The 55,767-nt window shown below is 67.6% G+C and carries 54 protein-coding genes (2 of these 54 cut by a window edge); 26 read left to right on the forward strand and 28 right to left on the reverse strand.

Going from position 1 to position 55,767, the window contains the following annotated elements; translation table 11 throughout:
* Together ABD231_RS03125 and ABD231_RS03130 are read right to left on the reverse strand one after the other, a co-directional pair.
* Nucleotides 1–1,661, reverse strand: partial view of an outer membrane protein assembly factor BamB family protein gene (locus tag ABD231_RS03125; RefSeq protein WP_344144913.1) — the 5' portion only. The gene continues 598 nt to the left of window position 1, outside the view; the window shows 1,661 of its 2,259 coding nt (coding positions 1–1,661); the start codon lies at nt 1,659–1,661; its stop codon lies off the left edge, out of view.
* A gap of 22 nt (nt 1,662–1,683) precedes the next feature.
* Nucleotides 1,684–1,995: an ArsR/SmtB family transcription factor gene (locus ABD231_RS03130; protein WP_344144915.1), complete on the reverse strand. Its 312-nt coding sequence runs from the start codon at nt 1,993–1,995 to the stop codon at nt 1,684–1,686.
* Nucleotides 1,996–2,084: 89 nt separating this feature from the next.
* On the opposite strand from ABD231_RS03130, the gene ABD231_RS03135 reads away from it, so the two are divergent.
* Genes ABD231_RS03135 through ABD231_RS03145 form a run of 3 tightly spaced genes read left to right on the forward strand, consistent with a single transcriptional unit; the run spans nt 2,085 to nt 5,695 of the window.
* Complete coding sequence (locus tag ABD231_RS03135) at nt 2,085–3,278, forward strand: MFS transporter (RefSeq protein ID WP_344144917.1); 1,194 nt, start codon at nt 2,085–2,087, stop codon at nt 3,276–3,278.
* A 15-nt stretch (nt 3,279–3,293) separates the two neighbouring features.
* A complete protein-coding gene (locus ABD231_RS03140; protein ID WP_344144919.1) occupies nt 3,294–4,304 on the forward strand; it encodes a hypothetical protein in 1,011 nt (336 codons plus the stop codon).
* The gene (locus ABD231_RS03145) at nt 4,301–5,695 is read left to right on the forward strand and encodes a hypothetical protein (RefSeq protein WP_344144921.1); all 1,395 of its coding nucleotides are present in this window, start codon (nt 4,301–4,303) and stop codon (nt 5,693–5,695) included. Before ABD231_RS03140 ends, ABD231_RS03145 begins: the two co-directional genes overlap by 4 nt.
* Here the strand turns inward: ABD231_RS03145 and ABD231_RS03150 are convergent.
* On the reverse strand, nt 5,672–6,937 hold the full coding sequence (locus ABD231_RS03150; protein ID WP_344144923.1) for a PucR family transcriptional regulator: 1,266 nt from the start codon (nt 6,935–6,937) through the stop codon (nt 5,672–5,674). The two genes, ABD231_RS03145 and ABD231_RS03150, sit on opposite strands and share 24 nt — an antisense overlap.
* Nucleotides 6,938–7,022: 85 nt before the next feature.
* Between ABD231_RS03150 and ABD231_RS03155 the strand changes: the two genes are divergently transcribed.
* Nucleotides 7,023–8,105 carry a ferredoxin reductase gene (locus tag ABD231_RS03155; RefSeq protein WP_344144925.1) on the forward strand — a complete coding sequence of 361 codons (1,083 nt, stop codon included), beginning with the start codon at nt 7,023–7,025 and terminating at the stop codon, nt 8,103–8,105.
* A 13-nt stretch (nt 8,106–8,118) separates the two neighbouring features.
* Nucleotides 8,119–9,273, forward strand: a complete 1,155-nt coding sequence (locus ABD231_RS03160; protein ID WP_344144927.1) for a fatty acid desaturase family protein — start codon at nt 8,119–8,121, stop codon at nt 9,271–9,273.
* On the opposite strand, the gene ABD231_RS03165 is transcribed toward ABD231_RS03160, so the two are convergent.
* From ABD231_RS03165 to ABD231_RS03180, 4 genes are all read right to left on the reverse strand, one after another.
* The gene (locus ABD231_RS03165; protein ID WP_344144928.1) at nt 9,212–11,230 is read right to left on the reverse strand and encodes a HelD family protein; all 2,019 of its coding nucleotides are present in this window, start codon (nt 11,228–11,230) and stop codon (nt 9,212–9,214) included. The two genes, ABD231_RS03160 and ABD231_RS03165, sit on opposite strands and share 62 nt — an antisense overlap.
* A gap of 38 nt (nt 11,231–11,268) precedes the next feature.
* Nucleotides 11,269–12,063, reverse strand: a complete 795-nt coding sequence (locus ABD231_RS03170) for a phosphatase PAP2 family protein (RefSeq protein ID WP_344144929.1) — start codon at nt 12,061–12,063, stop codon at nt 11,269–11,271.
* 111 nt (nt 12,064–12,174) lie between these two features.
* A complete protein-coding gene (locus tag ABD231_RS03175) occupies nt 12,175–13,023 on the reverse strand; it encodes a carbohydrate ABC transporter permease (RefSeq protein ID WP_344144931.1) in 849 nt (282 codons plus the stop codon).
* The gene (locus ABD231_RS03180; RefSeq protein WP_344144933.1) at nt 13,020–13,508 is read right to left on the reverse strand and encodes a hypothetical protein; all 489 of its coding nucleotides are present in this window, start codon (nt 13,506–13,508) and stop codon (nt 13,020–13,022) included. The genes ABD231_RS03175 and ABD231_RS03180 overlap by 4 nt, the downstream gene beginning before the upstream one ends.
* Before the next feature lie 91 nt (nt 13,509–13,599).
* Between ABD231_RS03180 and ABD231_RS03185 the strand changes: the two genes are divergently transcribed.
* From ABD231_RS03185 to ABD231_RS03195, 3 genes are read left to right on the forward strand one after another with little or no spacing between them, the layout of a single operon-like run.
* Nucleotides 13,600–14,634 carry a sialidase family protein gene (locus ABD231_RS03185; protein WP_344144935.1) on the forward strand — a complete coding sequence of 345 codons (1,035 nt, stop codon included), beginning with the start codon at nt 13,600–13,602 and terminating at the stop codon, nt 14,632–14,634.
* Between the two features lie 16 nt (nt 14,635–14,650).
* On the forward strand, nt 14,651–15,559 hold the full coding sequence (locus tag ABD231_RS03190; protein ID WP_344144937.1) for a dihydrodipicolinate synthase family protein: 909 nt from the start codon (nt 14,651–14,653) through the stop codon (nt 15,557–15,559).
* Nucleotides 15,560–15,585: 26 nt separating this feature from the next.
* Complete coding sequence (locus ABD231_RS03195) at nt 15,586–16,281, forward strand: FadR/GntR family transcriptional regulator (RefSeq protein WP_344144939.1); 696 nt, start codon at nt 15,586–15,588, stop codon at nt 16,279–16,281.
* On the opposite strand, the gene ABD231_RS03200 is transcribed toward ABD231_RS03195, so the two are convergent.
* The 4 genes from ABD231_RS03200 to ABD231_RS03215 all read right to left on the reverse strand — a co-directional run bounded on the left by ABD231_RS03200 (nt 16,278) and on the right by ABD231_RS03215 (nt 21,915).
* Nucleotides 16,278–17,015, reverse strand: coding sequence for an abortive infection system antitoxin AbiGi family protein (locus tag ABD231_RS03200; protein WP_344144941.1), 738 nt, complete (start codon nt 17,013–17,015; stop codon nt 16,278–16,280). The two genes, ABD231_RS03195 and ABD231_RS03200, sit on opposite strands and share 4 nt — an antisense overlap.
* 85 nt (nt 17,016–17,100) lie before the next feature.
* Nucleotides 17,101–18,741, reverse strand: a complete 1,641-nt coding sequence (locus tag ABD231_RS03205; protein ID WP_344144943.1) for a DNA repair helicase XPB — start codon at nt 18,739–18,741, stop codon at nt 17,101–17,103.
* 58 nt (nt 18,742–18,799) lie between these two features.
* Complete coding sequence (locus tag ABD231_RS03210) at nt 18,800–21,088, reverse strand: helicase-associated domain-containing protein (RefSeq protein WP_344144945.1); 2,289 nt, start codon at nt 21,086–21,088, stop codon at nt 18,800–18,802.
* Between the two features lie 44 nt (nt 21,089–21,132).
* The gene (locus ABD231_RS03215) at nt 21,133–21,915 is read right to left on the reverse strand and encodes a GNAT family N-acetyltransferase (protein WP_344144947.1); all 783 of its coding nucleotides are present in this window, start codon (nt 21,913–21,915) and stop codon (nt 21,133–21,135) included.
* A 90-nt stretch (nt 21,916–22,005) separates the two neighbouring features.
* Between ABD231_RS03215 and ABD231_RS03220 the strand changes: the two genes are divergently transcribed.
* Nucleotides 22,006–22,791: an alpha/beta fold hydrolase gene (locus ABD231_RS03220; protein WP_344144948.1), complete on the forward strand. Its 786-nt coding sequence runs from the start codon at nt 22,006–22,008 to the stop codon at nt 22,789–22,791.
* On the opposite strand, the gene ABD231_RS03225 is transcribed toward ABD231_RS03220, so the two are convergent.
* From ABD231_RS03225 to ABD231_RS03240, 4 genes are all read right to left on the reverse strand, one after another.
* Nucleotides 22,778–23,155, reverse strand: a complete 378-nt coding sequence (locus ABD231_RS03225; RefSeq protein ID WP_344144950.1) for a DUF427 domain-containing protein — start codon at nt 23,153–23,155, stop codon at nt 22,778–22,780. The two genes, ABD231_RS03220 and ABD231_RS03225, sit on opposite strands and share 14 nt — an antisense overlap.
* 36 nt (nt 23,156–23,191) lie before the next feature.
* Nucleotides 23,192–23,977, reverse strand: a complete 786-nt coding sequence (locus ABD231_RS03230) for a metallophosphoesterase (protein ID WP_344144952.1) — start codon at nt 23,975–23,977, stop codon at nt 23,192–23,194.
* Between the two features lies 1 nt (nt 23,978).
* The gene (locus ABD231_RS03235) at nt 23,979–25,214 is read right to left on the reverse strand and encodes an Nramp family divalent metal transporter (RefSeq protein ID WP_344144954.1); all 1,236 of its coding nucleotides are present in this window, start codon (nt 25,212–25,214) and stop codon (nt 23,979–23,981) included.
* Between the two features lie 62 nt (nt 25,215–25,276).
* Complete coding sequence (locus ABD231_RS03240; RefSeq protein ID WP_344144956.1) at nt 25,277–25,900, reverse strand: SIMPL domain-containing protein; 624 nt, start codon at nt 25,898–25,900, stop codon at nt 25,277–25,279.
* 53 nt (nt 25,901–25,953) lie between these two features.
* Here ABD231_RS03240 and ABD231_RS03245 point away from each other — a divergent pair, with 53 nt between their 5' ends.
* Nucleotides 25,954–26,883: a DUF6454 family protein gene (locus tag ABD231_RS03245; RefSeq protein ID WP_344144958.1), complete on the forward strand. Its 930-nt coding sequence runs from the start codon at nt 25,954–25,956 to the stop codon at nt 26,881–26,883.
* On the opposite strand, the gene ABD231_RS03250 is transcribed toward ABD231_RS03245, so the two are convergent.
* Nucleotides 26,876–28,258, reverse strand: a complete 1,383-nt coding sequence (locus ABD231_RS03250) for a restriction endonuclease (RefSeq protein ID WP_344144960.1) — start codon at nt 28,256–28,258, stop codon at nt 26,876–26,878. The genes ABD231_RS03245 and ABD231_RS03250 overlap by 8 nt on opposite strands.
* Before the next feature lie 234 nt (nt 28,259–28,492).
* Here ABD231_RS03250 and ABD231_RS03255 point away from each other — a divergent pair, with 234 nt between their 5' ends.
* Nucleotides 28,493–30,115 carry an AMP-binding protein gene (locus ABD231_RS03255; protein ID WP_425554142.1) on the forward strand — a complete coding sequence of 541 codons (1,623 nt, stop codon included), beginning with the start codon at nt 28,493–28,495 and terminating at the stop codon, nt 30,113–30,115.
* On the opposite strand, the gene ABD231_RS03260 is transcribed toward ABD231_RS03255, so the two are convergent.
* Nucleotides 30,051–31,241: an MFS transporter gene (locus tag ABD231_RS03260; RefSeq protein WP_344144962.1), complete on the reverse strand. Its 1,191-nt coding sequence runs from the start codon at nt 31,239–31,241 to the stop codon at nt 30,051–30,053. The genes ABD231_RS03255 and ABD231_RS03260 overlap by 65 nt on opposite strands.
* 52 nt (nt 31,242–31,293) lie before the next feature.
* Between ABD231_RS03260 and ABD231_RS03265 the strand changes: the two genes are divergently transcribed.
* Nucleotides 31,294–31,728: a winged helix-turn-helix transcriptional regulator gene (locus tag ABD231_RS03265; protein ID WP_344144964.1), complete on the forward strand. Its 435-nt coding sequence runs from the start codon at nt 31,294–31,296 to the stop codon at nt 31,726–31,728.
* Here ABD231_RS03265 and ABD231_RS03270 read toward each other — a convergent pair.
* Genes ABD231_RS03270 through ABD231_RS03280 form a run of 3 tightly spaced genes read right to left on the reverse strand, consistent with a single transcriptional unit; the run spans nt 31,702 to nt 34,239 of the window.
* Nucleotides 31,702–32,652, reverse strand: a complete 951-nt coding sequence (locus tag ABD231_RS03270; RefSeq protein WP_344144966.1) for a R2-like ligand-binding oxidase — start codon at nt 32,650–32,652, stop codon at nt 31,702–31,704. The genes ABD231_RS03265 and ABD231_RS03270 overlap by 27 nt on opposite strands.
* Entirely contained in the window at nt 32,652–33,254 is a 603-nt protein-coding gene (locus ABD231_RS03275; protein ID WP_344144968.1) for a TetR/AcrR family transcriptional regulator, read from the reverse strand. Before ABD231_RS03275 ends, ABD231_RS03270 begins: the two co-directional genes overlap by 1 nt.
* A gap of 55 nt (nt 33,255–33,309) precedes the next feature.
* On the reverse strand, nt 33,310–34,239 hold the full coding sequence (locus tag ABD231_RS03280; RefSeq protein WP_344144969.1) for a TauD/TfdA dioxygenase family protein: 930 nt from the start codon (nt 34,237–34,239) through the stop codon (nt 33,310–33,312).
* Nucleotides 34,240–34,347: 108 nt separating this feature from the next.
* Between ABD231_RS03280 and larE the strand changes: the two genes are divergently transcribed.
* Nucleotides 34,348–35,817, forward strand: coding sequence for an ATP-dependent sacrificial sulfur transferase LarE (gene larE, locus ABD231_RS03285; protein ID WP_344144971.1), 1,470 nt, complete (start codon nt 34,348–34,350; stop codon nt 35,815–35,817).
* Between the two features lie 101 nt (nt 35,818–35,918).
* On the forward strand, nt 35,919–36,302 hold the full coding sequence (locus ABD231_RS03290; RefSeq protein WP_344144973.1) for a cold-shock protein: 384 nt from the start codon (nt 35,919–35,921) through the stop codon (nt 36,300–36,302).
* On the opposite strand, the gene ABD231_RS03295 is transcribed toward ABD231_RS03290, so the two are convergent.
* On the reverse strand, nt 36,299–37,006 hold the full coding sequence (locus ABD231_RS03295; RefSeq protein ID WP_344144975.1) for a TetR/AcrR family transcriptional regulator: 708 nt from the start codon (nt 37,004–37,006) through the stop codon (nt 36,299–36,301). The two genes, ABD231_RS03290 and ABD231_RS03295, sit on opposite strands and share 4 nt — an antisense overlap.
* Before the next feature lie 107 nt (nt 37,007–37,113).
* On the opposite strand from ABD231_RS03295, the gene ABD231_RS03300 reads away from it, so the two are divergent.
* Nucleotides 37,114–38,655, forward strand: coding sequence for an MFS transporter (locus ABD231_RS03300; RefSeq protein ID WP_344144977.1), 1,542 nt, complete (start codon nt 37,114–37,116; stop codon nt 38,653–38,655).
* Nucleotides 38,656–38,908: 253 nt separating this feature from the next.
* Here the strand turns inward: ABD231_RS03300 and ABD231_RS03305 are convergent, their stop codons facing one another.
* A complete protein-coding gene (locus ABD231_RS03305) occupies nt 38,909–40,699 on the reverse strand; it encodes an MFS transporter (RefSeq protein WP_344144979.1) in 1,791 nt (596 codons plus the stop codon).
* 66 nt (nt 40,700–40,765) lie between these two features.
* On the opposite strand from ABD231_RS03305, the gene ABD231_RS03310 reads away from it, so the two are divergent.
* Complete coding sequence (locus ABD231_RS03310; protein WP_425554143.1) at nt 40,766–41,641, forward strand: DUF3027 domain-containing protein; 876 nt, start codon at nt 40,766–40,768, stop codon at nt 41,639–41,641.
* A gap of 440 nt (nt 41,642–42,081) precedes the next feature.
* Here the strand turns inward: ABD231_RS03310 and ABD231_RS03315 are convergent, their stop codons facing one another.
* On the reverse strand, nt 42,082–42,387 hold the full coding sequence (locus ABD231_RS03315) for a DUF2530 domain-containing protein (RefSeq protein WP_344144983.1): 306 nt from the start codon (nt 42,385–42,387) through the stop codon (nt 42,082–42,084).
* Nucleotides 42,388–42,455: 68 nt separating this feature from the next.
* Between ABD231_RS03315 and ABD231_RS03320 the strand changes: the two genes are divergently transcribed.
* Nucleotides 42,456–43,928, forward strand: a complete 1,473-nt coding sequence (locus ABD231_RS03320) for an NCS2 family permease (RefSeq protein WP_344144985.1) — start codon at nt 42,456–42,458, stop codon at nt 43,926–43,928.
* A gap of 18 nt (nt 43,929–43,946) precedes the next feature.
* Here the strand turns inward: ABD231_RS03320 and ABD231_RS03325 are convergent, their stop codons facing one another.
* Nucleotides 43,947–44,573, reverse strand: a complete 627-nt coding sequence (locus tag ABD231_RS03325; RefSeq protein WP_344144987.1) for a TetR/AcrR family transcriptional regulator — start codon at nt 44,571–44,573, stop codon at nt 43,947–43,949.
* Nucleotides 44,574–44,645: 72 nt separating this feature from the next.
* On the opposite strand from ABD231_RS03325, the gene ABD231_RS03330 reads away from it, so the two are divergent.
* A complete protein-coding gene (locus ABD231_RS03330) occupies nt 44,646–45,032 on the forward strand; it encodes a Dabb family protein (RefSeq protein WP_344144989.1) in 387 nt (128 codons plus the stop codon).
* On the opposite strand, the gene ABD231_RS03335 is transcribed toward ABD231_RS03330, so the two are convergent.
* Nucleotides 45,018–46,100, reverse strand: a complete 1,083-nt coding sequence (locus tag ABD231_RS03335) for a hypothetical protein (protein WP_344144991.1) — start codon at nt 46,098–46,100, stop codon at nt 45,018–45,020. The two genes, ABD231_RS03330 and ABD231_RS03335, sit on opposite strands and share 15 nt — an antisense overlap.
* 82 nt (nt 46,101–46,182) lie before the next feature.
* On the opposite strand from ABD231_RS03335, the gene ABD231_RS03340 reads away from it, so the two are divergent.
* Both ABD231_RS03340 and ABD231_RS03345 read left to right on the forward strand, forming a co-directional pair.
* Nucleotides 46,183–46,632 carry a MarR family winged helix-turn-helix transcriptional regulator gene (locus ABD231_RS03340; RefSeq protein WP_132405525.1) on the forward strand — a complete coding sequence of 150 codons (450 nt, stop codon included), beginning with the start codon at nt 46,183–46,185 and terminating at the stop codon, nt 46,630–46,632.
* Nucleotides 46,629–47,963, forward strand: coding sequence for an MFS transporter (locus ABD231_RS03345; protein WP_344144995.1), 1,335 nt, complete (start codon nt 46,629–46,631; stop codon nt 47,961–47,963). The genes ABD231_RS03340 and ABD231_RS03345 overlap by 4 nt, the downstream gene beginning before the upstream one ends.
* A 62-nt stretch (nt 47,964–48,025) precedes the next feature.
* On the opposite strand, the gene ABD231_RS03350 is transcribed toward ABD231_RS03345, so the two are convergent.
* Together ABD231_RS03350 and ABD231_RS03355 are read right to left on the reverse strand one after the other, a co-directional pair.
* On the reverse strand, nt 48,026–48,673 hold the full coding sequence (locus ABD231_RS03350) for a DUF4429 domain-containing protein (protein ID WP_344144997.1): 648 nt from the start codon (nt 48,671–48,673) through the stop codon (nt 48,026–48,028).
* Nucleotides 48,674–48,675: 2 nt separating this feature from the next.
* Nucleotides 48,676–49,422: a DUF4429 domain-containing protein gene (locus tag ABD231_RS03355; RefSeq protein WP_344144999.1), complete on the reverse strand. Its 747-nt coding sequence runs from the start codon at nt 49,420–49,422 to the stop codon at nt 48,676–48,678.
* Between the two features lie 56 nt (nt 49,423–49,478).
* Here ABD231_RS03355 and ABD231_RS03360 point away from each other — a divergent pair, with 56 nt between their 5' ends.
* Complete coding sequence (locus ABD231_RS03360; protein ID WP_344145001.1) at nt 49,479–50,882, forward strand: mycothione reductase; 1,404 nt, start codon at nt 49,479–49,481, stop codon at nt 50,880–50,882.
* Nucleotides 50,883–50,972: 90 nt separating this feature from the next.
* Complete coding sequence (locus tag ABD231_RS03365; protein WP_344145003.1) at nt 50,973–51,437, forward strand: hypothetical protein; 465 nt, start codon at nt 50,973–50,975, stop codon at nt 51,435–51,437.
* A 6-nt stretch (nt 51,438–51,443) separates the two neighbouring features.
* On the opposite strand, the gene ABD231_RS03370 is transcribed toward ABD231_RS03365, so the two are convergent.
* On the reverse strand, nt 51,444–52,883 hold the full coding sequence (locus ABD231_RS03370) for an LLM class flavin-dependent oxidoreductase (RefSeq protein WP_344145005.1): 1,440 nt from the start codon (nt 52,881–52,883) through the stop codon (nt 51,444–51,446).
* 21 nt (nt 52,884–52,904) lie between these two features.
* On the opposite strand from ABD231_RS03370, the gene thpR reads away from it, so the two are divergent.
* The 4 genes in view from thpR to efeB are tightly spaced (at most 58 nt apart) and all read left to right on the forward strand, a layout consistent with a single transcriptional unit that may run on beyond the window.
* On the forward strand, nt 52,905–53,468 hold the full coding sequence (gene thpR / locus ABD231_RS03375; protein WP_344145007.1) for an RNA 2',3'-cyclic phosphodiesterase: 564 nt from the start codon (nt 52,905–52,907) through the stop codon (nt 53,466–53,468).
* A gap of 58 nt (nt 53,469–53,526) precedes the next feature.
* On the forward strand, nt 53,527–54,369 hold the full coding sequence (gene efeU, locus ABD231_RS03380; RefSeq protein WP_344145008.1) for an iron uptake transporter permease EfeU: 843 nt from the start codon (nt 53,527–53,529) through the stop codon (nt 54,367–54,369).
* Complete coding sequence (gene efeO, locus ABD231_RS03385) at nt 54,347–55,486, forward strand: iron uptake system protein EfeO (RefSeq protein WP_344145009.1); 1,140 nt, start codon at nt 54,347–54,349, stop codon at nt 55,484–55,486. The genes efeU and efeO overlap by 23 nt, the downstream gene beginning before the upstream one ends.
* On the forward strand, nt 55,483–55,767 hold the beginning of the coding sequence (gene efeB, locus ABD231_RS03390) for an iron uptake transporter deferrochelatase/peroxidase subunit (protein WP_344145011.1). The gene runs 978 nt beyond the window's last position; 285 of the gene's 1,263 nt are visible here — the first part of the coding sequence; its start codon is at nt 55,483–55,485; its stop codon lies off the right edge, out of view. Before efeO ends, efeB begins: the two co-directional genes overlap by 4 nt.

A 55,767-nucleotide genomic window follows, 5' to 3' on the forward strand; every position in this document is an offset into this window, starting at 1 on the left:
TCCGTGGAGGCGACCGCGTCGAGATCGGAGCAGTCACCTGGCTTGAAGGTCCACCTCTCGTGGCCGTTCGGGTCGAGACCGTGGAGCTTGTCGGAACCGTGCAGGACGCGCTCACCGGTCAGCAGCGGCTGTGCCTGCGCGATGAGGTGGTCACGCGTCCGCCCGGGCCAGGCGGCTTTGCGCTGACCGGTATTGGCGTCGAGCAGCAGGTAGCCGACATCGGGAAACTCTGCGAGCACGTACTCGCCATCACCGGTCGCCACGATCGTCGGCCGCTCGTCGGAGTCGGAACGGCTGTAGCGCCAGCGCAGATCACCGGTCGCGGCATCGAGCATGTCGACGACACCGTTCGGCCGCGGGATCGCGATGCCGTACTGCGTGCCGATCGCCTCTTCCGCGCCGGCGCCGAGCGTCGCCTTGCTCACCCAGGCGACCGCGCCGTTCAGAGTGGACGGTGTGGCCTTGCCTGCTGGGCGGGGTGACAGTTCGACTCGCTCGTTCGTGCTCAGGACGTAGTTGCGCGCCAGCGGCTGCACGATCAGCAGCAGGGTCAGCGCAACAACCCCTGGTACGGCGAGCCAGGCCAACTGCTGCCCGAGGTTCCGGCTCGGGAGGAAGCGTGCGGTTCTGGTGCGTAGTAAAGAGCCTGCGAGTGCTGCGCCACCGGACAGCAGCAGGAGCAGTAGTGCAGAGATCAGCAATGGCACTCGGAGGCCAACGCCAACCGCTGGGTTGATCCGCGGCGCCTGTGCCCAGGCGATCAGTAGTCCGGTGACAGCAACCGCCAGTACGGCGCCCGCGACCAGACAGGCTCGTTGACTCGAACTACGCGCGCAGCGGAACAGCACTGGTGCGCTGATGAACGCCAGCACGGCCAAGGCGACCGGCGGCCAGCCGGCCTCGCCGGGTGCGGTCGGAATCTGCCAGGAGGCGCCTGCGGCCGCAATGGCAACCACAGTGGATCCGATCGCGCAGAACATTGCCGTCGCGGTGAGAGCAGCCTGCTGCCAACCACGCCAGGGCGCAGGCAGTTCGCTGTCGAGTCCGGCCAGCTCGGTCTCCAGGTTGACCCGGGCGACCGGACTGAGGCGTTGCCTGGCCAGCTGGGTGCGGTAGAGGTGACCATCGAGCAGCTCGCGCACGTCGTCGTACCGCTGCTCCAGTGCGCTCCGGCGGTCGCCCACATCCCGCCGTACCTCAGCAACGTGGACGGCGTACCGGACCGGGTCGGCGGACAGGATCGCGTTGACCGCATCGAGCAGTACGTCGCCATTGGCGTCGCGCCGGGGCGGTGCGTACGAGTCGGTCGGTGGTGCGGCCAGTTCGCCGGTCAGCCGGACCAGGCGGGCGACTTCGGCGACCCGGATCGCCGCGACGCCGTACCGGGGGAGGAGTCGCTCGGCCAACCGTGCTGATGCCTCGGCATCCTCGGCTGGAGTGCCACCGGGTTCGTGGACCGCGCGGTGGAACCAGGCCGCGAGCCGGACCGACGTGGGGTCGGTCGACAGCTGGATGAGCGATTCCAGTGCCGTCAGCACGATCTCGAGGTACTGGTCGCGATAGGCGCGCCTGTTGCGCTCGACGTACTGAGTGATCAGCTCGTCGGCGAGTTCGCCAGGACCGGGCACCAGGCCGTCCCAACGTGCGCGTAGCTCGACCACAGCGCCAGTCTGCCAGCCGCCGCTACTGGTCGGCCGACAGCACTCCGGTCAGCAGGCCCGGGTAGAGCGCATCAAGGTCCTCGCGGCGCAGACTGCTGATCCGCCGCGTGCCCTCGGTGTGAGTGGTCAGCACACCGGCCTCGCGCAGGGTGCGCAGGTGGTGCGCCCGGGTGGAGGGCGTGACGGGCAGCTCGATCTCGCCGCAGGCGATGCCCTCGGGGGTGTCCGCGAGCGCGCGGACGATCTGCAGCCGCACCGGCTCGCCGAGGGCCTGCAGAACCGCCTCGACGCGGATCTCGCCCCGGTCCGGCTGGGGGAGCTGTTTCCTGGTCATGGGTCCATAGTACGACGGCTGTCGAACTTCGATGAGTTTCGTAGTACGATCTTCATCGAACTACTCGAATCCTCCCCGGGAAGGACCTCATGTCCGCACGGATCTACCTGCTTGGTGCTGGTGCGTTCGCGGTCGGCACCAGCGCGTATGTCGTGTCCGGCGTGCTGCCCGATGTCAGCTCCGAGCTCCACGTCTCGCTGACCGCCGCAGGTCAGCTCGCCACCGCGTTCTCACTCGCCTACGCCGTCGGTGCGCCGATCCTGGCCACGTTGACCGGCCGGTGGGAGCGCCGCACGCTTCTGATCGCCGCACTCGTTCTGGCCGCGCTCGGCAACCTGATCGCCGCCGTGGCGACCAACTACCCGGTGCTGGTCGCCGGGCGGGTGGTGGCTGCGTTCGGCGCTGCTGCGTACACGCCGGCGGCCACTCTGTTCGCCACCGGACTGCTCCCACCTGAAGAGCGTGGTCGAGCGGTTGCAGTCGTCTTCGGCGGTCTGACGTTCGCGCTGGTGCTGGGTGTACCGGCCGGCAGTCTGCTGGGCCCGACCCTTGGCTACAAGGGTGTGTTCGCGCTGATCGCGGTTGTCGCGGTGCTGGTTGCTCTGGTCGAGCGGACCGCGCTGCCGAAGGTTCCTGCGCCACCTGTGGTCGGGCTGCGTGAGCGGTTCGCCGGACTGGCCGACCGTCGCGTTCAGATCGTCCTGGCGATGTCGGTGCTCGGTGTGCTGGGTGCCTTCAGCGTCTACATCTACATCGTGCCGCTGCTCAAGGAGACGGCTGGTCTGACCGGCAACGTCACCGGCATCCTGCTACTCGTGTACGGCGTCGGTGCGGTGGTCGGCAACCTAATCGGCGGCCGCGCCACCGACCGCTTCGGCAGCATCCGCACCCTGATCGTGCTGCTGATCGGCATCATCCTGGCGGTCAGCACACTGGACCTGACTGCCACCAGCGCAGTGGGTGCCGGGGTGGCCTTGTTCGTCTGGGGCATGTTCACCTGGGCCTTCAACCCGCCTATCCAGAACCTGCTGCTGGAGCTGGGCGGTGGACTGCTGATTGCACTCAACGCCTCGGCGATCTACCTCGGCGCCGGACTGTCCGCAGTGGTCGGCGGTCTGGTCATCCAGGTGGCCGGACTGCGCTACCTGCCCCCGCTGGCCGCCGTACTGTCGCTGATCGTGCTGGCGCTGACGCTGACCCTGCGGCGTGACCCAGGGCTCGAAGACATCGAAGAACTCGAGCATGTCGAAGAGGAGCCGGTAGCGGTTTCGCCCTCTGCCTAGGGCAAGGTAGCGGCCATGCGATTGCTGGCCGCGCTGATGCTGCTGACCACCACGATGACCGGAGCGGCTGACCCCGCTCCGGTCATCGACGGGTGGAAGAAGTCACCCGTGTACGTCGATTCCACGCAGCGCGCGCTGGTCCCGGATCGGGACGCGGACGAACTGCGGTCGCGGATCGACGGGCGCGTTCCGGCGATCCGGATCGCGGTGGTACCGGCGGCCGTGCTCAACAACGGCGGTGGCGACAACGGGGCCGCAGCCAAGGCCTATGTGGATGCGCTGGTCGACAAGCAGGCTGCGGACGGCGTGTACCTGGTCGTCTTCGGTGGTGCGCTCATCTGGGGGAGTGCGGTCGGCGTGGACACCCCGATCGCGAACATCCTCACCGAGGAGCTGGCCAGGCACAGCCGGTCCGATCCGGTCGGCACACTCAACGGGGTGCTCGATCAGCTCGACGTACCGAAGGCATCTGCTGGTCCGCCGGGCTGGATCTGGTTGGTGGGCGCACTGGTCGTGCTGCTCGCGGGGCTGGGACTGGTTCGGCGCTGGTGGAAGGCCCGGCCGGCCAAGGACTCGGGGCCTGCGCTGTACCGGCCGTCGTACGACGTACTGCCGGATGAGGCGGACACGCTGACCGAGCGGCAGGCGCTGGCCCGTGAGGACGTCACGCGGTTCGGTGAGGAACTGGATGCGGCAGACGTGCGTCTGGATGGCGTGGATAACGCAGCGGACGTGCAAGCAGCACTGGATGCGTACGCCGATGCCGGTCGGGTGGTCAACGGTGATCTGGATGACGACGAGCTGCTCGATGTGCGCGCCCGCGTTGAGTACGGGCGCTGGCGGTTGGCCTGTGCGCAAGCGCTGGTCGCAGGCACACCCGCACCGCCGCGCCGGGCACGCTGCTTCTTCGATCCGGCACACGGCGTTTCGGTGACCGACTGGATGTTCACACCCGGCGGCGGCCAGCCGCGGGAGATCCCGGTCTGCAAGTCCTGCCAGGCCCGCCTCGCAAGGAGTGGACGATGAAGCGCCTACTTGCAGTACTCGCCCTAGTAGTGCTCCCGGTGCTGCCGGCCCAGGCGGCGGCCACCACACCGGACGCCTACCTGAACGAGGTGGCCGCGAACCTCGGCGACACCGGGGTGTGGGTCGATCCCGACGTAGACGAGCTGACCTCGACCGAGGTCGCGCAACTGAACGCGGCGGCCAAGAATGCGGCAGCGCCGATCCGGATCGCGGTCGTCCCGGCGTCGAAGCTCAAGAACAGCGAGTACGGAAGCCTTGCCTGGGACGGCGAGGAGATCGCCGACCAGCTGTACGACCGCGTCGGTGTCGAAGGTGTGTACGCCGTACTGGTCGATGCGAGCTCGCAGAGCAAGGGTCGTGGCTTCCATGCGGTGCAGCGCGCTGACCATGGTCCGACGTACCACGTCGAAGACGCAGTGGACTCGGCCGTGGACTGCTGTGCGCCGAACTACGAGCGGATGCTCGAGCGATTCATCCTGCGGGCGCAGGTGGTCGACAAGCCTTGGTACATAGACATTGCGCCGTGGGCCGGTGGCATTGGCGGAGTGTTCGGTCTCTGGTGGGGCATCGTCACGCTGGGAGCGCGTAGGGCGCGGCGGAGCGACGAGAAGGCGCATCTGTCAGTCGTTAGCCCCATGCTGAACGAAGAGATCATCGCGCTCTCGCAGCAGGTGTCACAGCTACCCGCGACGAGTGAACCGCAGCAGGCGAAGCTGTCGAAGGATGTGCTCGACACAGTCGAGAAAGCTAGGCACCGCTTGGATGCGGCCAAGGGTGATGCCGACATCGAGGCCGTGACGACCCTGCTCGGTTCTGCGCGCTACGGGCTGGTGTGCATCGACGCCGTACGAGCTGGGCAGCCGATCCCGGAGCCGACACCGCCGTGCTTCTTCGACCCGCGGCACGGGCCCAGCTCGGCAGAGGTCGAGTGGCAGCCCGAAGGTGGCACCACCCGCAAGGTGGACGTGTGTGCGGCTTGCAAGCAGCGCGACGAAGCCGGTGAGCAGCCGCAGATCCGGATGGTCACGCTGTGGCGGGACGCCAAGCCCTACTGGACATTCGGCGAGGAACTGGCCGCCTACATCGACGGCTACTGGTCACAGGGCGACGGGCGACGCTGGTGGTACCCCGAAGAGAACACGCGGCGAGCCGGTGAGCGGATGCGCTCTCGCTGGGCCTCTCGCCGAGCAGGTGCTCGCTTCGGACGCTGGCGCGACGATGTCGGTACGTCGATCAGCAGCTGGGAGTCGTCCCGCAGTTCGTCCAGTGATGGCGACAGCGGCTGGTCGAGCGGGTCGTCGCGGCGCTCCTACTCGTCGCGCACCCGATCCAGTGGTGGTGGCTCGTCCCGACGGTCGTCGCGTCGCTCAGGCGGGTCGCGCGGGTTCTAGCGGGGCCTTTGCGGACAAGGCGATGGTCAGGTCGAGAATGACCTGTGGATCGTCCAGACGCGGACCGAAGAGCTGCCGGAGCTGGGTCATGCGGTAGCGGACAGTCTGCGGGTGGATGTGCAGGGCCGCGGCGACATCGTCGCGGCGGCCCAGATGCAGCAGCCACTCGCGCAGTGTCTCGGTGAGGCGGTCCGCCGTGGCTGGGCGCAGGTCTGCGAGGGGTGCCAGCACCTGTCGACGGAGATCGTCGAGAGCCGTCGGATCCGAGGTGACGACCAGCGTGGCCAGATGGCTCTCGGTGTCGACGACTGCGTCCGCGCCGGCGGTGAGCTGGAGTCTGCGGGCCTGCAGAGCGCGCAGGTACGACGTACGCACGGTCGTCCACGGTTGTGCCGGACCGACGGTGGCTTGGCGCCCGCGGAGAGTTCGCAGCAGGGTGGTCCGGGCCGACCCATCAGCATCGGCGACCAGCAGAACGCCCAGCTCGGCGGGGTCCTCCTCGCCCAGCGGATCGGGAGTGGTGAGATCGGCCAGGTCGTCGTCCGGGTGCAGGGTCCGTGGATCCAGGGCTCCGAGGACGCCTCGGAGGTGTGCGCTCGGCAGGATCACAGCGGTCAGCGTCCGCGGCGGATCCCAGTCGGCCTGCTCGGCCTTGGCGATCAAGTGCTCGCGGGTGTCGCCCTGCAGCAGGCTGCGGCTCAGCACCTGGAGATAGCGTTGCCGGACTCGCCCAGTGGTGGCCAGCTCGTCGGTGTGGCCGGAGACGCTCGCGGCGGACAGCTCGTCGATGTAGGCGAAGACGAGTTCGGCGAACTTGGCCACGGTGTCCGCGGGCAGGCTGGCCTCGACCGCCGTACGGGAGAGCTCTCGCCAGGACACCCGGGCGCCGACGCGGTAGGCGGCGAGCAGGGCGTCCATGCTCCGGCCGCTGCGGGCCTCGCCGCGACCCAGCACGTACGCAGCCTCGAGTGTGGGCGCGAGCGGCGTACCGGGCTCGCCGCTGCTGGCCAGCCGCAGGAAGCCGCCGAGGGCGAACTGGACCGCGTTCTCGATCTTGGCCCCCATCGGTCCGGCCAGCGCATTGGTGTAGCCGGGGACCTCGACGATGATCGCGGTCACCGTCAGACCCGCGATTTCCGGCAGGCGGGCGCGGAGGAGCCCGATGGCGGCTTCGCCGAGCTTCAGCTCGGCGGCTCCGCGGGCCGTCCGGCTGGCGTGCCGGGTGGGGTCAGTGGCCGACAAAACTGTTCCCTCCGAACAAGGTCAGGTTTCAGATTCACCGTCTTTGGTCATGAAACTACACCGTGGGTCGAGGATGCTGGAGCGCATGACGACCTTTGCCTCAGACCCGCGCGCGCGGACGACGTTCCGCAGCCGGCTGCGCGACCGGGCCTGGCAGGTTGCGGCGGCGGCCACCCACCCGCGTGACCCCGCCGACTACCTCGACATGTTCCGGCCGCTCCGGGCAGGCGCCGACCTGCGCGCCCGAGTGGTCGACGTCCGCCCCGAGAACGGCAACGCAGTGACCGTCGTACTGCGGCCTGGCGATGCCTGGCGCGGCCACCGGCCGGGTCAGTACGTCCGGATCGGTCTGGAGGTCGACGGCGTCCGCTTGTGGCGCTCCTACTCGCTGACTTCCGCGCCTGGCGACGGACTGATCACCATCACCGCGAAGGCCGTCCCGGACGGTCTGGTCAGCGCACATCTCGCGCAGGAGCTACGACCGGGCCAGCTCGTGCACCTCGACCAGGCGGTCGGGGACTTCGTGCTGCCGGACCCTGCGCCGGCGAAGGTCCTGTTCGTCACCGGCGGCAGCGGCATCACCCCGGTGATGGGCATGCTGCGTGCAGGTCTCGGCCGGCTCAACGACGCGGTCCTGGTGCACTCCGAGGCTCGGGCCGAGGACGTGATCTTTGGCGACGAGCTGCGCGAGTACGCCGCTGCTGGACACCTGCGGTTGGTCGAGCAGCACACCGACACGCACGGCCGACTCGACGTCGCTGCGCTGGCGGACGTCGTACCGGACCTTGCTGAGCGCGAGACGTGGGCCTGTGGACCTGCGGGTCTGCTGGATGCGCTCGAGGAGCAGTGGGCGGGTGTGCTGCACACCGAGCGCTTCCGGACCGCACTGGCCGAGCCAGGAGAAGGTGGCAGCGTCACCTTCTCCGCGACCGGGACCACGGTCGAGCTCGACGGTGCGACGCCGATCCTCGACGCCGGCGAGCAGAACGGCGTACTGATGCCGTCTGGTTGCCGGATGGGCATCTGCTTTTCCTGCGTGCTTCCGCTGCGCTCGGGCTCGGTGCGCGACCTCCGCTCCGGAGATGTCACCACCGCCGCGCCAGGAGACGGCGTACTCATCCAGACCTGTATCTCGGCCGCGGCCGGCGCCTGCGACATCGACTGTTGAGAAAGAGACCCCTGTGACTGTTCTGCAGAAGAAGGCCGCCAACCCCATCGGCCACCTGACTCCCGAAGACATCGAGGAGATCGGCCGCCGGCTGGACGAGATCCGGGCCGAAGTCATCGCCACTCGGGGCGCCCGCGACGCGGCGTACATCCGCAAGGTGATCAGCGTGCAGCGCAAGCTGGAGCTGGGCAGCCGTGCGGTTCTGCTGCTGTCGCTGTTCCCGCCGGCCTGGCTGATCGGTACGGCGGGTCTGTCGGTGGCCAAGATCCTCGAGAACATGGAGATCGGTCACAACGTCCTGCACGGCCAGTGGGACTGGATGCGGGACCCGAAGATCCACTCGACCAGCTATGAGTGGGACCACGCGTCTCCGGCGGACCAGTGGAAGCACGCGCACAACGACCTGCACCACACGTTCACCAACGTGGTCGGCAAGGACAACGACCTCGGCTACGGCATCATGCGCGTCGACGAGGACCAGCGCTGGTACCCGCTCTACCTGGCGCAGCCGTTCTGGAACGCCATCAACGCCGTTTTCTTCGAGTACGGCATCGCTGCGTACGACCTGGAGCTCGGTCGGAACCTGGCCACCAAGGAACGCCGCCAGAACCCTGATTTCAAGGCGCGCACCAAGCAGGTGCTGAAGAAGATCCGCGGCCAGATGACCAAGGACTACGTCGTGCACCCGCTGCTGTCCGGGCCGTCGGTCCTGCACACGCTGGCGGCCAACGCGGTCGCCAACGTGATCCGCAACGTGTGGTCCCACTCGGTGATCATGTGCGGGCACTTCCCGGAGGGCGTCGAGACGTTCGAGAAGAAGTCGATCGACGGTGAGACCCGCGGTGAGTGGTACCTGCGGCAGATGCTCGGCTCGGCCAACATCAGCGGCGGCCGCGCGATGCACATCATGACCGGCAACCTGTCGTACCAGATCGAGCACCACCTGTTCCCGGACCTGCCCAGCAACCGGTACCAGGAGATCGCACCCAAGGTGCGGGCGATCTTCGAGGAGTACAACCTGCGCTACACCACCGGGCCGCTGCCGAAGCAGGTCGCGTCGGCGTGGGCCAAGGTGTTCCGGCTGTCGCTGCCGAACGACTTCGGGGCTAAATTGCGGTCGCTAGGACGGTCGGCAGGTCCTGGCTATGCAGGACTGCCAGCGAGGTAACGGCTCGGGTGAGGCAGACGTAGAGCCGGCGGAGGCCGGTGCGCTCGTCGGCCTCACCAGCAACGATCCCGGCCGGCTCGACGAGCACTACGTGGTCGAACTCGAGACCCTTGGCCAGTGACGCCGGTACGACGTCCAGGTGCGACTCGGCGTCGTCCTCATCACCCAGTACGGCGAACTCGAGTCCCTGCTCCTGCAGTGCCTTCCGAGTGGCGGGGACGAGCGCATCGGGGACGATCATGCCGATGGAGCCCAGTCGACTCGACACTTCGCTCACTGTGGTCACAGCGGCCGCGAGACTGTCGCTGACCCGGCTGATGGTGAGCTCACCGCGCGCACGCCGTACGGCGGTGGGCGGTGTCAGGTGCGGAGCGATGGTCGGGAGCAGGCGAGCGGCGTACTCGATCACTTGACCCGGGACGCGGAAGCCGGCGGTCAGCTCCTCGGTGTGGGCACCGGTCTTGCCCAGGTGCTTCAGGGCCTCGTCCCAGGACGGTGTGGCCCACGGAGTAGTGCCCTGTGCGATGTCGCCGAGCACTGTCATCGATCCGGTCGAGCACCTGCGGCCGACAGCGCGCAGCTGCATGGCGGACAGGTCCTGTGCCTCGTCCAGCACCACGTGGCCGAGTGACGGCGTCCGGTCGACCAGATCGGCGATCTCGTCGATCAGGGTGGCATCTGCCACCGACCACTTGGCTGCCCCGGCGGAGCGCGGTGCCTTGGCCCAGATCAGCATCGCCTGCTCTTCCGCAGTCAGGATGCCTTCGGCGTGCTCAGCTAGTAGCTCCGGCTCAGTGAAGAGGCGGAACAACAGCTTGGCTGGGTCGACCGCGGGCCACAGAGCTTCGGCGTACTGCTTGACCGGGCGGCTGCGCGCCACCGCGTCCTGCACGCGGTCGTCCGGTGAGTCCCCGGCCGCCTCCATCCGCAGCAGGACGGCGTGCGCCAGGCGCTGCGGGAGCATCGCCCGACCGGCGCCGTACCGGACACCGCGAGTCTGGAGCTCGGTGAGTAGCTCCTCGGCCTGGTACGCCGCCACGCGCCACCGGTGCGAACCGCGTGGCACGACCAGTGCTTCCTCGGGCGTCCGCACCTGCGACCACACTGCTCGGTGCAGCACCTCCGCCATCCGGGCGTCGCCCTTGAGTACGTCGAGTGCCGCCGGCCCGGGCGCAGTCACCCGGACATGCGCGACCAGCTCCTCGACCGTGGTCTGCTTGGCCTCGATCTCGCCCAGTGCGGGCAGCACGTCGCCGATGTAGCGCAGGAAGCTCGCGTTCGGTCCGACCACGAGCACTCCGGCCCGGCTGAGCTGGTCCCGGTACGCATAGAGCAGGTACGCCGCTCGGTGCAGCCCGACCGCGGTCTTCCCGGTCCCGGGTGCACCCTGGACGCAGATCGTGTCCTCGACGCCTGCACGGACGATGACGTCCTGCTCGGGCTGGATGGTCGCCACGATGTCACGCATCGGTCCGGAGCGCGGGCGCTCGATCTCGGCGTCCAGAATGTCGCTGTGCTCCTCGACGGGAGCGGACGAGGTCAGGTCCTCGTCTTCGAAGGCGGTCATCTCGCCGTGCGTGAAGCCGAACCGGCGCCGGGCGCCGACCCCCATCGGCTCGGTCCGGCTGGCGCGGTAGAACGGCACCGAGATGTCCGCTCGCCAGTCCACCACCAGGGGCTCGCCGAGGGCGTCGTTCACGTGCCGGCGGCCGATGTGGAAGGTCTCCGGAGCTGGGGAGACGTAGTCCAGCCGGCCGAAGAACAGCGGGACCTCCGGGTCGTCCTCCAGCTCCTTCATCCGCCGCCAGATCGCAGCCTTCAGAAACTCCTGGTTCACCCGGTCCGCGCTGTGAATCTCCAGTGCGCCGGTCTTCTCCCGCATCTGCGCCAGAGCTTCGCGGGAGGTCTTCAGATAGTTCTTCTCGGCCTGGAGGGTGTCGGACGTGTCTGCGGGCATGAGTGACCTCCAGCAGGGGGTGGGGGAGCCCAGCTACGTTACTTGAGCACCTTCCGGATCGGTACTGAATTACGCGTCCGCGGCAGGTCGGCCTGCAACCGCCCCCGCCGGAGCAACAGCGGCAGGCAGGCCGCCAGCAGCACCAAGGCGACCAGTCCGTCCAGCCAGTAGTGGTTGGCGGTCATCACGACCACTGCGAACGTGATGATCGGGTGGGCGAGCCAGAGCCAGCGCCAGCGGGACCGGGTGATCAGGATCATCGACAGGGCGATCAGAGCCGCCCAACCGACGTGCAGGCTCGGCATGGCGGCGAACTGGTTCACCACGCTGCCGGACCGATCCGCGCCGTACACGGACTGGTCGTAGGCCAGACCGGTGTCGACGAAGCCGGGCATCATCCGCGGTGGTGCGAGCGGGAACGCGATGTGACCGATCAGTGCGAGTCCGGTCAGCGCAGCGATGGTCCACCGCACGTTCGAGTACGCCTTCGGTCGCCAGATGCTCAGCCAGAGCAGTACGGCGCCGGTGAGCGGCGCGTGCACGGAGGCGTAGTACAGGTTCGCCGACTGGACCAGATGCGGGAAGCTGAGGGCCGCCTGCTGGATCGCCGCCTCGTTGGGCAGGTGTAGCCAGTTCTGAAACGACAGCACCTCGCGAGCGTGGTCGAACGCGGACCCGGTGTGTTTGGCCGCGATCTGCCGCCCGGCGCTGTAGACCCCGAACAGGGTCGCGAGCAGCACCGCCTCCCGGATCACTCGCCAGACTGTCGCCCGCCGTTGTTGTTTGTCCTGCTCCCCGACTACCCCCACGCCCTCCAGCGCTTGCGTCCCCATACCTTTCGACGGTACCTGCCGTTCCCTCAGGTTTTGCCCAGGCGCAACCCTGACGTTGCCCTGGGCAACCCCCGAGGAACCGTCCGTGACGCGGCTGTCATGCGGCCGAGATCATCCCTTGACGGCTCCGGTCAGCACGCCCTTGGCGAAATGCCGCTGCAGGAACGGATAGATCAGCAGGATCGGGACGATCGACACCACCAGGATCGCCATCTGGATCGAGGCCTGCGGCGGCAGCAGTTCGGTTCCCAGCTCGGCACTGCCCAGTTGGGTGTCGTTGATGACGTAGGTCCGCAAGACCAGTTGCAGTGGCCAGAGCCTGCTGTCGTTCAGGTAGAGCAGTGCGGAGAAGAACGCGTTCCAGTACGACACCGCATAGAACAGCCCGACCACCGACAACACCGCCTTCGACAGCGGCAGGACGACGTACCCGAAGGTCTTGAGCTCGCTGGCGCCGTCCATTCGGGCGCTCTCGGTCAGTTCACCCGGCAGGTTCAGGAAGAACGCGCGCAGCACGATCACGTTGAACGCACTGATCATCGTAGGAACGATCAGCGACCAGATGCTGTCCAGCAGCCCGGCACCCTTCACCACGAGGTAGGTGGGGATGATGCCGGGCGAGAACAGCATGCTGAACAACACCACCAGCAGAATCGGCCGTCCGGCCACGAAGCTCGGCCTGGCCAGTGCGTAAGCCAGCAGGCACGACACGGTCAGACTGAGCAGCGTGCCGACCACGGTGACGAAGACACTCACTCCCAGCGCCTGCGTCACCACACCGCCGGCGAACAACGACCGGTACGCCGCGAAGTCGACCGACTCGGGGAGGAGAACCAGTCCGCCGGACTCGGTGATCTGTTTGTTCGGTGCGATGCTTGTGGAGATCACTGCGACGAACGGGATGATCACAACGGCGCAGAACACCAGCAGGACAACGCCTTTGAGTGCCCTGATCATCATCTGCTGTACACCCCTTGCTCGCCGAAGATGTGGGCGACCTTGTTCGCAGCCAGCACCAGAGCCACGCCGACGAGGCCCTTCACCAGGCCGACCGCGGCTGCGACGCCCCACGCGCCACCGAAGAGCTGTCGCGTCGGGCTTGCGCCGTCCACACTCGCCGCCTCGTACAGCTGTGAGTCGATCTGGGACAGTGCGGCCAGGAACAGGATGGTGGCCCAGCCAGTGTCCTTCCAGATGATCTGCGAGGTCAGCAGGCCGCTCCCACCGAGCATCTGCTGGAACAGCGCCACCAGGTTCCGGTCCGCTGCGGGTGGGATCGCGCCCGGGATGTTCGTCAGGAACGTGATCGGCTGCCCGTCGCCGGGAGCCTCGGTGATCGCGCGGATCGGCTTCGCGGGGTACTTCAGGAAGGCGTCCAGGACCACACCGTCGCCGGGCAGGTCCGGCGTCACTCCGGCGTACTTCGTGTACGTCGGCAGGGCCACAGCGCGGTTGGCGGCCGCCGTGTTCTTCGGGCCTCACTCTTTTGAGACAAGCACTGTCGTTGGGAGGCCACACGATGACATAGTACGTCCTATGTCTTCAAGACTCGGGGTCGTCTTCGAACCGGCCGGGAGCGGGTTCCACACCTTCCGAATCCCGGCTGTGGTGGCGCGTGATGAGCTGGTGCTCGCCTTCTGCGAGGGGCGGCGGCACGGGCCTGGGGACTCCGGAGAGATCGAGCTGGTACTGCGGCGGTCGCTGGACGGCGGTCTGACCTGGCTGCCGCTGCAGGTCGTGCTGGCGGTTCCCGGGAAGACCTGTGGCAACCCGGCACCGGTCTTCGATCCGGTCAGCGGCGACGTCGTGCTGGTGTCGGTGCAGAACGGCGCCGAGGCCGCGGAGTCGTCACTGGCGCGGGGGACTGACTCGGAGGACGGCAGGCGTGTGTTCGTGCAGCGATCTGCTGACGCCGGTGCGACGTGGAGTGCGCCCGTGGAGATCACTGAGCAGGTGAAACCGGCGGACTGGGGTTGGTACGCGACCGGACCATGTCACGCGATCGCCTTGCGCAGTGGACGGTTGGTGGTCCCGGCGAACCACTCCGCCTTGCCGGATGGTGTCAACGGCGGTCATTGCATCGTGAGCGATGACGGCGGACACACCTGGTCGGTGGGGTTCGTCGATCGCAATGACGGGCCGGAGATCAACGCCAACGAGAATGCGGTCGCCGAGCTTCCCGATGGCCGGCTGTACTTCAATGCGCGCAACCACCTAGGTACCGGGCCGGCCCGAGTCCACGCGTGGTCGTCGGACGGCGGCGCGACGTTGGAGGCGCCGTACGCGGGGATCCCTGAGGTCACTGGACCGGGGATCCAGGGAAGCGTGCTGGCGCTTCCTGATGGGCGATTGTTGCTGTCGACACCGACCGATCCGGCGGTCCGGCGCGAGCTGGCCGTTTTCGTGAGCTCCGACGCCGGTGCGTCCTGGGAGCCCTTACTGGTCGTGCATCCGGGGATGGCCGGGTACTCCGATCTGGTCCTGCTGGCCGACGGGTCGGTCGGGATCTTCTACGAGGCCGGTGAGACCTCGTCCTTCGCTGCACTGCGCTTTGCCACATTCGCCCTTTGATCATTGGGAGCTCGTTTTGCTGACTGGTGTCGTACCTCCGCTCGTCACACCACTCACCCCGTCGTACGACGTGGACACTGGATCGCTGGCGCGGTTGATCCAGCACCAGCTGACCGGGGGAGTCAATGGTGTGTTCGTTCTTGGCACCTGTGGTGAGGGAACGTTTCTGACCGACGAACAGCGGCAGGTCGTGCTCGAGACCGTTGTTGGTGAGGTGAGTGGCCAGGTGCCCGTGCTGGCCAGTGTGATCGACACATCGACCGCTCGGGTCGGTGCGCACGTCTCGGCGGCTCTGAAAGCCGAAGTGGACGGGCTGGTCGCCACAGCACCGTTCTACGCCGCAACGCATCCCGCGGAGATCGAGCGACACTTCACGCGACTTGCCGAGCTAGCGGGCGAAACGCCCTTGTATGCCTATGACATCCCGGTGCGAGTCGGGACCAAGCTGCCGACCTCACTGGTCATTTCACTCGCCCAGGCCGGGGTCATCGCCGGTGTGAAGGACTCCAGCGGGCAAGAGCCCAGTCTGCGACGGCTGGTGATGGAACGGCGAGAAGCCGGGCTCAAAGAGTTCGCCATCATGACCGGGTCGGAGGTGGCCGTCGACTCCGCGCTGGCGTTCGGTGTGGACGGCGTCGTACCGGGCTTGGGGAACGTGGACCCGGCCGGCTACGTGCGCTTGTTCGGTGCGTCCAGTGCGGATGCGTGGCACGAGCAGGAGCGGCTGATCCGCTTGTTCGACATCGTCGACGTGGCAGACCGCTCGCGGATGGGCGCCAGCTCAGCAGCACTCGGCGCCTTCAAGGCAGCGCTCTACCTGCTCGGCGTCATCGACTGCCCCATCACCGCATACCCCAGCATCCCCCTCGACGACACAGAGGTCGCCGCACTCCGCCCCCTACTGGACGAGGCCGGATTACACTGACGATCTTTACGGGAGGTGGACTGTCAGTGACGAGGCCACGTGGCGCTGCGGGGAATCAGACCTTCATCCGCGACCAGATGAAGTCCTACATCCTCGAGCGCGGCCTGAAGGCAGGCGACCCGCTGCCGAACGAACAGGACCTGATGGCCCAGCTCGGCGTCGGGCGGCACCCCCTGCGCGAGGCGATGAAGGCCCTGCAGGCAGTCGGCATCATCGAGATCCGCCACGGCTACGGCACCTACGTCGGTGAGGTGTCACTGCAGTCACTGGAGGACGGCCTTGCCTTCCGCATGTCCCAGTCGATGGCCGGCGACCTCCGCGACGTACAGAACGTCCTGGAGGTCCGCCAGGCCCTGGAGGTCGGCCTCGCCGAGGACGTGGTCAACTACTTCAGCACACACGGCACCGACCCCCTCGAAGAGGTGGTCCAGCGGATGGAGGCCAAGGCCGCCGCTGGCAGCTACTTCCCCGACGAGGACTGGGCCTTCCACCAGGCCCTCTACGAGCCCCTCGGCAACGCCCTGGTCATCGACCTGCTCTCAGTCTTCTGGCGCACCTTCGCCGACGTAGACGCCCGCCTCCCCGGCGCCCGCTACACCCCCGCCGACGCCGCCGCCTGGCACCGAGACCTCCTGGACAAACTCACCTCCGGCGACCCCGACGCCTTCGCCCGCTCCATGAAGTCCCACTTCAACGGCATCCACACCCGCCTCGTCGACTAGACGGCCGAAACGCCGGACAGGACGGAGATCATCCGCTCCAGACCCCAGTCGGGATCGATCAACGGGATGCCCCGCCGCTTCCAGCTGTAGCTCAAGTCGTCGCGCAGCGCCGAATGGTCGTCCTCGGGTGCAAGCAAGGCAACGACGTTCTCCACGGACTTGAAGGAGAAGTCGCCGAAGTGCCGCCATTCCCGTTCCCAGGAGAACTCCTTGCGCTGACCGTTCGGGTTGCCCATCTTCTCCATGAACGGAGTCAGCCGCAGGATGTCCTGGAGGGCCAGCCGTCGGCTGTCGACCGTGCCTTCGACGGTCGACTCCGCGATGGCGCGGTCCACTTGGCGGTTGACCGGGTTGCTCAACCAGTCGTGTCCGACGGAGATGTCCAGGTACCACACCGGGTTACATCCCTGGCGTCGGCAGATCGCCTTGGTGAAGACGAGGCCGTACTTCGTGAAGGACTCCTGACGTCCGTGGATGTCGCGAACCATCATCCAGGTGTGTTCCAGCGGAGTCTCGGAGAAGCACACAACACGTTGGGTCGCCCGAGTGCGATGCAAGAGCTGGTCGTGCTGTTTCGCCAGCCCGAACGGCGACCTGGCCTCGATCGTCCGGGACTCGGCGATCGACAGCAGGTTGTCCCGGGCGGTGTGATTTTCCGTGTCCTTGGTCAGGTGGACCAGGAACGTGCTCAGGTCGGTACGGCGGTGCAACAGCTGTTCGATGCGGTCGGCCATGGATAGCTCCTCCGGCAAGAGCCTGCAAGAGGAGTCTTCCTGACTCTGCGTGACAGTGTCGGTCACCGCGTGTCGCTGCGCTGTTCTAGGCGAAGAGGTTTTCGGCGTCGACGATGGTGTAGGCGTAGCCCTGTTCGGCGAGGAAGCGTTGGCGGTGGGCGGCGAACTCGGCGTCGATGGTGTCGCGGGCGACGATGGAGTAGAAGCGGGCGGTGCGGCCGTCGCCCTTGGGGCGGAGGACGCGGCCCAGGCGCTGGGCCTCTTCCTGGCGGGAGCCGAAGGTGCCGGAGACCTGGATGGCCACGGAGGCCTCGGGGAGGTCGATGGAGAAGTTGGCGACCTTACTGACGACCAGGCGGTTGATCTCGCCGGTGCGGAAGGCGTTGAACAGGCGCTGGCGCTCCTTGACCGTTGTCTCGCCCTTGATGACCGGACAGTCCAGGCGCTCGCCCAGCTCGTCCAGCTGGTCGATGTACTGGCCGATGACCAGCAGGGGCTCGCCGTCGTGGTGTTCGGCGATGCGTTTGACCAGGCGGGACTTGGCCGGTGTTGATGCGGCCAGGCGGTAGCGGTCCTCGGGCTCGGCGGTTGCGTACACGAAGCGCTCGGTCTGCTCCAGGTCCACGCGCACCTCGACACAGTCGGCGGGGGCGATCCAACCCTGGGCCTCGATGTCCTTCCAGGGGGCGTCGTAGCGCTTCGGACCGATCAGCGAGAACACATCGCCCTCACGGCCGTCCTCACGGACCAGGGTGGCGGTCAGACCGATCCGGCGGCGGGTCTGCAGGTCGGCGGTCATCCGGAAGATCGGTGCGGGCAGCAGGTGCACCTCGTCGTACACGATGAGGCCCCAGTCGCGGGCGTCGAACACCTCCAGGTGCGTGTAGACGCCCTTCCGGCGCGTGGTCATCACCTGGTACGTCGCGATGGTTACCGGCCGGATTTCCTTGCGGGCACCGGAGTACTCGCCGATCTCGTCCTCGGTGAGGCTGGTGCGCTTGAGCAGCTCGTCCTTCCACTGCCGCGCGGACACCGTGTTGGTGACCAGGATCAGAGTGGTCGCCGACGCCTGTGCCATCGCGGCAGCGCCGACGATCGTCTTGCCGGCACCACAGGGCAGTACGACGACGCCCGAGCCACCGTGCCAGAACGACTCGACCGCCTGCTCCTGGTACGGCCGTAGCTCCCAACCGTCCTTCACCAGCTCGATCTGGTGCGCCTCACCGTCGACGTATCCTGCGAGGTCCTCAGCCGGCCAGCCGAGCTTCAGCAGGGTCTGCTTGAGGTGACCGCGCTCCGACGGGTGCACCAGCACGGTGTCGTCGTCGATCCGCGCGCCCAGCATCGGCTTCACCTTCGCTGAGCGCAGCACCTCCTCCAGCACCGGCCGGTCGGTCGTGACCAGCACCAGACCGTGCTGCGGGTGCTTCTCCAGCCGCAAGCGGCCATAGCGGTCCAGCGTCTCCGCAATGTCCACCAGCAGCGAGTGCGGCACCGGGTAGCGGCTGAAGCGCAGCAGTACGTCGATCACCTGCTCGGCGTCGTGTCCGGCGGCCCGTGCGTTCCACAGGCCGAGCGGAGTCAGCCGGTAGGTGTGCACGTGCTCAGGAGCTCGCTCCAACTCGGAGAACGGCGCAATGGCCTTCCGGCACTCCCCAGAATCCGGATGTGCAGTCTCCAACAGCAGAGTCTTGTCCGACTGCACGATCAACGGCCCGTCCGTCACCCGTCACTCCCATCGTTGGCCCGACCCTCCATTGTGCCCCTACCCGCCAAACCGCTGGTCAGCCTTCGACTGCGCGGGCGCTGGAGATGCGGTGCAAGGCGTAGGTGTGGGGCTGGTTGGTACTGGGGTCGTAGGCGGTGAGCCAGCCGTCGGCGACCCGGGTGGGCTCCACGATGCGCTCGGAGGCCGTGCCGTTGTGGTCGACGTACGAGATCCAGGTGCGGCTGTGGGCCTCGGCCGCGTTGGTCAGGACGGCGATGGTCTCGGCCGGGGCGGTGGGCTCGGCGGCGACGTCGTCAGCCGGGCGGTCCGCTGCCAGGCGGTCGCCGGCGCGGACCTTCTCGATCACCGCCTTCACCTGGTCGTCGGTGAGGTCCACCGCGCTGTCGGCGAAGTCCCGGCTGGTACGGCGGCGTGGCGGGTCACCGCGTCGAGTCGTGGCCGTGCTCACGTGCACCACGCCGTCGAAGGTCTCGGCCAGCGGAGCCAGTCCGGCATCACGTAATCGGCTGAGCACCACATCCGGCGGTGACGGCGACACGACCACGGTCGGCGCCAACCGGCGGAAGCGAACGCCAGGCAGGTTCGAACTGATCAGCTGGGTGAGCACGTCCTCGTCATCACACCGCAGGTACGTCGACGCCGTACCCAGCCGCAGTACGCCGTGCCGCCGGGCAACGTCGTCGACCAAGTAGGTCAGTGGTTGCGGGACTGGCGTGCGCGAGTGATCGGCCAGCCACTTGTGCAGTTGGTCGGCAGTCCGCCCGAGGTCGAACGCACGCCGTACCGAGCCTTCGCTGAAGCGGTAGACCGCAGCGCCGCCCTGCGACTCGACATCCGCCATGGCGGACAGGTCGTCCTGAACGGATCGCACCAGCGGGCCGGGAGCCACTGCGGTCAGGTCGGCCTGCAGCAGGATCTCTGACACCGGGTCTGGTACCAGCGGGCTGATGGCCTTGGCCAGCTCATCGACAGTGGGCTCCTGCTCGAGCAATGGACGCCCATGGGTCGCCAACGCGCCGAGACCGGTCAGCCCGAGCAGTGCGGCTTCGGTGATGGCCCACTCGACCAGCTCGTCGCGGAACTGCCCGCCCCGGCGCGGGCGATGCCAGGCCACCCATGTCACCACCGAGTGCGTGGATGGCGCGATACCTGCCGGAGTCTCGCCCAATGCATTGAGAGTCAGCACCCGGACCTCAGGAGCCAGCAAACGCTCAAGGTCCGGTGCCAGCGCGTTGATGAGCCGCTCACGCGCGGCAGCTGTTGAACCGCCCGAGTCGCGGCGACCGATCAGACCGATCGCCCGCATCCCACCGAACCAGGCCGTCACGAGCTGGGCCCAACGATGCGCCAGGTCCAGTTCGAGCCAGTCGTCGTACGCGTTCGTCGGTAGCCAGTGCTCGCTGGTCCCGATCTCGACAGCCGCGACCAGACCGGCGGCGTACGCGATCTCGAGCACGGCTCCGGTGGTGGACTCCTCCGCACCGATCTTCCCGGCCAGGCTGCGCAGCTCCCGGACACCGATCCCGCCAGTACGCAGTACCGGCGGTGGCTCCAGTCCAAGCTGCTCCAGCGCTCGGTCGACCTGACGCACCAGGTCCAGCGCCGCTCCGGCCGCGGCGCGGTCGACGATCGATGCCGTCACCGTCTTGCCGTCCAGCGGCGGTGGAGTGGGTCGCGTCGAGGCCAGCACGCGCCCACCGCGCAGGTGCAGACCGATCTGCCGTGGCAGCACCACTGTGTTCGGATCACGCGGTACGACGAGACCGCGGGCGAGCAACCGCTCGACAGGGGTCCGTGCGGACGCGATAGTCACCGGACGCTCGGCCTTCTCGACCGATCCGGTCGGGGGACCCCACGTGAGCTTGTCGAGCACCTCACGGGCGTCCGGGCCGGCGTCTGCGATCAGCTTGTCCAGATCGCCGAAGTGCCGCGTAGTGATCGGTCCCAAACCTGCGGGAGTCGGGCCGAGCAGCTCGTGGACGGCCCGGATCAGCCGCAGGTCGTCCTCGGTGCCCCAGACCAGCGCCAGGTCCAGTAGCTCATCCATCCGCGGCCGCACGGTCTCCACCGGCTGGTCGACCCCAGCAGCCAGATCGGTCAGGCTGACCGGCTCCGGCAGCGCCGACAACGACTCCAGCAGGTCGACACCGAACTCGTCGAGCCGGTTGATCGCCCGCGCCGCCGAGGCGTTCGTAGTGGCGCGAGCGGCCAGCTGACTGGTGTCGGCCGGGATCGGCATGGCCAGATCAGGCCGATGCTGGAGCAACGTCCCGAGGGCAGCGTCGTCCCAACTACGCAGCGCCTCGGCGAGGGTGCGTGGGCGGGAGCGCTCGGACGTGGTCATCCCTCCAACGGTACGGCGCTTCTGACTCGATCACTAACCGCGTGTCACTCCGCGGCCCCCGCGAAGCCGATCCGGCGGAAGCCGACTCGCTCGTACACGGCCGCCACTGCGTCACTCTCGGCCGAGAGCAGTAGCAGCTCCACACCGTTGTCGAAGGCGTGCTGAGTGAGTGCTGAGGTCACTGCGGCCGCCAGACCGCGTCGGCGCATCGAGGGCAGCGTGGCGACGCCCACGATCTCCGAGGCCGTCCCGACCGGCTGGTGCTGACCGGTGGCGACCATGCCGTCGTCGGTGAACGCTCCCGCCGACACCGTCACCCCACGGCTGATCCGATCCGCCACTCCCGCAATCAGTGAGTCAGAGAGCTCAGCCGCTGCAGCGTCGCGCTCAGCCGGGCCGCTGGCTCCGACTGCGGTTCCGGCGTCGCTGAAGGCGAGGTGCTGAACAGCCCGTGACTCTCGGACCAGAGCGGCATCGGCCGGCAGGATCTCGACCCGCGCATCCACCGTCACCGGTTTGAAGTCAGCCCGGTCCATGACCAGCAGCGGATGCTCGATCACCGTCAGCCCGGCCGCAGCGGCTGCGGGTCCCAGTGACGGACACGCCTCGACGACCCACTCGAAGTTCAGCGGCAGACCCAGTTCGGCGCACCGGGCGCGCACTGCCTCGACATCCGTCGGCTCCACGGTCACACCGGCGCGAGGACGCGCGTAGTACGGCCAGATCGTCGTACTGCGGAACAGCGTGAACGGTCCGACCTCCTCAGGTTCAGAGCCGGACAGCGGTGCCGCGTGCAGGTACTCGTCAACGTTAGTGATCACAGCCACGCAGTGAACCACCGCTCGGGGCGCACCGCATGTCGATTTCTCCCGGACGGCTCCGACCTAGGAGCAGTGACCACGAGCAGGAGGACTTCGATGGAGAGTGTGACGTCTGCGGACGGTACGGCGATCGCATACGAGCGACTGGGCAGAGGCGAACCGGTGATCCTGGTACCGGGGGCACTGTGTGACCGGAATGCGCTCAAGCCGCTGGCGCTTGCGTTGGCCGGTGAGTTCGACCTGATCACCTACGACCGGCGCGGGCGCGGTGACTCCGGCGACGAGACGCCGTACGCGGTGGAGCGTGAGGTGGAGGACATTGCCGCACTGTTTGCCGCGATCGGCGGTCGGGCAGCGATCTACGGGCACTCGTCCGGTGCCGGGCTGGTAGCGGTTGCTGCGAGCAGCGGGTTGCCGTTCAGCAAGGTGGTGCTGCACGAGCCGCCGTACGGGCCGGATGACGTCGACTCCAGTGAGGACGGCGCACAGGTCCTCGAACTCCTGAAGGAGGGGCGCAATCACGAGGCGGTCGAGCGGTTCCTGCTGATGGCCGGTGTGCCGATGTCAGAGGCCGTTGAGCTCGCTGCTGCGCCCGGTATCGCCGAGCTGGCGCCCACGCTCGCCTACGACTTCGCTGTGATGGACTATGGCGCTCCCGGTGGGCGGTTGCCGGTCGAACTACTGGCGAACATCGCCCAGCCCACTTTGGTGCTGGCCGGAACCGCCTCACCGCCGTTCATGATCGACGCCGGCTATCGCGTCGTGAAGCAACTCCGGGCGGCCGCGCTGATCGAACTCGCCGACCAGAACCACGTCGTACCGCCGGAGTTCCTCGCACCCGTGCTGCGGGCGTTCCTGCAGGGCGGGGTCAGTCGACGATGATCTCGATCGACACCTTGTCCGCGTAGAACGCCACGTGGTCGCGGATGTCGGCGACCGCGTCGTACGGCTGCTCGTAGGTCCAGACCGCGTTCACACCGGCCTCGCCCGCGGGCAGGATGCTGTAGTACGACGCGTCGCCCTTGTACGGGCAGTACGTCGAGTGCTCGGTGCGCTCGAGCAGGGTGAAGTCGACGTCGTCCCGGGGGACGTACTGCACCGCCGGGTACGTCGACTCCTGCAGGGAGAGCGCATCGCGGGTGTCTGCGAGCACCTGGTCGCCGAGCTTCACCACTACTCGGTCCGGGTTCTTCGCGACTGTGATCGGGTGGTCCGGGCCTGGGATCTTCCGCGTCTTGTCCGCCATAACCCCTGCCAACCACCTGGCGGCCGACTGCATTCCCTAGGACTGCTCGAGCTCCACGACCAGGCAGGGGCCACCGTCGAAGGCGCCGCCGTCGATACCGAGCACCAGACCGTCGGCGTACAGGTGTGGGCCGGTGAGGAACTCGGGGGAGATATGCAGCATGTCGGCGACGATGCTGTGGCCGTGCACGATCCGCCGGCCGCCGAGGGCCTGGAGCATGATTCGAGCCACCTCGGGGCCGCTCTCACCCCGGAACGCGTAGCGCGACGTCAGCCGGCGCCAGATCTCCCACCAGACCACGATGTCGTCGGAGTGCAGGTCGGCGCGGGCGCGGGTGTTGATCTGGTCGAGCGTGTCACCCCAGTCGACGTACTCGGCCGTGTCGGAGTGCATCAGCAGGTGGTCGGCGTCCAGGGCGAGTAGCGGCTGCTCGAGCAGCCAGGCGACGTCGTCGTCAGTGAACAGCTCCTGGTCGCGGTCCTGGCCACCGTTCAGTGCCCAGGAGCGCTCGAAGCTGCGGCTGGTGATGCCCTCGTGCGGGACGAAGGTGTCGCCGAACTTGCGCATCCCCAACGCGAGGATCTCGTGGTTGCCCAGCAGCACATTGACCGCACCGGCTGGCGCCTGGTCGACCAGACCGCGGACGTAGCGCAGCGCGCCGATGCCGTCCGGGCCGCGGTCGAAGAAGTCACCGAGCACCCACAGCCGCGCGTCCGTGTCCGACCAGTTGCCTTCGGCATCGGCCAGCCCCGCTGCCAGCAAGGACTCCTTCAGCTTCTCCGGGTGCCCATGAATGTCGCTGACGGCGAAAACGCGCGTCATGTCAGCCCCGAATCGTCAGCACGATCAGTACGACGTTCAGCGCGGTGACGGCGGTTGCTACCAGGCATGCGGCGAGAGTAGTCGCTTTGCGGTTGACGAGGTGGCCCATGACGCGCCGGGACGCGGTCAACCGGACCAGCGGCCACAGTGCACACGGGATGCCGAAGCTCAGGACCACCTGGGACACCACCAGCGCGCGGCTGGGGTCGATGCCGATCGCCAGGATCACCAGCGCCGGGATGAGCGTGATGAGGCGGCGGACCGTCAGCGGGACCTTGCGCTGCCAGAACCCGTCCAGGATGACGGAACCGGCGTACGTGCCGACCGAGGACGAAGCGAAGCCGCTGGCGAGCAGGGCGAGTGCGAAGAGCAGTGCGGAGAAATGACCGAGCCGGTCGCCGATGGCTGCGTGTGCAGCATCCAGTGAGTCGGCGCCGGTCCCACTGAGCGCGGCGGCAGCCAGAACGACCATGGCGAGGTTGACCGCACCGGCCAGCGCCATGGCGACGGCTACGTCGGTGCGGGTCGCGCGCAGAACGCGGTTCTTGCCCGCAGTGGAGCGAATCGTCTTCCAGTGCCGGTCCGTGACGAGTGCGCCGTGCAGCCAGATCGCATGCGGCATCACGGTCGCACCGAGCATGCCGGCCGCCAGCACCAGCGACTGCACGCCGTCCAGCCGCGGCACCAGCCCACCGATCACACCGGACGCGGACGGCTGCGACTGGACCGTCGAGACCACGAAACCGATCAGAACGACGGCCAGCAGCCCGATGATCACAGCCTCGAACGGCCGTTGCCCGCGCTTGGACTGGTAGATCAGCAGCCCGAACGAGACCACACCGGTGATCACACCACCCAGCAGCAACGGGATCCCGAACAGCAGATTCAGCGCGATCGCCCCGCCGACCACCTCGGCCAGGTCAGTGGCGATCGCCACCAGCTCAGCCTGCGCCCACAGCCCGGTCGACGTGGACCGGCGGAAGTGGTCGCGGCACAACTGCGGCAGCGTCCGCCCGGTCGCGATACTCGCTTTTGCCGCCAGATACTGCACCAAAACGGCCATCAGGTTCGCCCCGACGACCACCCAGCACAGCAGATACCCGTACGTCGCCCCGGCCGCGATGTTGGTCGCGAAGTTCCCCGGATCGACATAGGCGACCGCCGCCACGAACGCCGGTCCGAGCAGCAAGAGCCCGGACCGGTTCAACTGCCGCCTCAGTGGCGCCGGTGCATACATGAGAGAAGTCTCTACGACAGCGCCGACAGCGCAACCTTTGTGCCTGCTTTGAGACCTGAGTCTCAGGCCCAGGAGAAGTGCACTTCGAGCGACACCTCGACGGAATGGTCGCCGGGGGTGATGTTGATCGAGGCGGCGTCGAAGGCCTTGGCCGCACCGGCCGCCATGGCCACCTCACGGATGGGGGCGTGGCTGTAGGTCTCACTGATCGCAGTGACCGAGCCGAGCGAATACCCGGCCAGATGAGCGAGCTCGGTGCCCTTTTCCTGGGCCTGGCGGAAGGCCAGCTCCCGGGCACGAGTCAACAGCGCAGACTTGTCCTGTACGTCGAACTGCAGCGACTGGAGCCCCAGACTGTTGCCGGCTGCTTCCACGGCCGCGTTGAGCAGAGTGCCGAAGCCGGTGAGGTCTCTGGTGGTCACGGTGAGCTGGTGGGAGCCGCGGAACGCCGCAGCGGTCCCCGGTTCGCGGTACTCCTGGTAGACGTTGACTGTCGTCGTACCGATGTCGGACTCGTCCAGCCCCTGCCCGCGCAGCGCTGCGATCACAGCGTCCGTGCGCTCGGCCACCTGGGCGACGGCGGCGGCCACGTCCGGTGCGACGTGTTCGACACTCAAGGACACCCGCAGTACGTCGGGCGCCGTGCTGACCTGACCTGATCCGACAACCGTTACCCCAGTTTCCATGGCAGTTAGTCTGACACTTCCCTGCGGGCAACGGAGTCTGCTCAGCTGGTGTCATGCGTAGCCGACTCGTCATTGCCACGGTGCTCGCCGGTCTCCTGCTCACCGGCCTCAGCACTGCCGAAGCCACCGGACGGGATGACGCCGTCACTCGGGCGTTCACCGCCACCAATCGCAGTACGGCGTGGACCCAGGTCGCACGCATCCCGCTGCGCTTCCCGACGTACCACCCGCAGGGCTTTGCCCTGGTCGGCGATCTGATCTTCCTGTCGAGCGTGGAGGTCCTGGAGGCGCCGGTGAAGTATCCGGTGCCTGTTGACGGCTACGACCGTTCACCGGGTAAGGGCATCGGCCACTTGTTCGTCCTGGGCCGACAGGGCAACCTGAAGAAGGACATCCGCCTCGGCGAAGGTACGGCGTACCACCCGGGCGGTATCGACTTCGACGGACGTGACGTGTGGATCCCGGTCGCGGAGTACCGGCCCAACTCGCGAGCGATCGTGTACACAGTCGACCCGAAGACCTACCGCGTCACCGAGCGCTTCCGTGCCAACGACCACGTCGGCGGGGTGGTCCGCGACCGCACGACCGGACAGGTTCACGGAGTCAGCTGGGGCTCGCGCACTCTCTACAACTGGACTCCGACCGGCCACCGCCTCGAACGGGTCGCCAACGAGAGCCACCTGCTCGACTACCAGGACTGCGACTACGTCTCCCGCGGCAAGCAGCTCTGCGGCGGAGTCACCAGCCTCCCCGGTCCCAAGGGCTCCTACGACCTGGGCGGCCTCGCACTCCTCGACCTGCGCAGCAACCGCATCCTGCACGAGATCCCCTTCCCCTACTTCTCCCCGACCGGCCACAACGCCACCCGCAACCCGGTAGCCCTGGAAACCACCGCTGGCAAGCTTCGCCTCTACACCGCTCCTGACGACGGTGAAGACGCGACCGGTACCGAGATCCAGGTCTACGAGTCACCCATCAGCTAGCTCTGGGGATGATGCGGGCCGGGATGTTGTGCAAGTGGCACAGCGACAGCAGAGCGGTGCCGTCGATGAGCTGGAGCGGCTTGCCGGTGGCGAACTGGTAGCTGGTGGGTCCGAAGCCGCTAGTGGTGATGAGGATGCCTTTGGTGGCACCGGCGTCGAGGACAGTGCCGAAGAGGTCGCGGACGGCGGAGGGCGGCACAGTGCGCGTCCAGAGCTTGGCCTGGACGACGAACTTGCCGCCCGTGATCGGGCGCGGGTCGTACGCGACGCAGTCGATGCCGCCGTCGGTACCCAGCCGGAAGAGGCGGGTCTCGAGGCCCATGCGGGTCAGAAGGTTCTGGACCAGGTGCTCGAAGGACTCCGGGCTCAGGTCCAGCAGGTTGGGCCGGCTGTCGATCTCGCTGAGCACGTCGATCGGCTCGACCGTGCGTGGGTCGGCCAGGTCGAAGTCCAGCACCGGCTCGACCGGCTGCAGCTCCTCCGGGTGCCGTGACACCTCAGCAGCGAAGTAGTGGCGCACACAGGCGACTGGGTCGAGCTGGTCGAGCACCAGCGCCTGGAACTGCTCACGCGTTGCCCGCAACGTGATCAGGCACGGCCGGACGGTCTGCCCGGTCGGCAGGTCCACCGACTCGACCATGCCGTTGAAGACCACGGTGTCGACGACGCCGTACCGGTCGCTGCCGAAGACGAGGTGCAGCGCGCGCAGTGCGAGCTGGGCGACCAGCTGCTGGTAGAGCAGCCGCACCTCTTTCTCCGGACGCGGTACGGCGACCACCGCGTCGGCCACGCGGTCATACCGGTACGACGCCTCAGCCGGTACGACGCTCATGTCCGGGAGATCCCACTCGATCGCCAGCAACGTGGACTCGGGCACATAGCCGACCCGGCGCCGGCGTGGGAAGTCCAGTGGTTCGGTCACTCGCTCCAGCGCCTTGGTGAAGTACCGGGTCACCGCAGCGCGGTCGCGGCTCTCCACTGCACGCTGGTACGCATCGACGCGCGCGTGCTGCTCAGCGGTCGCCTCGTCCAGCCGGCGCTGCTGCTCGACCTGCTCCCGCTGTGCACGGGCCACCCGGTCGCGGCGGTTCTCCTCGGCGGCCCGGTGCCGCTCGATCGCCTCCGCGAACCGGTCCTCGGCCGCGGCCAGCCGCCGCGCGTACCGACGCTCGGTGCCCCACCAGCGGAACGGGCCGGGTGCCTGGGGCAGGAACGCGTCCCAGACGGGTCCGGGACGCGCGGTCAGATCTGCTGCCGACACAGTGGGCGGAGCACGCCGGGGCGCGCGTTTGAGGGTCTGCAGATCGGTGCCGTGCACATCGATCGCGAGTGTGCTCGCCAGGACGTTGCCCAGGTCTCGGACGCGTTCGCTCACCGCAGCGGTCCGTTGTGCCGCTTCGGCGGTACGCCCGGGCGGACGGTCGCTGCGGTGCTGACCTTCGGCGGATCGGCCCATCGCCTCACACCTCTCCCAACCACTGTAACGGTCCAATGACGCAGCGCTACCGATGTGACGGAGAGTTGGTACGGACATTGCTTGCCGTCCACCCCCTGTTTCCTGCCGCACGTGCGGTTGCAGACGCATCTGACCGGGGCGACGATGACAGGCATGAGCCTGCCTTCCTACGCCTCCGGGATCTCCGACGTACCGTTGCTGGGCGAAACGATCGGCGCCAACCTGAGACGGACGGTCGAGCAGTACGGCGACCGGGACGCGCTGGTGGAGGTGCAGAGCGGCCGGCGCTGGACGTACGCCGAACTGGGTGCCGAGGTGGACCGGGTCGCGAAGGGTCTGCTGGCGCGGGGGATCGCCAAGGGTGACCGGGTCGGCATCTGGGCGCCGAACTGCGCGGAGTGGACCATCACGCAGTACGCGACCGCCACGGTCGGCGCCATCCTCGTGAACATCAATCCGGCGTACCGGACGCACGAGCTGGCCTATGCGCTCAACCAGTCCGGTGTGCGGCTGCTGATCTCGGCCACCGAGTTCAAGACCAGCAACTACCGAGCCATGGTCGATGAGGTGCGCCCGGACTGCGCTGCGCTCGAGGAGACCGTCTACATCGGCACTGGCGACTGGGACAGCCTGCGCGACGCAGCTGACCGAGTGAGCGACGCGGAGCTGCAGCAGCGCACTGAGGAGCTGTCCTTCGACGACCCGATCAACATCCAGTACACCAGCGGCACAACGGGCTTCCCGAAGGGCGCAACGCTCAGCCACCACAACATCCTCAACAACGGCTTCTTCGTCACCGAGACGATCGCCTTCACCGCAGAGGACCGCTTGTGTGTTCCTGTGCCCTTCTATCATTGCTTTGGCATGGTGATGGCCAACCTGGGCTGCACAACGCACGGTGCGTGCATGGTGATCCCCGGTCCGGCGTTCGACCCCGCTGCGACACTGCAGGCTGTGCAGGACGAGCGGTGTACGGCGCTGTACGGCGTACCGACGATGTTCATCGCCGAACTGGGGCTACCGAACTTCGCCGACTACGACCTGTCCACACTGCGCACTGGGGTGATGGCCGGGTCGCCATGTCCGGTTGAGGTGATGAAGCGGTGTGTGGCCGACATGCACATGGCCGAGGTGGCCATCTGTTACGGCATGACCGAGACGTCGCCGGTGTCCACGCAAACCCGGCGTGACGACGACCTGGACCGCCGTACGTCGACTGTCGGGCGAGTGATGCCGCATGTCGAGGTGAAGCTCGTGGACCCGGCCACTGGTCTGGTGGTCGAGCGCGGTGAGACAGGGGAGCTGTGCACGCGCGGCTACTCCGTCATGCTCGGCTACTGGGATGAGCCCGAGAAGACGGCCGAGGCGATCGATCAGGCGCGCTGGATGCACACCGGCGACCTCGCGGTGATGCGTGACGACGGCTACGTGAACATCGTCGGCCGGATCAAGGACATGGTCATCCGCGGCGGCGAGAACGTGTACCCGCGCGAGATCGAGGAGTTCCTCTACACGCACCCGGCGATCGCCGACGTGCAGGTGATCGGCGTACCGGACGAGCGGTACGGCGAGGAGCTCTGCGCGTGGATCAAGCTCAAGCCGGGCGCGGACCCGCTCGACGCCGATGCCGTCCGCGAGTTCGCCACCGGCAAGCTGGCCCGCTTCAAGATCCCCAAGTACGTGCTGCTGGTCGACGACTTCCCGATGACGGTCACCGGAAAGATTCGGAAGGTCGAGATGCGCGAGAAGTCGCTCGGCCTGCTCGGACTGTCGTGACCACGGCACCTAGCGCGAAGGCTGCGCCGAGCACGCTCACGCCGCTCCAGCCCGCGCGGGCGTAGAGCCAGGTCGACGCGATCGCGCCCAGGCCGCTGCCGAGCGAGTAGAAGACCATGTAGCCGCCGATCAGGCGGCTGCCTGCGTCCGGGCGGAGTGGGTAGATGCGGCTCTGGTTGGTGACGTGGATCGCCTGTACGGCGAGGTCCAGTACGACGGCGCCGATCGCCAGCGCCACCAGTGAGCTGGGTGTCCAGGCGATCACCAGCCAACTCGTTGCCAACAGCATCGAAGCGGTCACGGTCACCAGTTGGCCGTGACCGCGGTCCGCGAGCCGACCGGCCGGGCCCGCGGCCAAGGCGCCGGCCGCGCCGATCAGGCCGAAGGCGCCGATCTCCGCGTGTGACAAGCCTTTCGCGGTCAATGGCAGCGCAACCGAACTCCACAGCGTGCTGAACGACGCGAAGACGAAGAACGCGCGGATGGCGGTGTTGCGGAACAACGGCTCGTCGCGCCACAGACCAACAGTCGAGCGGAGCAGAGCGCCGTACGAGAGGTTGGGTTTCGGTTGTGGCGGGGAGCGGAAGAGGGTCGCGGCTATCAGTAGGGACAGTCCGCACGCCACCAGGTAGACCGTGCGCCAGCCGGCGAGATCAGTCAGTACGCCGGATGCTGTCCGCGCGAGGAGGATTCCGAGGACCACGCCGGTGGTGATCGTGCCGACGGTACGGCCGCGCTCGGCGGGTGCGCTCAGGGAGGCACCGAAGGCGACCAGGGACTGGGTGACCACGGCGAGGGTGCCGACGGCGGCGAGGCCGATCAGGAGCATCGCGGCGTTGCGAGCGATGCCGACGAGGAGCAGGGCGGCCGCGAGTAACACCAGTTGCCAGCGGATCAAGCGTCGTCGGTCGAGGCGATCGCCCAACGGGACAAGGAAGAACAGGCCGAAGCCGTAGCCGATCTGGGTCACGGTGACGAACAGGCCGACCGTGGCTGGGGACAGGCCGAGCTCCGTGCCCATGGTGACGAGCAGGGGTTGCGCGAAGTAGATCGTGGCGACCGAGACCCCGGCCGCGACCGCGAGGAACAGACGCTGGCGGGCCCCGGCAGAATGGGTTGGTTGCATGTTGCTACCGTAGAGGCGAGTGGTAGCATCTTGCAACCAGGAGGTGCAAGACATGGTCAAGCGGACGCGGTTCGACGACGAGGACTGTCCGGTGGCGCGGTCGGTGGATGCGGTCGGCGACTGGTGGTCGCTGCTGATCGTCCGGGACGCCTTCGACGGCAGTCGTCGGTTCGGTGAGTTCCAGCGGAGTCTGGGGATCGCGAAGAACATCCTCAGTGCGCGTCTGAAACGCCTTGTGGAGCAGGGGATTCTGGACAGCGACTATGCGCTGACAGCGAAGGGTGAGGCGCTGTTTCCGGTGATCGTCGCGCTGCGCCAGTGGGGCGAGGCCTACTCCTTCGAGCCGGGGGAGCCGCACTCCGAGCTGCTGGACAGCCGCAACCACAAGCCACTCAAACCGCTCAAAGTCCACGCTGCCGACGGCCGGGTGGTCACGGCCGCCGACACCGAGGTGCGAAAGCTAGCGGACCGCCGCGAGGGCGGCTGAGTCCTCATCGCCGAAGACGTCTTCTAGACGCTCTGGCGAGTAGTCCAGGTCGATACCGGCCACATCTGCGCCCACTGCGGACTCGATCGCGCCGAGACGACGGGTGGCGCGGTCGCCGGCGTACGTCATCAGTGCGGTCGGGTTGATCTCCGGTGGGAGTTCTGGGGAGTTGTCGAGGGCCCACTGGATCTGGACGAGCGCATGTGGCAGCAGCTCTTCCATGGTGTCGGTGACGACCTTCCAGTTCGACTCGTCGGCGGCCACGTGACGGCGGCAGGTGAAGGTGCCCCAGGCCATGTGGCGACGCTCGTCGTCACCGATCCGGCGGATGAGCTCCTGCATGCCCGGCAGTACGCCGCGCGCCGTACACAGCAGGTTCCATGCGTGGTACCCGGTCAGAGCGAGCGTCCCTTCGACCACGTGGTTGTAGGTGACGGAGGCGCGGACCTGGTTGGCCGGTGACGGGTCGTTGGCCAGTGACTTGAGTGCGACCGGCAGGGCCTCGTAGAAGATCGCCCGGTAGCCCGGATTGGTCTCGACGTACCGGTGCAGGTCCTCAGTGACGCCGATGGCGTCCAGCCAGAGCCGGAAGACCGCAGTGTGCTTGGCCTCCTCGAAACAGAACTGTGTCAGGTACATCTCGTCACCGAACCGGCCCTCTGCTGCCATGGCTTGCAGGAACGGCTGCAGGTCCTCGGTGACCGCCTCTTCGCCGGCGATGAACTGCGAGCAGAGCATCAGGGCGTTGTCTTTGTCGTTGTCGCTCATTTCCTGCCAGTCCACGGCGTCCTGGCTGAAGTCGATGTCGCGCGGGTTCCAGAACTTGCGGTTGCCCTTGTCGAACAGCCGCAACGGCAGTGCGTCCCAGTTGAAGCCACCTGACTTCAGCGAGTTGAAACCCTGCCTGTGCAACGCATTCGTCATCACTGCCTCCTGGACTCGACTAGACGGTGCTGGCTCAAGAACGGACTGAGCACGCGAGCCAGCTGCGCAGCCACAGCGTCCGGTGGGGGGCCGGGGGTGACGATGTGGCTCAGGACAACGCGCAGTGCGATGTCCACACAGCTGGTCGCGTCCTCTGGCGGCACCTCAGGCCAGTGCTCACGGACGTGGGCGTCCAGCGCCTGGTGACTCACCTCCAGCAACTGCTGCCCTCGTGTGGTCAGCAGCTGGCTGGCCTGGTCCGATCCCGGCTGTCCCAGCATCGCCTTCACCAGCGGGTTCTCCCCGGCCAGTGCGAGCGCCCGCTCGACCGCGGCCTGCAAACCGGCGATCGGCTCGGACTCTGCAGCGAGTGCTGCGTTCACTTCCAGCAGGAACCGTTCCGTTTCGCGAGTGGTGACCGCCTGCAGCAGTCCCCACTTGTCGCTGAACTCGTTGTAGACGGTCTGCCGAGAGACTCCGGTACGCCGAGCCACCTCGGCCATCCGGAGTCCGTCGTACCCGCCGGCGACGATCGCGTCGTACGCAGCATCCAGCAGCTCGTCACGCAGCCGCCGCTTGGTTCGGTCCGCGAACGAGTCCATGTCCCTGATGGTTTACAAAAGCGTCGCAGGTGTCAAGAGGTCGGACAAACACTCACTAACTGTCAAGTGAGGAGAAGTGCGTCGCGTCGCCGGTGCGCGGCGTACTGCGGACACCGTCGATGCTCACCGGTACGTCGCCCGCCAGGGTGATGCGGTGCAGTCGCCGCGGCTGGTCGTCGTAGTCGGCGACTCCGTAGTGCTGGGTCGCGCGGTTGTCCCAGATCGCGAGGTCACCCGGCTGCCACTGCCAGCGGACGGTGTTGTCGAGATTCGTGATCCGGTTCTGCAACAGCTGGAATAGTGCGGTCGTTTCGGACGACGTGAGGCCGACGAAGCGCCGTACGAAGTGACCGAGCACCAGGGAGCGCTCACCGGTCTCCGGGTGCACGCGGACGACCGGGTGCTCGGTTTCGAACAGCTGTGAGACGAACTGCTTGCGGTGCGTCTCGACCTTCACGTCCACGCCGCCGATCCGCACCTCATCGGCCGCACCGGCGTAGTCGTACACGTTGCTGTGCACAGCCCAGAGCCGGTCAACCAGCGCCTGCAGCGCTGCGGGGAGCCCCGCGTACGCCGCAACTGTGTTCGCCCACGTGGTTGCGCCGCCGTACGGCGGGAGGGTGACCGCACGCAGGAGGCTGATCGCGGGGACCCGGTCGACGAACGTGACGTCGGTGTGCCAGCTGTTGGCCTTGCCGTAGTCGGAGTCGATGGGCAGCACGTTCGCCGCGCCGTCGAGACTCTTCGAGGTCGGGTGCGCCAGAGTCGGCGTACCGAGCAGTTTGGCGAAGGCGAGCTGGCCGGCGTCGTCCAGCTCATGCTGGTCGCGGAAGAAGATCACCTTGTGGTCGAGCAGGGCCTGCCGGATCGCGGCCACCGTCTCCGGGGCGAGATCGCCGCCGAGCTGGACGTTGCCGATCACGGCGCCGATCGCGCCGCCGGCCTTGGTCACGGTGATCTCGGGAGCTTCGAGCTGAGCGGTCATGGTTCCTCCTGTGGGGTTAATATCCATAATCCAACTGAATTAATAGACTTATCGGCCGTTTCGGGATGCGAGACCGGGCTGTCGGCGGCAGGACGTAGGGTTGGGGACGTGTCAACCGCCGAGATCCGACCCGCTCCCGCGACTTTCGACGTACCGGAACTCGTGGTCGGGTTCGACCTGGACATGACGCTGATCGACTCGCGGCCGGGGATCCAGCTGGTCTGGGACCTGCTCGCCGCCGAGACCGGCGTCCCCATCGACTCCGAGCTCGTGGTGAGCCGGCTCGGGCCGCCGCTGACCTGGGAGATGGCGAACTGGTTCCCCCCGGAGCAGGTCGACGCGATGGTCACGCGGTACCGCGAGCACTACCCCTCGCACGCGATCACCGGCAGCCTGCCGCTGCCCGGGGTGGCCGAGTCACTGGCTGCCATCCGGGCCCTGCGCGGGCGGACGATGGTGGTCTCGGCCAAGCACACGCCGTCTGTGCGGCTGCACCTGGAGCACCTCGGGCTGGACGTCGACGAACCGGTCGGTGACCTGCACGGAGCCGAGAAGGGTACGGCGCTCCGCGAGCACCAGGCGGGCATTTTCGTCGGGGACCACACCGCGGATATCGACGGCGCGCAGGCGGCCGGCGCGGTTGCGGTGGCGGTCGCGACCGGGCCGTTCACGGCTGACGAACTGCGGGCGTACGGCGCGGACGTCGTACTGAACGATCTGACCGAGTTCCCGGCTTGGCTCGAGGCGTATGTGCTCGAGCAGCGACTGGAAGCGCTGATGAAGCGGTTGTCGAGCTACGACAAGCTGGTCGTCGCGTTCAGCGGTGGCGCCGACTCGGCGTTCCTGCTGGCGGCCGCGGCCCGGGCGATCGGCCCGGCCAACGTGGTCGCCGCGACGGCGATCTCGCCGAGCCTCCCGGACGCGGAGCTGGAGCCGGCCGCGCGATTCGCCGACGCGCTCGGCGTCCGGCACGTGACGCCGCACACGCACGAGATGGACCGTGAGGGCTACCAGGCCAACGCGGGGGATCGCTGCTACTTCTGCAAGGCCGAGCTGGTCGAGACCCTGCAGCCGATCGCCGACGAGTTCGGGATCACCGCGATCGCGACCGGGACGAACGCCGACGACGCGATCGCCGGGTTCCGGCCCGGGATCCGGGCCGCGCACGAGCGGGGTGCGATCACCCCGCTGAAGGACGCGCGGCTGACCAAGGCGCAGATCCGCGAGGCCTCCCGCAGTTGGGGGCTGGCGACCTCGGACAAACCGGCCGCGGCCTGCCTGTCCAGCCGGATCGCGTACGGCATCCGCATCACGCCGAATCTGCTGGCCCGGGTCGATCGGGCCGAGGCGGCGATCCGGTCGCAGTTGGCGGCGTACGGGCTGCAGAACGTGCGCGTCCGCGATCTGGGCGAGGCGGCGAGTATCGAGATCGATCACGAGCTGATCGCCCGGGTGGACCATCAGGAGCTGGTGGATGCGGTCATGGCCGAAGGGTTCACCGCGGCCCGGGTCGATCCGCGCGGGTTCCGGTCCGGTTCGATGAACGAGCGGCTGAAGGATCCCGACAAGTACCGCTGATTTCTCACGGGCGCTGCGGCGCTCGGTCACGTACCCTGGGTAGCCGGTCGGGCCGCCCGCCCGTTGCAGTTCTTCCGACGATTGACTCCGAAGAGGTTCCCGTGCCCGTTGGCAAGGTCAAGTGGTATGACTCCGAGAAGGGGTTCGGCTTCCTCAGCAAGGAAGAGGGCGGTGACGTCTACGTCCGCGCCGAGGCGTTGCCGGCCGGAGTGACCAACCTCAAGCCCGGCCAGAAGGTCGAGTTCGGTGTCGTCGAGGGCCGCAAGGGTGAGCAGGCCCTGCAGGTCCGGCTGATCGACCCGCCGCCGTCGGTGGCCAAGGCGATGCGGCCGAAGCCGGAGGAGATGCAGCTCGTCATCGAGGACCTGATCAAGCTCCTCGACAACCTCGGCGAGAACTACCGCCGCGGCCGCCAGCCCGACGGCAAGGCAGCCCGCCAGGTCGCGACCGTCCTGCGCGGTGTCGCGGACAAATTGGACGTTTAGTCGATCCGGGCCTGGATGCCGTCGAGGACGGTGTCCAGGCCGTCGCTGAATCCGTCGGTGCCGAAGTCGATCTCCAGCTCCTGCGGATGCTGCATCCCGGCCGCGGTCGCGGGGAACCGGTCCTCGGTCGCCAGAAACGCCAGCCGCTGGGCGTAGAGCCGGTCGGCCGCCGCGGACTCCTCGGGTGACTTCGTGAACTGGTGAACGGTGAGCTGGACAGCGCCGCGGACGTAGATGTTCACCAGCAACATCGCGGACAACTTCTCGCCTGCTGTCAGCTTGGTGTCGTGGAACGCCTGCAGCGCCGACTCCATCCAGCCCAGCTGGTTGGGTGACAACGGCGGCTCGGACACCGGCACCTGCAGAACCCAGGGGTGCGCGCGCAATCCGTCGCGGAACGCCTCCGCCCACGACTTCATCCGGCTCCGCCAATCCTCGCCGTACAGGATCGGGGCCTCGCCGAAGGCGTACTCGAGCATGACCGTGTAGAGGTCGTCCTTCGAGTCGACGTACCGGTACAGCGACATCGTCGTGAAGCCGAGCGCGGACGCCACCTTGCTCATCGACACCGCCGGCAGCCCGCCCGCGTCGGCCAGCTTGACCGCGGCCGCGCCGATATCGCTCAGCTGGAACGTCGGCTTCGGCCCCGGCCGTGCCGGTCCCTCGAGACCCCACAGCTGCTCCAGCACGCGCGGTAGCTCCATGTCCTGACCCTCTCTCCGATCCGACTGTTTACATCATAGACAGATGTCACTATGGTTTGTGTATGCCGCACACTGTGTGCGGCGTAGACAGATCTTCTGGAGGGGTTATGAGTACGACGGAACGGGCCGGGCGCAAGGAGTGGATCGCGCTCGGCGTGCTCGCACTGCCGCTGTTGCTGGTCTCGATGGATGTCTCGGTGCTGTACTTCGCCGTTCCGTACATCTCGGCCGATCTCGGGGTGAACGCGACCGAGCAGCTGTGGATCTTCGACATCTACGGGTTCGTGCTGGCCGGGCTGCTGATCACGATGGGCTCGCTCGGTGACCGGATCGGCCGGCGCCGGCTGCTGATCTTCGGGGCGGTCGCGTTCGGGCTCGCCTCCGTGGTGGCGGCGTACGCGCAGAACCCGGAGCAGCTGATCGCCGCCCGGGCGGTGCTCGGGATCGGCGGCGCGACCTTGATGCCGTCGACGCTGGCGCTGATCCGCAACATGTTCCACGACGCCGGTCAGCGACAGAAGGCGATCGCCTTCTGGAGCGCGGTGATGATGGGCGGGATCTCGCTCGGGCCGGTGTTCGGCGGGTTCCTGCTTGAGCACTTCTGGTGGGGCTCGGTGTTCCTCGCGAACATCCCGGCGATGATTCTGCTGCTCATCCTCGCCCCGATCCTGCTGCCCGAGTTCAAGGCGCCGACCGGGGGACGGTTCGACCTTCTCGGCTCGGTGCTGTCATTGGCCGCCGTACTGCCGATCATCTGGGGCATCAAGGAACTGGCTGCGCACGGTACGGCGTCGTTGCCAGTGGTCGCGATCGTCGCCGGGCTGGTCTTCGGCGTACTGTTCGTCCAACGCCAGCGGACTGCGGCGTACCCGATGATCGAGCTCGCGATGTTCCGCAACCGCGCCTTCAGCGGTTCACTCGCCGCCAACACCATCGGCATGGTGGCACTCGTCGGCAACGCGATCTTCATGACCCAGTACCTGCAACTCGTGCAAGGCTTGTCACCCCTGAAGGCCGCCCTCTGGTCGCTCGCCCCCTCAGTAGTCGTCGGCGGCGCAGCTCCGCTGGCAACCACCCTGGCCAAGCGCTTCGACCGTGCCTACGTAACCGGTGGCGCCTTCCTCCTCGCGGCCGGCGGCTTCGCCGTACTGACCCAGGTCCGCGTCGAGTCCTCCCTCGCCGTGATCCTCACCGGCGCCGGCCTACTAGCCGCCGGCCTCGTCATGGTCATGTCCCTGGTCACCGAAGCCATCGTCGGCTCCGTCACCCCCGAACGCGCCGGCTCAGCCTCCGCCGTCATGGAGACCTGCAGCGAATTCGGCGGCGCCCTAGGCATAGCCGTCCTAGGCTCCATCGGCACCGCCGCCTACCGAGCCGACCTCCCCGCCAACGCCATCGCCCCCCTCCGCGAAGGCCTCCCCTCAGCCACAGCCGCCGCCACCCACCTCCCCGGCCCCGCAGCCGAAGCCCTCCTAGCCACGGCCCGCCACGCCTTCACCCACTCCCTCAACACCATCTCGGTCGTAGGCGCCCTCCTCCTCGTAACCACCGCCATCATCACCACCCTCACCCTCCGCCGCACCACCACCCCCGACGCAGCACCCACCACCAGCCCCGCCGACCCCGAGCTAGCCCCCGCCGACCACTAACAGCCGCCCACAACAATCCCCGCCCCACAACAATCCTCGCCCCCGGCAACCCCACCCCCGGCAACCCCAGTTCCACACCAACCCCCGCTCCACACCAACCCCCGCTCCACACCAACCCCCGCCCCCGGCCGCCCCCGCTAACCCCAGCCATGGTTCCAGGCCTGCGTACCCAACAGACGGCCGGAGCGGCGACCAGCCAGCAGGCCACACTGTCGGCCGCATGGTCACCGGCGGTTGATGCGCACCGACCGGGCTAGCGGGGTGGTTCGGGGCGGCGGCGGTTTTCGACGGTGGGGTCTTTGGACCAAGGGGCCTGGTCTTCGAGGGTGTCGTCGGTGTCGTCGTCGGGCTGGCCGCTCCACCACTGGCCGACCGGCTGGCCAGTGGTTGGTACTTCGATGGTCGGCTCGGGGTCGTCGGACTGTTTGGTCCGGTGGGCGCGTTGTTCGGCGATGCTCGTGGTGAGGATCGTCCGCGTCGTACCAGCCTTGGCCGGAGGTTCCGGGGAGCGGGGGCGCGGCCGGGGGCCGCCGACGCCGGGGATGCCGGAGGGCTTCATCCGGACTACGAGGAAGACGGCGAGGAGTAGGACTGCGGCAAGGAAGCCGAAGCCGAGGCGGGGGATGAGCGGGAGCACGATGCCGCAGCCGCCGCCGATCACCCAGGACAGTTGCAGCACAGTCTCCGAGCGGGCGAACACCGACGTACGGACGGATTCCGGAACGTCGCGCTGGATCATCGCGTCCAGCGACAGCTTGCCGAGTGAACTGCACGAACCTGCGATCAACCCAAGCGCGATCAGGATCGGGAATCCGTAGAACACCGCCACGAGGACCGCGATGGTGGCGTCGGCGAGCAGCACGACCAGTACGACGGTCTCGGGTTTTCGGGCCTTGAGCAACGAACCGGCGAGGGTGCCGAGGCTGTTGCCGATGCCGGCTGCGGCGACGACCGCACCGGCCGCGACCGTGCCGTTGATACCGGCGATCGGCTGGTCGCGGAGGAGGAAGGCCAGGTACATCGTGAGGAAGCCGGAGACGAACCGCAGTCCCAGGTTGCAGCGAATACCACGCGCCACGGCTGCGGTGATCGCCTTCCGCCGCATCTCGCGCCCCGCCGTACCGGTCACTTCTTCACCGGCTGGTGAATCAACCGCGGCGGGCAGCCGGATCGCCAGAATCAGACCGACCAGATACACCAGTGCGGCCCACCGCAACGACCACTGCGGCCCGATCGCCGCGAACGCACCCGCGATCCCGGCCCCGACCGTCGCGCCGGCCACACCAGCCAACGAGATCCGCGAGTTGGCCGTGACGAGGGTGATCTCCTTGGGAAGCAGCCGCGGTACGGCGGATGCTCGCGTCACCCCGTAGGCCTTGGACGCGACCAGACAACCCAGCGCGGCCGGGTACAACCAGACCGAACTGCTGTCGGTGATCGACCCAGCCAGCCCCCACACGAGGAACCCGCGCGCACCGAGTGTCGCGCCGATCGCCCACCGCCGGCCGTGTCGGAAGCGGTCCAGGATCGGTCCGATCAGCGGAGCCATCAGCGCGAACGGCGCCATCGTCAGCAGCAGGAACAGTGCGACCCGGTCCCGGGCCTGGTCGCTCGGCACGGTGAAGAACACCGTCCCCGCGAGCGACACCGCGAACGCTGTGTCACCGGCCGCATTCACTGCGCCAAGCTCGATCAGTCGCTGCAACCCCGACTCGCGAGCGCCCTGCGCTCCGGTCAGCCCGCTGATCCGCCGCCCGGTCCACCGGCCGACGGTCCCGCCGACACTCGCCGTCTTCTTCGAAGCCGCCGCAACCCCGGTCGCCCCGACCTTCGAGGCTCGGCCGAACTTGCGCCCCGCCGTACCCAACCGTTCCCGTGCAGCCCCGACCCGCTCACTGGCTGACTTCTTCCCGGTCGCTCCGGCCGCCGTACGGCGGTTGTCCGTGGGGCCGTTCGCCTGCGGACCGCGACCGTCTCGGGCGGCACCGGGCGGCTGGGTGCCGGAGGGTGTCGGCCGGGGGTCGGCGGGGTCTGGCGTCTGCATGCCTCCATCCTGCCTCCTGTGAGGGACAGACCGCAGTCACGGCGCGTTCGTGAGAGCGGTCCGAGCATGCGAGAATGGGCGACCGTGACTGCCCTCAGAACTCCGGAACCTGTGCGCGCCAAGGCCGACGCGGTCTGTGTCGCAGCAGTCGAACCTGCCCGCGAGGCCGCGATCGACGAGGCCGGCGCGGCGCAGATCGGCGAGCACCTCGGTCATCTGGTCGAGGGTGAGCGCCTCGTCACGCACTACTTCGCCTCGGCGCACCCGGGGTACCGCGGCTGGCGCTGGGCGGTCACCGTCACCCGCGCCTCCCGCGCGAAGACGGTCACCGTCAACGAGGTCGTCATGCTCCCCGGCGACGCGGCGATCGTCGCGCCCGAGTGGGTGCCGTGGTCCGACCGCGTCCAGCCCGGCGACCTGCGCCCCGGCGACCTGTTCCCGACGCCCGCCGACGACCCGCGCCTGGAGCCCGGCTTCACCGAGACCGGCGGTCCCGACGACGTTCTCGAGGTCGTCGAAGAGTTGGGCCTCGGTCGCGAGCGCGTGCTGTCGGTGTTCGGCCGTGACGACGCCGCCGAGCGCTGGTCCACCGGTGACTTCGGCCCCACCGCCGCGATCGCCCAGGCCGTCCCCTACAAGTGCAACGGCTGCGGCTACTGGATCCGCCTCGGCGACAGCCTTGGCCGCTCCTTCGGTGTCTGCGCCAACGAGATGGCCCCCGGCGAAGGCCGCGTCGTCGCCTTCGACTACGGCTGCGGAGCCCACTCCGACGCCGTCATCGACCTCGCCGAACCCCCGGTCGCCGACCACGCCTTCGACACCACCGGCTACGACTCCATGGAGCTCGCCACCGACGACGAGGCCGCCGAAGCCGACGCCGTCCACTCCGAGGTGGAAGCCGCCTCGGAACCCACCTCCGACGACGAGGTCACCGAGTCCTAACCCCGGTACGCCGTCCCCGGCGTACCGCACCACGCCCGGCCCACCCATCGGCCGGGCGTTCTGCTGCGCCCACCGATCTGCAGACGAACAGGACGTATACGCCCACCAACCCGCCCGCCCGCCAACTCCCCACGGCCAACGCCGTCTACGCAGATGGACACGTCCTGTCGGTCGGAAGATCCATCGCCGAGGAAAGATGCGTCGCCAAGGACACGTAGTGGTCATGGGCCGGGACGCCGCCCAGGCGTGGGCGGGGAGTGCGAAGGCGGTCTGGAGGGACTACTACGTGTCCTTGCCGACACCTACAGCGCTCGGTACGGCGGACCCGGGGCCGACGGAAGAGTCCTGGGAAGACAGCGTCGGCTGGCTGAGCCCCGGCTCGAGGCGGTCGTGCGGGGCGGCGGGTTGGATGCCGGGTGCTGGCGTCGCGAGTGGAGGGGTCAGTCGCGGACTGGTTTGCCGGCTTTGATTTTGTTCCAGCGGCGGGTGCAGTACCAGAGGCCGATCCAGCCGAGGCCGAAGCCGGCGGCGGCGACCCAGAGCCACCATTCGAGGCCGTCGCGTTCGAGGGTGGAGCGGAAGAAGAGCAGCACGACGAAGGCGATCGCGAACAACACGATGCCGACGATGACGGTGGGGATCCCGGACAGGTCGAGGGGTTTGACCTCGGCGTGGACCAGTTCGCCACGGGCCAGCTGGCTGGTGGGGTCGGTGCGCTTCTTGGGCGCGGGTTGCTCCTCCGTCACAGGACCACCATAGACGGACTGCCCATTAGTGCTCGCTACCGACCGGTCCGACCTGGCACCATGCCGTCATGAGCTCGTCCCAGGCCACGACGGCCCGCTCCGGATCGAATCCCTTCGACTCGTTCTTCAAGATCAGTGAACGGGGGTCCACGCTCGGCCGCGAGTTGCGCGGTGGCCTCGTCACGTTCTTCACGATGGCTTACATCGTGGTGCTGAACCCGCTGATCATCGGCTCGGCCAAGGACGGTGACGGTCAGCTCATCGGTGGTGGGCTGGACTCGGGCGCCGCCATCGCCAAGGTAGCCGTCACGACCGCTTTGGTGGCTGGTGTCGTCACGATCCTGATGGGGCTGGTGGCGAACTTCCCACTGGCCCTGGCCACCGGGCTCGGGCTGAACGCGTTCATCGCGTTCAGTGTGGCGAGCAAGATGACCTGGGCGGACGCGATGGGCCTGGTCGTGCTGGAGGGCCTGATCATCTTGATCCTCGTACTGACCGGCTTCCGAAAAGCGGTGTTCGAGGCCGTGCCGGTGCAGTTGAAGGTGGCGATCAGTGTCGGCATCGGCCTGTTCATCGCGTTCATCGGCGTCGTCGACGCAGGATTTGTACGGCGTCCTGGCGCCCCCAGCGGCCCTCCCGTCGAACTAGGTGTCGGCGGCAACTTGCGGGGCTGGCCGGTCGTCGTCTTCGTGGTCGGCCTGATCCTGATCATCACGTTGTACGCGCGCAAGGTGAAGGGCGCGATCCTGATCGGCATCATCTCCGCGACGGTCCTGGCGATCGTGGTCGAGGCGATCGTCAAGGTCGGTGGCCGGACCACGGACAACCCCGGCGGCTGGGGCCTGAGCGTTCCGAAGCTCCCCGACCAGGTGTTCACGAAACCGAACTTCGACCTGGTCGGTGAGTTCAACCTGTTCGGCTCGTTCGAGCGGGTCGGCCTGATCTCCGCACTGCTGTTGATCTTCACCCTGATGCTGGCCGACTTCTTCGACACGATGGGCACGATGACCGCGATCGGCGCCGAGGCCGGCCTGCTCGACAAGGACGGCAACCCGCCGAACTCGCAGCGCATCCTGATCGTCGACAGCGTCGCCGCCGCCGCGGGTGGTGCGGCCTCGGTGTCGAGCAACACGTCGTACATCGAGTCGGCGTCCGGTGTCGGCGAAGGCGCCCGGACCGGGCTGGCGAGTGTGGTGACCGGGATCTGCTTCCTGATCTCGATGGTGGTCGCGCCGCTGGTCACCCTGGTGCCCTACGAGGCGGCGACGCCGGCGCTGATCCTGGTCGGGTTCCTGATGATGACCCAGGTGAAGGGGATCGACTTCGACGATATCGAGCTCGCGTTCCCGGCGTTCCTGACCATCATCCTGATGCCGTTCACGTACTCGATCACGGCCGGTATCGGTGCCGGTTTCGTCTCGTTCGTGATCCTGAAGGTCGTCCGCGGCAAGGCCCGCCAGGTGCACCCGCTGATGTGGGTGGTGAGCGCCCTGTTCGTGATCTACTTCGCGATCGGCCCGCTGTCCGACTGGCTCACCTGAGCCTGAGCCTGAGCGTAGTTATTGGTTGCCGAAGGCACGCAGAAACGTCTGTACGGCGTTCTGCGTGACCTCGGCGATCTCGTCCGCGGGGACCTCGCGGCTGCCGAGTCGGGACCGTGTCTCCAGCGGACCGGTGAGCAGCGCGCCGAACTGTTCCGCAGCGACCGCCGGGTCGGCAATGCGCAAATGCCCAGCGAGCGCGAGCCGGGCGAACCGATCGGCGAGAGCCTCGTTCACCTTGTCGGTGGCGCGTTCGCGGACGACGTCCTGTAGGTCGGGGAGATTCTTGATCTCGGCCTGCAGCAGCCGCCGGCACGCCTGCGACCGCTCATCGCAGTAGCACTCGGCCAGCTGCAGCCCAGCCCTGCCTAGGACCGCGGCCAGATCCTCTGAGCCGGCCGGCAGCCGCAGCAGCTCCACCGCGGCGAGATTGCGCGCGAGAGCGTCGTCGGCGAGCGCGGCGATCGCCGCGCGGAACAAGCTCTCCTTGTCGCCGAAGTGGTTGTAGATCGTGTGCTTGGCGACTCCCGCCGTCGCGGCGACGGTGTCCACGCTCGCCGGCCGGTACCCGTCCCGCGCGAACACGGCGAAGGCCGCATCGAGGATCGCCTGCCGCTTGTCGATCCGTCCCCTGGTCGCCGTCACCCGGCCAGCCTAGCGATGGACCGATCAGTGCGCTAAATTGCACTCATCAGTGCAACAAGGTGAGGAGTGACGATGTTCGTCAATGTGCTGCGCTTCCGGTTCAAGGACGGCGTGACGGCCGCGGAACAGACCGAGGTGCTCGCGGTGATGCGGCGTACCGCAACGCTGGAATCGACCGTGGTCGGGGTGGTCGGCGCGGACCTGGGGGATCCCGCCGACGGATTCACCCATGCCTACCTGGCGGTGATCCCGGATCTCGAGGCGTTCAAGCGCTACACCTGGGATCCGGTGCATCTGTCCGGCGACGACCTCATCATGGACAAGCTGGAGAAGATGAGCGCGGTCCGGATCAGTGACGACGACCCGGCGGTCGGCCAGGCCATGTACGCCGAGGTCGCGGCCAAGCGGGCGAAGTTCCCGGAGTGGTCGAAGCGCGTCGGTGAACTATTCGGGGAGTAGCCGGCGCCGGAGCTCCAGATAGTCGGCCCGGGCTGTGAAGAGATCCCGCAGCTCGGCGCTGACGTTGTCCAGGAACTCTTCCCGGTACGACGAATCGGTCAGCAGCGCGATCGAGTAGTAGAGCCCGGTGAAGTTGGCGATGCCGATGGCAACCTTCACCAGGCTCGCGCTGAGCACCATCGGGTGGCCGAGCACGGTCAGCGTGTACGACCACGCACCGGGCTCGACAGCCCAGGCCGAGTAGATCTTCGCCGTGATCCCGATCATGCCGAAGGCAACGAAGAACAGCCCGACCCCGGTGCTCACGACGAGTGCCTGAACCCACTGGCGGATCACCAGGTTGACGCTCAGGTTCAGCCGCTGCACCCGTCGTAGCGGCGGATCCGACTTCACGTCGTCCTCGATCGCGTCCAGCTCCTTCGGCAGCCGAACCATCAGGAACAGCGTGCTCAGCAACGTGAACGCGAGCACCGACAGCACGATGAACGCCACCGGCATCCCGGCGAACACCTGCCACATCTCGGTGTTGATGAACAGCACCAGCGAGAACACCAGCAGCAGCGGCAGCGCCCGGATCAGGCTGGTCAGCGAGTTCGCCAGCTCGCCGACGATCCGCCGCAGACTCCAGTACGTCGTCGCGATCAGCCCGTAGCCGACCACGACGTACACGGCGCCGACGAGCAACAGGTTGCCGACGGCAATCCCGAGGAACTGGTGCCACTGCTTCTCCGGAACCAGTGGCAGCAACGCCGGCAGCACCACGAAGACCGCCAGCTCAGGCAGTCCGAAGCGGGTTGGCAAGGACCAGAACGGCCGCCGCCGGTACAGGTTCAGCAGGCCGAACGCGCCGACCAGGATGATCAGGCCCGCGGCCGCGCCCAGGACGTTCACCCACCACTTCCACTTGAGTGACGTGGCGCCGAGCATCTCGACCAGGAACACCAGGGTCAGCAGCGGCGCGGCCCGGTTGAAGATGTCGTGGGTCGGCGAGAAGTCCTCGATGAACAGCGGCAGCCCGGCCCGCCGGAACCGCTGTTCGTACCGGACCAGCTCCCGAGGCGTCCCCATGCGAACGAACTCTAGACCACCGGGAATACCAGCAGGCGAAAACCCGTTTTCGTTAGCAAAGGTAATGAGTTAAGGTAAAGGTATGCCGGAAGTCGTAGCGCAGCAGGTGAAGAGTGACGTAGGGCTCGTGAGTGCCCTGCGGTCGTCCACGCTGCGGTTGTCGCGGCAGATCCGGCGTCAGCGCGAACCCGGTCACGACCTGACCGCGAACCAGCTCGGCGTCCTCGGCGCGTTGTCGAAGCACGAGCTGATGACGATCGGCGAGCTGGCCGCCCACGAGCAGGTGAAGCCGCCGTCGATGACGCGGATCGTGTCGAACATGGAGGAGGCCGGGCTTGTCGTCCGGCGTCCGCACCCGACCGACAAGCGCCAGGTCACCGTGGAGCTGACCGGCAAGGCCGACGAGCTGATCCTTGCCAACCGCAAGCGCCGCGACGAGTGGCTGCACGCGAAGCTCAAACAACTGACCCCTGAGGAGCGCGACATCCTGCGTAAGGCAGCACCTGTTCTCGAGCGGCTGGCGGCCAAGTGAGCCCCACTTTCCGCGCCTTCCACGTCCGCAACTTCCGGTTATATGCCACCGGCGCGATCGTCTCGAACGTCGGCACCTGGATGCAGCGGGTCGCGCAGGACTGGCTGGTCCTCGAGCTCACCCACTCCGGTACGGCGCTCGGTATCGTCACCGGACTCCAGTTCGCCCCCGCCCTCCTGCTCGGCCCGTACGCCGGCCTGGTCGCCGACCGCTTCCCCAAGCGCAAGCTGCTCCAGATCACCCAGGTCTGGATGGCGATCGCGGCCCTCACCCTGGGCACCCTGACCGTCACCGGCCTGGTCGAGCCGTGGCACGTCTTCGTGATCGCCTTCCTCTTCGGGATCGGTACGGCGTTCGACGCGCCGGCCCGCCAGGCGTTCGTGGTCGAGATGGTCGGCCGCGACGACCTGTCCAACGCGGTCGGGCTGAACTCGGCCTCCTTCAACGCCGCCCGCCTGATCGGCCCCGGCCTGGCCGGCCTGCTGATCCACTGGATCGGCACCGGCCCGGTCATCATCGTCAACGGCCTGAGCTACGCCGCGGTGATCCTGTCGCTGCGCCTGATGCGCACCTCCGAGCTGCACACGCCGAAGGTCGCGGCCCGCGACAAGGGGATGATCCGCGACGGCATGCGCTACCTGTGGCGCCGCCCGGATCTGATGATGGTCCTGGTCACGGTGGCCTTCGCAGGCATGTTCGGCCTGAACTTCCAGCTCACGTCTGCCCTGATGGCGGTCGAGGCGTTCCACAAGGGCGCGGGGGAGTACGGGATTCTCGGCTCGGTCCTCGCGATCGGTTCGCTGTCGGGCGCGCTACTGGCCGCCCGCCGGGTGCGGATCCGCGCCCGGATGGTGATCGGCGCGGCGATCGCGTTCGGCCTGCTCGAGGTCGTGAGCGCGGTCATGCCGACGTACCTGACCTTTGCTTTGGTCCTGCCGCTGGTCGGCCTGGCCTCGCTGACCATGCTGACCACCGCGAACGCGACCATGCAGCTCAGCATCGAGCCGACCATGCGTGGCCGGGTGATGGCGCTCTACATGACCGTTCTGATGGGCGGTACGACGATCGGTTCGCCGCTGATCGGTTTCGTCGGGCAGGAGCTCGGCGCCCGCTACTCGCTGATCGTCGGCGGCGGCCTGACCGCGCTCGGCGCGATCGGATCGGTGCTGTACTTCTCGCACCGCCGCGGCCTGTCGATCCGCCCGCGCCTCTTGCCCCGCCCCCGCCTGGAGATCCTCCCGCAATCCGAGCTCCTGGCCGACAAAGCCGTAGTGGACGTCCCGCAGGCTGTTGGTGCGAAGGAACCGACCTCCGACCCGCGCGTCGCCTAACCCGCGCCGCCTAACCCCGCGTCGCTTAACCCCACGGCGCCTCGCCCGCTTCCGGCCGCGAGCTAGGGCTGCACGCGGGTGAGCAGTCGCGCGGCGAAGAACAGCGCGTCGAGTTCACCCTCCGGAGCGATCCGCACGGCCGCCGGATCGTGTTTCGGCTTCGGGCGGTCGAGCGGCGTCTGCGCCGTACCGACCCGAACGAAGCCGGCATGCCGCCCAGCGCGCGGTACCCACTCGACGCCGAGGATGTCCGTCAGCGGTACTGACCGCGGGTTGCCGTCCGCCTTCTTCCGCCGCGTCGCCGACCGCGGATAGGCGAACATCAGCAGTCCTTGCGCCACCGCGACGGTCGCGTCCTTCCCCTCGAGCGCATCGGCCGCCGGCGGGGTCGCAACCAGCCACCGGGTCGCCGCAGTCTCCGGTACGGCGCGCCGCGCACGGGCGATCCGGATCTCGGACGCGAGCCGCTCGGCCGCCGCGAGATCGTCGACCTCGAAGTGGTAGATCGCCTCGAACGAACCGCCGGTCACACTCAGCAGGGGGTCGGCGTGCTCCCGCAGCTCGAGGCGAAGCTCGCCCGACACGTCGACACCGCGCAACGCCTCGACCGGGATGACGCGCTCACCCAGTCGGGGTGAGGCGTCGTACTGGACCCGGATCGTGCCGGTGCCGTCCCACTCGAGTACGCCGTGGTTGGTCTGCAGCAGCATGTTCACCAGTTGATCAGGGACCGCAACTTCGCGCCGAAGAACAGCGCGTCGGTCTCGGCCAGCGGGTCGGTGATCAGGGTCTCGGGGTCGTCGACGGCCTTCGGCCGCTCGGCCGGGGTGTGCGTGCTGGTGATCCGCAGGTATCCGTTGCTGCCCCACATGTTCGTGATCGGCGCCCACTCGACCGCGCGGATCTCGGCGAGCGGCAGCCGCCACGGATCGCCGTACGACTTCTTCGCCTTCGACGCGCCGAAGCCGTAGTCGAAGACCAGGTCCGAACCTTCGAGGGCGAGTTTGACGAGCTGACCCTTGATCCGGTCCGGTGCCGGTGGTGGCTCGACCAGCCAGCGGTCGGCCGGTCCGGGCGGCACCTGGTGCAGGGCGATCGACGTACGGATCTCCTGGGCGTAGTAGTCCGCGAGCAGCCACTGGTCGCTGTCGAAATCGAACCGGTAGGGATCGATCAGCTCGTCCAGCTGCCCACCGGCGACCGTCAGCAACGGGTCGGCGCGCTCGCGCAGCAGCAACCGGATGGTCGGGTCCTCGGTGCCACCCGGCATCACCAGATCGACGCCGGTCAGCGCCTCGACCGGGATCGTCCGGTGCCCGAGCTTCTTCAGCACCATCTTGGTCAGCGTGCTCTTCTGCTTGATCCAGGCGCCCTCGTACCGGAGCTGGACGGTGCCCAGCCCGTCCCAGACCAGGACCGCGTTCCGCCCGCGCAGCTCGTCGCCGCTCAACGCCTCCACAGGACACCATCCTGGACGTCCACGGGGTCAGTTGGGCGACAGACACATAATGGGGTGTGACCCATTACGATCTCGTCGTCATCGGTACCGGCTCCGGCAACACGATCGTGAACCACCGGTTCGCGGACTGGAAGGTGGCGATCGTCGAGCGCGGTGTCTTCGGCGGTACCTGCCTGAACAAGGGCTGCATCCCGACCAAGATGTTCGTGCACACCGCGGACGTCGCGGCCACGCCGGCCGGGAGCGCACGGTACGGCGTCGACGAGGAACTGATCGGGGTTCGCTGGCCCGAGGTGCGGGACCGGATCTTCGGCCGGATCGACCCGATCTCCGGGGCGGGCTCGGAGTACCGGCACCACAACGCGGAGAACGCGAACGTCACCATGTACGACGGCACCGGCCGGTTCACCGGGGTCAAGGAGTTGACGGTCGATGGCAAGGACGGCGGGACCAGTGTCCTGACCGGGGACCGATTCGTGCTGGCCGCCGGCAGTCGGCCGATCCTGCCGCCGATTCCGGGGCTCGAGGAGACCGGGTACCACACCTCGGACACGATCATGCGGCTCGAGGAACTGCCGCGCCGGCTCGCGATCCTCGGTGGCGGTTTCGTCGCGGCGGAGTTCGCGCACGTGTTCGCCTCGTTCGGGGTCGAGGTCACGCTGATCGCGCGGTCCGAGCGGCTGCTCCGGCTGGAGGACATCGACATCTCCGAGCGCTACACCGAGATCGCGCAGGACAAGTACGACGTACGCCTGAACCACGAGACGATCCGCGTCGCCCGCCGTCCCGACGGCTCGATCCTGCTCGGGATGCTCTGCCCCGACGGCTCCGAAGAGGTCATCGTCGACGAACTCCTGGTCGCCGTCGGCCGCACCCCGAACGCCGACCTGATGAACCTCGAGGCCACCGGCGTCGAGGTCGACCACGAGGGCCGCGTAGTGGTCGACGACTACATGCAGACCGCCGTCGACGGCATCTACGCCCTCGGCGACGTCACCTCGCCGCTCCAGCTCAAGCACGTCGCCAACCACGAGGCCCGCGTCGTCAAACACAACCTCCTGAACCCCGACGACCGCATCCAGGCCGACCACCGCTTCGTCCCGCACGCAGTCTTCAGCTCACCCCAGATCGCCGCCGTCGGCCTCACCGAGAAGGAAGCCCAAGAACAGGGCATCGACTACGTCACCAGCACCCAGAAGTACGCCGACATCGCCTACGGCTGGGCCATGGAAGACACCACCGGTTTCGCCAAACTCCTCGCCGACCCCACCACCGGCCAACTCCTCGGCGCCCACATCATAGGCCCCCAGGCCCCCACCGTCATCCAGCCCCTGATCCAAGCCATGTCCTTCGGCCTAGGCGCCTACGAAATGGCCCGCAACCAGTACTGGATCCACCCCGCCATGCCCGAACTCATCGAAAACGCCCTCCTAGGCCTCCCCCTAAAACCCAAGAACTAGCTACGGTTTGCGTGCTGACGCAATACGTGGATCTCTGACGGCTTCGGTAGTTACGGTCATGACCGAATCAACTGCTACCGAGGAGGTCGGATGCGAGTCAGGGGAATCGGGAAGCGTTTGGGTGCGGTGGTTGCGGCGATGATCGCGGCTGTGGCGCTGGTGCCGATGGCGGCGGGGCCGGCGCAGGCTGGGGCCAACGGGGCGACTGCGTGGACACCGCAGCTCAGCTGGATGGATTCACAGGAGTTCGTCTGGCGGAATGTGCCGACTGGTCAGCGGGACGCGAAGCTGCGGAACTGTTCGGTTGCCAATGGGATCGCCTGTGTGTCGGTGGGGCAGGGCGACGGGATGCACAGCATCTTCCACCTGTTCAGGTGTGGGGACCGGACGCTGTCGAACTTCATCGATGCGCTCGCGGTGAAGAACCATCAGACCGGTGGGGTCGAGGTTCGTTTCTGGGGGCCTCGCTACAGCACGGGCATTCCCGCGAACAACAGGATCACGACGGTCCCGGATTACGCGACGAACGACTTCGACCACATTCGGGTCTGCTGAATTCGCTTACTGACGGAAGGCTGCGACGACGCGGGCGAGGTCGTCCAGGGTGTCGAAGTCGGGGACGCTGATGACTGCCTCAGTGACTCCGGCTTCGGCCAGTTCGCGGAAGCGGCCGATCTGGTCGTCGACGGTGCCGGCGTTGACGGTTGCGGCGTAGCGGGCCGGGTTCTGGTTGCGGGGTCGCAACCGTTCGACCAATGCGTCCACGTCGTCGCCCACCAAGGCGGTCGACAGATGGGTGATCTCCACCGGGCGATCCGTCAGCGAACGCACGTACGCCGCTCGCTCGCGCACCGCCGCGACATCGCCGAACACATTAACCGCATCGGCGTACTTAGATGCCAAGCGCAACGTTCGTCGCCCACTACCGCCAACCAGCAAAGGCAATCGCTCTTGCAACGGTCGCGGATAGCAAGTCGTGTCCGGTACGTCGAGCACGCGGCCGTGGAACGGTTTGTTGCCTGGTCCCCACAACACCGGTAGCAACTGCAATGCATCTTCCAGCAACGCATACCGGTCGGCGACCGGCGGAAACGGCCACCCGTAAGCCTTGTGCTCGGCCTCGAACCACGCCAGGCCGACACCACACACCGCACGCCCACCACTCAGTACGTCGAGAGTCGCGGCAATCTTCCCCAGGTGAGCGACATTGCGGTACGTGATCCCGGAGACCAGCGTTCCGAGCCGGACTCGCGTCGTACAAGCCGCTAGGTAACCAAGTGTCGTCCAGCTCTCCAGGAAGTCGTCCCACGCACGACCTACCTGCGGGATCTGCCGGAAGTGATCCATCACGTAGATCGCATCGAACCCAGCAGCCTCCGCCCGCGAGGCCACCTCTCTGACCCACGACGCCAGCCCTGCCCGACCACCCTCGAACCGGCTCACCTGCAACCCGAATCGCAACCCGACCGGCGCCGAGTCCTGCCGAGCAACCGCAGTATCCGCCGCGGCAAACGCTGACGGTACGACGCGGACCGCGACAGGCTCCAGGATGTCGTCGTACCCCTCGTCCGGCAGCTCTTTCTTCGTCACACCCCAAGCCCGAAGCTGCCCGGTGAGCACATCGGCCGGAATCCGTTTGGACCTCGAGCGATTCCGCCGCCGGCACTCGGCAGCGGGCGTGTCGAAAGCTACCGCCACACAAGGCATTGCGGCCTCACGAGCCTGCCGCAACCACTCCAGCCGCCGCGGGCGATCCATCCCGAGGGTGTCGATCACCGTCGTGAGGCCGCGCCTGATCCGTTGCGACACGACGGTCTCCAGCAGTGCGAAGGCGTCCGCGCTCGCCGCGAGGTCGTCCTCGCCGGAGCCGACCAGCGCCCGCAGGCGATCGCTCGACACGATGAGATCCGCGCCGAAGCGCTCTGCCGCCCAGGTCGACTTCCCGGCGGCACCTGGGCCGACCAGGACCACCACGCACGGAGACGGCAGCCTGTGGTCCACAGCTCACCATAAACTTGCCGGATGCGATTGTTCGTGGCCGTTGTGCCACCCATCGAAGTTGTGGAGGATTTGAGCGAGTTCGTCGCACCGCGGCGGGAACATCCGGATGACGACATCCGATGGTCCGCGGGCGAGCACTGGCACATCACGCTGGCCTTCTTGGGCGACGTGCCGGAGTGGAAGACCGATGAGTTGGGGGAGCGGCTGGAGGCGGCCGCCAAGCGGCAGACGCCGTTCCCGTTGAGCCTCAGCGGGGCCGGGGCGTTTCCCGGCGTACCGGATGCGCGCGTTTTGTATACGGGAGTCCGGGACGAGACCGATGCGCTGAAGCACCTGTCGAAGACGACCCGGGCTGCGGCAAATCATTCCGGGGTGACCGTGGATGGGCGGAAGTTCGTGCCGCATCTGACACTGGCGCGGTTCCGTCGGCCGATGGATGTCACACGCTGGGTAAGGGTCTTCGATACCTACAGTGGCGCCGAGTGGACGGCCGGAAGTCTGCAGTTGATCGAGTCGCGATTGGGCGAGGGCGTGGGCCGAAGTGCGGCGTACGCCACAGTGGGCGAATGGGAATTCTTAGGTTAACCTCAGGAAGGTTAGCCACTCCTAAGGTAGGCCTAAACGGTTACGGAGCCTTTCTGCCATGCTCGCGAATTACCTGATCGGCCTGCGCGAAGGCCTTGAGGCGTCGCTGGTTGTCAGCATCCTCGCCACCTTCCTGGTCAGATCAGGACATCGCGACCGGCTGAAACTGGTCTGGATCGGAGTCGGCGCGGCATTGGCCGTGGCAGCCGCCGCGTGGGGGTTGCTGCAGTTCGTGACCGCGCTGACCGCCCGGTCCTTCACCACCCAGGAGACCGTCGGCGGGATCATGTCGATCCTCGCCGTCGGCTTCATCACCTGGATGATCTTCTGGATGCGCAAGGCCGCGCGCAGTATCGCCAAGGAACTGCGCGACCGGATGGGTCAGGCACTCGCGATCGGCTCCCGGGCCGTCGTGATCCTGGCCTTCCTCGCGGTCTTCCGGGAGAGCATCGAGACCGCCTTCATCGTGTACGCGTCGGCCGCCACCGCGACCAACGCGGGCCCGTTCGCCGGCGTCCTGCTCGGGCTCGCGACGGCCGTCGTACTCGGCGTGCTGATCTATCGCGGCGCGGTGAAGATCAACCTGGCGGTCTTCTTCCGGTGGACGGGCGCGGTGCTCGTCCTGGTCGCGGCCGGCATCTTCGCGTATGGCTTCCACGACCTGCAGGAGGCAAACATCCTGCCCGGCCTGCAGAACCTGGCGTTCGACATCTCGCACGTCATCCCGCCGGACAGCTGGTACGGCGTACTCCTCAAGGGCATCTTCAATTTCAACCCGGCGCCGACCGTGCTCGAGTCGATCGCCTGGCTGGCCTACCTGGTGCCCGTGCTGGTGCTCTATTTCCGTCCGGTTTCCTCATCACCTGTTCAGGAGAAGCATGTTCCCGTCCAAGGCTCATAAGGCCACTGTCGTCGGCGTCGTACTGGGGCTCGCCGCCCTCACCGCTTGTGCCGAGGACAAGCCCGCCGCGTCCGACGACGGCACCGGGCCGGTCACCGTCAAGGCGACCGACTCGGCGTGCGACCTGAGCCGCCGCGACGTGAAGTCGGGGACGAGCACCTTCTCGGTCTCCAACGGTGGCAGCAAGGTCACCGAGTTCTACGTGTACGCCGATGGTGACCGCGTGATGGGTGAGGTCGAGAACATCGGCCCGGGCCTGAAGCGCGATCTGATCGTGGAGCTGCCGACCGGCAAGTACCAGGCGGTCTGCAAGCCGGGCATGGTCGGCGACGGGATCCGCGGCGAGCTGAACGTGGCCGGTGACGCGCCCGCGCAGGTGGACGAGGACACCCTGCTCAAGCAGGCCACCGAGAGCTACCAGCGCTACGTGAACTCGCAGGCGGTCGCCCTGGAGCAGAAGACCACCGAGTTCGTGGACGCGGTGAAGGCCGGCGATGTGGCCAAGGCGAAGGCGCTCTTCCCGGTCTCCCGGACCTACTGGGAGCGGATCGAGCCGGTCGCGGAGTCGTTCGGCGACCTGGACCCGAAGATCGATGCCCGGGTCAACGATGTCGAGCCGGGTACCGAGTGGACCGGGTACCACCGGATCGAGCAGGCGCTGTGGGAGAAGAACACCACGGCCGGAATAGCGAAGTACGCCGACCAGCTGCTCGTCGACGTGAAAACCGTTGTGTCCAAGGCGAAAACCGTCAAGCTCAACCCGCTGCAGCTCGCGAACGGCGCCAAGGAGCTGCTCGACGAAGTTGCCACCGGCAAGATCACCGGTGAGGAGGACCGCTACTCGCACACCGACCTGTGGGACTTCCAGGCCAACGTCGAGGGTTCGCAGGCGGCGATCCAGGCGCTCCGTCCGGCACTGCAGAAGCGCGACCCCGCGCTCGTCACGGCGCTGGACACCAACTTCAAGGCCGTCTACGCGGCGGTCGACAAGTACCGCGACGGTGACGGCTTCAAGCCCTACAACGTGTCCGAGGCGGAGAAGAAGGAGCTGGGCCGGGTCGTCGACGGTCTGGCCGAGCCGGTCTCCAAGGTTGCCGGAGTGATTGCGAAGAAATGACGACTGAAGACGCTCCCCGTAAGGGCATCTCCCGCCGCGGCCTGTTCGGCGCCGCGGGAGCCGCGGTCGCGACCGGCGTCGCCGGGTACGCCGTACATTCGGCGCTGTCCGGCGAGGAGTCGCAGGCCGCCGACAACACCGGCCCGGTCGAGTTCCACGGACCGCATCAGGCGGGGATCGTCACCGCCGCGCAGGACCGGTTGCACTTCGCCGCGTTCGACGTGACCACGACCAAGCGCGACGAGCTGATCGCGCTGCTGAAGGAGTGGACCGCCGCGGCC

Source organism: Kribbella yunnanensis, from assembly GCF_039529655.1.
Classification (GTDB): Bacteria; Actinomycetota; Actinomycetes; order Propionibacteriales; family Kribbellaceae; genus Kribbella; species Kribbella yunnanensis.

Excerpts from the sequence above, each read along its gene's own strand:
- ABD231_RS03305 (WP_344144979.1), bottom strand. The coding sequence starts at position 40,699 with ATGCAGACGCCAGACCCCGCCGACCCCCGGCCGACACCCTCCGGCACC.
- ABD231_RS03140 (WP_344144919.1), top strand. The coding sequence starts at position 3,294 with ATGCGATTGCTGGCCGCGCTGATGCTGCTGACCACCACGATGACCGGA.
- ABD231_RS03265 (WP_344144964.1), top strand. The coding sequence starts at position 31,294 with ATGGTCAAGCGGACGCGGTTCGACGACGAGGACTGTCCGGTGGCGCGG.
- ABD231_RS03170 (WP_344144929.1), bottom strand. The coding sequence starts at position 12,063 with ATGGGGACGCAAGCGCTGGAGGGCGTGGGGGTAGTCGGGGAGCAGGAC.
- ABD231_RS03275 (WP_344144968.1), bottom strand. The coding sequence starts at position 33,254 with ATGGACTCGTTCGCGGACCGAACCAAGCGGCGGCTGCGTGACGAGCTG.
- ABD231_RS03225 (WP_344144950.1), bottom strand. The coding sequence starts at position 23,155 with ATGGCGGACAAGACGCGGAAGATCCCAGGCCCGGACCACCCGATCACA.
- ABD231_RS03175 (WP_344144931.1), bottom strand. The coding sequence starts at position 13,023 with ATGATGATCAGGGCACTCAAAGGCGTTGTCCTGCTGGTGTTCTGCGCC.
- ABD231_RS03350 (WP_344144997.1), bottom strand. The coding sequence starts at position 48,673 with ATGCTGCTGCAGACCAACCACGGCGTACTCGAGTGGGACGGCACCGGC.
- ABD231_RS03240 (WP_344144956.1), bottom strand. The coding sequence starts at position 25,900 with ATGGAAACTGGGGTAACGGTTGTCGGATCAGGTCAGGTCAGCACGGCG.
- ABD231_RS03235 (WP_344144954.1), bottom strand. The coding sequence starts at position 25,214 with ATGTATGCACCGGCGCCACTGAGGCGGCAGTTGAACCGGTCCGGGCTC.
- ABD231_RS03335 (WP_344144991.1), bottom strand. The coding sequence starts at position 46,100 with ATGGGGACGCCTCGGGAGCTGGTCCGGTACGAACAGCGGTTCCGGCGG.
- ABD231_RS03270 (WP_344144966.1), bottom strand. The coding sequence starts at position 32,652 with ATGACGAATGCGTTGCACAGGCAGGGTTTCAACTCGCTGAAGTCAGGT.
- ABD231_RS03300 (WP_344144977.1), top strand. The coding sequence starts at position 37,114 with ATGAGTACGACGGAACGGGCCGGGCGCAAGGAGTGGATCGCGCTCGGC.
- ABD231_RS03280 (WP_344144969.1), bottom strand. The coding sequence starts at position 34,239 with ATGACCGCTCAGCTCGAAGCTCCCGAGATCACCGTGACCAAGGCCGGC.
- ABD231_RS03230 (WP_344144952.1), bottom strand. The coding sequence starts at position 23,977 with ATGACGCGCGTTTTCGCCGTCAGCGACATTCATGGGCACCCGGAGAAG.
- efeO (WP_344145009.1), top strand. The coding sequence starts at position 54,347 with ATGTTCCCGTCCAAGGCTCATAAGGCCACTGTCGTCGGCGTCGTACTG.
- ABD231_RS03130 (WP_344144915.1), bottom strand. The coding sequence starts at position 1,995 with ATGACCAGGAAACAGCTCCCCCAGCCGGACCGGGGCGAGATCCGCGTC.
- ABD231_RS03310 (WP_425554143.1), top strand. The coding sequence starts at position 40,766 with ATGCGAGAATGGGCGACCGTGACTGCCCTCAGAACTCCGGAACCTGTG.
- ABD231_RS03145 (WP_344144921.1), top strand. The coding sequence starts at position 4,301 with ATGAAGCGCCTACTTGCAGTACTCGCCCTAGTAGTGCTCCCGGTGCTG.
- thpR (WP_344145007.1), top strand. The coding sequence starts at position 52,905 with ATGCGATTGTTCGTGGCCGTTGTGCCACCCATCGAAGTTGTGGAGGAT.
- ABD231_RS03135 (WP_344144917.1), top strand. The coding sequence starts at position 2,085 with ATGTCCGCACGGATCTACCTGCTTGGTGCTGGTGCGTTCGCGGTCGGC.
- ABD231_RS03255 (WP_425554142.1), top strand. The coding sequence starts at position 28,493 with ATGAGCCTGCCTTCCTACGCCTCCGGGATCTCCGACGTACCGTTGCTG.
- ABD231_RS03320 (WP_344144985.1), top strand. The coding sequence starts at position 42,456 with ATGAGCTCGTCCCAGGCCACGACGGCCCGCTCCGGATCGAATCCCTTC.
- ABD231_RS03185 (WP_344144935.1), top strand. The coding sequence starts at position 13,600 with ATGTCTTCAAGACTCGGGGTCGTCTTCGAACCGGCCGGGAGCGGGTTC.
- ABD231_RS03365 (WP_344145003.1), top strand. The coding sequence starts at position 50,973 with ATGCGAGTCAGGGGAATCGGGAAGCGTTTGGGTGCGGTGGTTGCGGCG.
- ABD231_RS03220 (WP_344144948.1), top strand. The coding sequence starts at position 22,006 with ATGGAGAGTGTGACGTCTGCGGACGGTACGGCGATCGCATACGAGCGA.
- ABD231_RS03210 (WP_344144945.1), bottom strand. The coding sequence starts at position 21,088 with ATGACCACGTCCGAGCGCTCCCGCCCACGCACCCTCGCCGAGGCGCTG.
- ABD231_RS03340 (WP_132405525.1), top strand. The coding sequence starts at position 46,183 with ATGCCGGAAGTCGTAGCGCAGCAGGTGAAGAGTGACGTAGGGCTCGTG.
- ABD231_RS03260 (WP_344144962.1), bottom strand. The coding sequence starts at position 31,241 with ATGCAACCAACCCATTCTGCCGGGGCCCGCCAGCGTCTGTTCCTCGCG.
- ABD231_RS03200 (WP_344144941.1), bottom strand. The coding sequence starts at position 17,015 with ATGGCCGACCGCATCGAACAGCTGTTGCACCGCCGTACCGACCTGAGC.
- efeU (WP_344145008.1), top strand. The coding sequence starts at position 53,527 with ATGCTCGCGAATTACCTGATCGGCCTGCGCGAAGGCCTTGAGGCGTCG.
- ABD231_RS03165 (WP_344144928.1), bottom strand. The coding sequence starts at position 11,230 with ATGCCCGCAGACACGTCCGACACCCTCCAGGCCGAGAAGAACTATCTG.
- ABD231_RS03295 (WP_344144975.1), bottom strand. The coding sequence starts at position 37,006 with ATGGAGCTACCGCGCGTGCTGGAGCAGCTGTGGGGTCTCGAGGGACCG.
- ABD231_RS03155 (WP_344144925.1), top strand. The coding sequence starts at position 7,023 with ATGACGACCTTTGCCTCAGACCCGCGCGCGCGGACGACGTTCCGCAGC.
- ABD231_RS03245 (WP_344144958.1), top strand. The coding sequence starts at position 25,954 with ATGCGTAGCCGACTCGTCATTGCCACGGTGCTCGCCGGTCTCCTGCTC.
- ABD231_RS03330 (WP_344144989.1), top strand. The coding sequence starts at position 44,646 with ATGTTCGTCAATGTGCTGCGCTTCCGGTTCAAGGACGGCGTGACGGCC.